Consider the following 41,647-nt stretch of genomic DNA (forward strand, 5'->3'; position numbering starts at 1 on the left):
CCCGGCTCAATGAGGAGTGGTGTTGTGATGGATGGTTTCAGTAGGCGTGAGGCGTTGCGGGCTGGTGGGGTGTTGGGGGCGGTGGGTGCGTTGTCGGCGGTGGGGGTGCCGGGGCGGGCGGTGCCGTGGTCGTGGTCGCCGTCGGGGTCGGTGGCTGGTGGTGGGGAGGGGGTTGATCCGTTGACGGTGTGGGATCCGGAGGCGGATGAGTTGGTGGCGTCGTTGTTGGATCGGGGGGAGGTGGGCAGGGTGAATGGGTTGTTGCGGTCCTGGACGCGTAATGGTCAGCCGTTGCCGGAGGGGTTGCCGGGGGATTTGCGGGATTTCATGGAGTATGCGCGGCGGTTGCCGGTGTGGACGGATCCGGGGAAGTTGGCGACGGCGGTGGAGTTCAACAAGAAGCGGGGGTTGTATTTGGGGGTGTTGTATGGGTTGGCCAGCGGGATGATGTCGACGGTGATCCCGAAGGAGGCGCGGGCGGTGTATTACTCGAAGGGGGGTCATGATCTGAAGGATCGGATCACCAAGACCGCGAAGTTGGGGTATGACATCGGGACGGCGAATGCGTATGCGCCGGATGGGGAGATGGTGGTGACGTGTGTGAAGACGCGGTTGGTGCATGCGGCGGTGCGGCATTTGTTGCCGCGGTCGCCGCATTGGGTGGCTTCGGCGGATGAGCAGGTGCCGATCAGTCAGAACGACATGATGGTGACGTGGCATAGTTTGCCGACGACGGTGATGAAGCATTTGACGGCGTGGGGGGTGCCGATGCCGGAGGCGGAGTCGGAGGCGTTTTTGCATTCCTGGCAGGTGGGGGCGCATATGTTGGGGATTCGGGATGAGTACATTCCGAATTCGTGGGGTGAGGCGAACGCGCAGGCGGCGCAGGTGTTGGATCCGGTGTTGGCGCCGACGCCGGAGGGGGCGAAGTTGGCGGATCGGTTGTTGCGGTTGGGGGCGAATCTGGATTTGGCGGTGGTGAGTAAGCCGGTGTTGGGGGCGTTCACCCGGTTTTTGCTGGGGGATGAGATCGCGGATGGGTTGGCTATCGCGCGTGAGCCGGTGTGGGATCCGTTGTTGCGGGTGAGTTGGGGGCCGTTCATCGCGGTGCGGGAGGGGTTGTTGCCGGTGGTGCCGTTGGCGCCGGATGCGTATTGGTTGTTCGATGAGTTCCTGCGGCGGGCGGCGTTGGTGTATCTGGCCGAGTTGCGGATGCCGATCAGTATCGAACTGCCCACCATGAACCGGGACATGACCCAACCACACCGCTGACCCGAGTCCGCGACATCGAGGTGGCGTGTGATCGATGCCGTGTCGCATCGCCGCCCTCCGGTGTGAATGCCGGAGAATGGTGCACGTTGCGCGCGTCCCGGCTGTACTGTGATTCCCGCTGTCCGCCGCAATCCATCTCGATCACGTGACCTCGGTGCTTTGAAACACGGAGAATTCGATGTTCACCCGATGGAAGACGATAGCCGCCGCGTGTGTGGCCGCAGCGGTAACCGCTACTGTGCAACTCGGTGGCGCGCCTTTTGCCGATGGCGCACCGAGTCATTGCCCGGACTTGTATGTCGTGGCGATCCCCGGAACGTGGGAGACATCCAGTACCGATCCGGGCAAAGGAATGCTCGCATCGAGCCTCAACGGTTTACCCGGGGACGTCCAGGTCGACTACGTTCCTTACGCGGCGACGGCGTTCCCTTGGGAAAGTGAAGTGTACGGCCGCTCCAAGCAAGAGGCGATCGACAAAGCGCGCACGCTGGCCTCGGACATGGCGCAAGCGTGCGAAGCCACCCGGATCGCGTTGCTCGGCTACAGCCAAGGCGCGGACGCCGCGGGTGATCTCGCGGCCGAGATCGGCACCGGCCTGGGCGTGATGCCGCCGCACCGGGTGGTCCTGGTCGGGCTGATCTCCGATCCTCGGCGCTCACCCAACGACACCCTGATCGGCCCGCCCGTCCCGGGCGCCGGAGCGGCCGGACCTCGCCCGGGAGGTTTCGGTTGGCTCACCCCGCGCACCTACACCTTCTGCGCCGCGGGTGATCTGTACTGCGCGATGCCAGAGGGCGACTTCGCCGGACGGATCGCCGGCTTCTTCGTCCAACTCTCGAATCCGGATCCGGGAAAAATGGGCAACTATCAGCAACAGGCGACCGAAATCATCGGCGACGCACTGGCCGCGGGCGGCCTGGGCCTGCTCTCCGACCAGATCAACGCCTCCGCCTACGAACAGCGAAAGCAACAGATCGACGATTTCCTCAAATCCGGCATCCATCAGAGTTACCCCTCATACACCCTCGGCCCGGATGCGCTCACCCCTCTGACCTGGCTGCGGCAGCGCCTGATCGAGGAAGCCCGCCCCTGACCGCCCTCGGGCCGCTGAGCGCGACGCATCGCGCTCAGCGGCCGCTCCGTCGACGGAGCGCTCTGGGGCATCTTCTCGATCCGATTGCCCGCGAGGTTCACCGTCCGGCTTCGCCGGTGGACTCTGTCCGGGCAGCCGACGAACCATATCGGTGACCGGAGATGTCGCGTTGTCCGCACGTTCGACGAGGCCTGCCGCCGCCTGCTTCGCGCCTCATCCGCAGATTGACGGCGGCTGCCTTCAGTTCTAAAGTGATGGCACTTGCCATCACTTCGAAAGGCGGCCTAGCCATGGCCCTGTTCAACCCGAGAACCGAGACGTTCGAGGAATTCGACCCAGCCACCAGGGCTCGGCTGCGGTCGGTGGTCGACTTCTTCGAGAAGAAGGGCAAGCAGGCGCTCACCAGCGATGCGTTCCGGGCGGAGTGGTACGACGACTGGATGCGGTTCCTCGCCGAGAGCCGGATCATCGCCTACATGGCGACTCCGCGGGCAAGCTCGGGCGCTGATCCGGAAAAGCGCTGGGACACCGCGTTCATCTCCCGGTTCAACGAGATCACCGGTTTCTACGGATCGCAGTACTGGTACGCGTGGGGCGTCTCCACGCTCGGTCTCGCCACCATCTGGCAGAGCGCCAACGGCAAGGCGCATCTGCGTGCCGCCGAGGAACTCGACCGCGGCGGGATCATCGGCTTCGGACTGTCGGAAAAGGATCACGGCGCCGACATCTACGCCACCGACATGCTGCTCACCCCCGACGATGCGGGCGGGTTCACCGCCACCGGCAGCAAGTACTACATCGGCAACGGCAACGTGGCCCGGATCGTGCCGACCATCGGCCGACGCACCGACCTCGAAGGTCCCGACGCGTATGTCTGGTTCATCGCCGACAGCCAGCACCCGAACTACCGTCTGGTCAAGAACGTCATCCACGGCCAGAATTTCGTCTCCGCCTACGACCTGGTGGACTATCCCGTCTCGGCCGACGACGTACTGCACGTGGGTCGGAAGGCATTCGACTCCGCCCTCGCCGCGGTCAACTGCGGCAAATTCAATATCGGCATGGTCGCGCTGGGCATCGTGGAGCACTGCTTCTACGAGACGATCAACCACGCGAGCGCCAAGATCCTGTTCGGACATCCCGTCACCGATTTCGGGCAGGTTCGGCAAATCCTGTCCGACAGCTACGTTCGCATGAACGGCATGCGCCTCTACCACGAACGAGCGATCGATTACATGCGATGCTCGACCCCGGAGGATCGCCGCTTCGTGATGTTCAATTCCATCGGCAAGATGAAGGTCACGCGTGAGGCCGAGCGGGTGTTCAGGGAACTCTCGGATGTGATCTCCGCCAAGGGTTTCGAGAAGGACAGCTACTTCGCCACAGCCCGCGGCACGATCGACTCCATGCCACGACTGGAAGGCACCGCCCATGTCAATATGGCACTCACGCTGAAATTCATGCCGAACTTCCTCTTCGATCCGGCGCAGTTGCCACCGGTGCCGGTACGACGGGATCCGGGCGACGACGAATCGCTGTTCCGGCAGCCGGGCGCCGCGGGATTGGGCAAGGTCCGATTCGCCGACTGGCGGTCGGCCTATGCGAATTACCGCCACCTGCCCAACGTGGCCCTTTTCATCGAGCAGGCGGAGCGACTCACCCGGTTCCCGGTGGAGGCGCCGCCGACCCCGGCCCAGTTGGAGGACCTGGACTACCAATTGGCGGTGGGGGAGTTGTTCACGCTGCTGCCCTACGGACAGCTCATCCTGGAGCAGGCCGCGATCGTCGGGACATCCGAAGACATCGTGGATTCCATCTTCGAGGTATTCGTGCGCGACTTCTCCGCCTACGCGCTCGGGTTGTTCTCGAAGGCTTCTTCGACCTCCGCGCAGCAGGATTGGGCCTTGAATGTGCTGCGCAAACCGGTCGTCGACGAGCAGCGAACCGCCCGTCTGCACGACGAGGTGATGAGCTACGCGGGCACATTCGAGATGAGCCCGTAACTATATGTCGGCCTCCTCGAGTTTGCGCCGCATCAGCTTGCCGGTGGCGTTTCGCGGCAGCTCGTCGACGAACACCACCTCGCGGGGGACTTTGTGGCGGGCGAGGTTCGCTCTGACGTAGTCCTTGATCTCCTGTGGGTCGCGCTCGGCATCCTCGGCGGGAACGACGAAGGCGCGCAACCGTTTTCCGAAGTCCGCGTCCTCGACGCCCACGACTGCGGCTTCGAGGATGTCGGGGCGGTCGACCAGGAGGTTCTCCACTTCCAGTGGATAGACGTTCTCGCCGCCGGAGATGATCATGTCGTCGTCGCGGCCGTCGATGAACAGGCGGCCCTCGGCGTCGAAGTGGCCGACGTCGCCGCTGGACAGCAGCCCGTCGACGATTTCCTTGTTCCGGCCGTCGGTGTAGCCGGAGAAGCTGAGTCCGCTCGAGACGAAGATCGTGCCCACCTCGCCGGGTGTGGTGATCTTGTTGCGTTGCGCGTCGTAGAGCGCGACGCGGCAACCCACGGGAGGTTTGCCGACGGTTCCCGGCGCCACTCGCATGTCGTGCGGAGTGGCCACGGCGGCGACCGCGACTTCGGTCGAGGCGTAGAGGTTGTACAGCACCTCACCGAAAGCGTCGGCTGTGCGCCTGCTGAGGTCCGGCGAGACGGGTGATCCCGCGGTGAAGACGACTTTCAGTGATGTCGTGTCGTACTGCTCGAGTACGGCGGGGCCGAGGTCGAGGATGCGTTGCAGCATGGTCGGCACGACGACCAAAGTGGCGGCGCGGTGATCGGCGACGTCGGCGAGGGTTCGTCGCGGATCGAACTTGCGCTGCTGGAAGACGATCTTGTTGCCCAACGCCCAGCCGAGAGTGAACTGCGACAGACCGGTGCCGTGGAAGATGGGGGCCGCCATCACGACCGTGTCGTTGCGCGGCATCGGCACCCGGTGCAGGAATTGCGCCGATTGCAATGGTGAGACCTTGTCTCGTGGGGCGCCTTTGGGCGTGCCGGTGGTCCCACTGGTCAGAATGACGATGCCGCCGGGGCGTTTCGGGGCAGGCAGCGGCGCGGTCGAGTTCGCCGCGATGAGCAGGTCGATCGTCGGTGTCTGCGCCTCGACGGCGTCGGCCTCGTCCACCCAGGTCAGGATGCGAGGCACCGACCCGGGGACCGCGCCGAGCAATCGGAGGAATTCGCTGTCGAGCAGGATCGCCCCGACATTCTCCCGCTCGGCGACCTCGGCGAGCTGGGGCCCGGCGAAGCCGGTGTTCATCAACACGACGCGGGCGCCCACCTTCCCGGCCGCCAGGAGCGTCAACACCATTCCGCGGTGGTCGCGGCACAGCGCCGCGAGGACGGTGCCGGAGCTTATCCCCGCGCCGATGAGCCCTCGGGCCAGCGCGTTCGACTGCTGATCGAGTTGAGCGAAGGTGAGTGTTCCGCGTTCATCGGCGATGGCGGGGGCGGCGCCATGGCGGCGGGTGGCGTGTGCCAGCACGGTGACGAACGGGCCGTACACGGAAGCCTCGCGCATCACGCGGATCGTCTCGGCCGGGCGCGCCGGATCGAACATCCCGCGCTTGGCGAGCACGACGGCCGCCGATGCCAGGTCGGCTATCGAGCGGACTGCCGCGAGCGGCGATCCCAGTGTCTTTGTCATCGAATACCTCCAGTCGGGCCGATCGGCGATCGAACCCCGGGTCCGCGCTATCCCGTCGACACCGCCCCTGCGGCTGATGACGCCTATCGCGTCGCAGGAATGAGCGTTCACATATGCGTGAGTGCAACCCGGGGCAGCCGTGAGTTCGTGGTTGCCGATCGTGCGTGTTATTGAGAGAATGATTTGTAACTTATACCAATATCTCGCGGGAGTTCGGCATGTCCAGTCCTGAACCGTCGGCGCCGCTGCTGACCTCACCCGATGTGGATCTCGGTCGCCGCCGCCGCTACATGGCGGGCCCTGCGGCGCTGCTGGGCGGCCCGGCCAATGTGATCATGCAGCTGAGCTTCCCTCCGGTCGGCCGCGGCGTTGTCGAGAGCACGGTCGACAGCGGCCGGTACACCCTGCATCCGCGCAAGCGCGGCCGCACGACCCTGACCTACCTGGCGGTGGCGATGCTCGGTACCGAGGAAGACCGGGCGGCCTATCGTGCGGCGGTGAACACGTCGCACCGGTATGTGCGATCCGGCCCCGACAGTCCGGTGAAGTACAACGCCTTCGATCCGGAACTGCAGTTGTGGGTCGCCGCGTGCCTCTACCGCGGCACGATCGATTCCCTGACCTACCTGTACGGCCCGGCGGATGAGGATCTGGCCGACGAGGTGTACCGCGAGTCCAGCCGGTTCGGAACCATGTTGCAGATGCGACCGGAGCTGTGGCCGCGAGACCGCGCGGCGTTCGCGCGGTACTGGGACTCGAAGCTGTCGGATCTCACCCTGGATGACGAGGTGCGGGCGTATCTGCTCGACGAAGTCGTCGATCTGGGGCCCTACCGACGCCTCGAGCGTTGGGCGTTCCGCCGGGTGAACCGGTTCTTCACCACGGGCTTTCTCCCGCAACATTTCCGCGACGAACTGGGGCTGGCTTGGAGCCCGCGCCGCCAGCGGATCTTCGAGGTGACGATGCGCTCGATCGGTCTGGTACTGCGAGTGCTTCCCGAGCGCTGGCGGTTGTATCCGTTCGAGACCTACCTCCATGATATGCGCAGGCGGCGCGCGCTCGGAAAGCCGTTGGTGTGACGACCGTTCCGCGTCATAGGAATGGCTCGGAAGGCGTGAATCCACCACTACCGCTGCTACGAAAGTATCTCGGCGACCGGCGTTTCGCGTTGGCGCTTCCCCGGGCGGTGGCTCTGCAGATCCTGCATCCCGCGATCGCCGCGGCGCTCACCGAGCACGTGACCTATCGCCTGTGGTTGCACAAGCGCCGCACCGTCAACGCGATGGTGCAGATCGCGTACTCCGACCGGGATCTGCGGTCGCTGATCCATGCGGGGCACGCCCACGTACACGGCACCGATGATCTCGGCGCCCGCTACCACGCTCTACGGCCGGATGTCTTCTTCTTTCAGCATGCGACCTATGTCGACACGCTGTTCTTCGCGATCAACACCTTCATTCGCCCACTGACGCCCGCGGAAAGCGAGCGCCTCTACGGCGAGTGCGTCGAATGGTATGACCGCTACGGAATTTCCGCGCGGCATATGCCGGGCACGCTGCCGGAGTTTCGCGACTATGTCGAACAGACCTGCGCGACAGCGCTGCAGGCCAGTCCAGCCGCGCTGCGACTGGCGCCACAGGTGTTGCGCCCGGACGCGTGGATACCACGGGCGTTACCGGATGCTGTCGTACGAGCGATGCAACACCCGCGAGCGCGTGATCTGCTCGATGTGCCGGAGCATTGGACGGACCGGCCCGCGCTGCGGGTGTATGCGTCGATACTGAGGAACTCCGCACGCGCCGCACCGCGTCGCCTGAGGTATCTCCACCCCGCTCGAACGGCGCTCATCGGGACGTCGGCATGACAGGCGGGTCGTCGTTCCGGCCGCCGGCCGGCCTGCCTGCGTGGAGCCCGCCACCTCGCCGAGGATTCGATCATCGACTTCGTCGCCAACTCCCTGTCGGTCCACAAGCGTCCGCGAGAGATCCGCATCGTCGAGGCACTGCCGGGTAACGCGACGGGCAACGTGCAGAAGAAGATACTGCTCGACGACTACACGAAGTGAGCTGAGCGCGCCCGGCGGTATGCCGGGCGCCGGCTCTGCTCCGCCTGCGCAGCCGTGCGAGAAGACATATCGGGGATGGTACGGATCCCCTCGCTGAGCACCCCGCCCACCACGCACTCGAGCTCGCCCGACGCACCCCGCGAGGATGCCCTGGAAATTCAGGGGCGCGGACGCCTCACGCTCACACCCCGTGCTGCGGCAGAATCATGCAGACCGAGTGTGGCGAAGGATGGGCGGTGGCGACGATCCGTACTTGGAAATCGAACGCGACCCGTCGCGCGCAGCGTCGAACCCGCACCGAAGTTCAGCGGCGTACCGCCCAGCTGCAACCGTTCACACTGACCGCGTTCGGCCGAATTCTGGCCTCCGCCAGCGGTATCCCGGTCAGCATCGCCGCCAGCTCCACTCTGCCGCCATCGGTGGCGGGCAGATGGATGCGCACCGGCACGGGAGATCTCATCGAATTCGACGCCGACTTGCCCGAGATCGCCCGCATCAACACCGTGCTGCACGAAGCAGGCCACATCCTGTACGGCCACGCCTCGGTCGAGCATCGGGTCGACGCGGGCGAGGCGCTGTGTTCCATACTCGGTCCCGCAGCCATCGCGCGCTTCGCGCACGTCAGATACCGATCGGCCTACGACACCGGGAGCGAGCGCGAAGCAGAGGACTTCGCCAGGCAAACCCTGCGCACGATCCTGTGGAGTGACGCAGGCACCGGTGAGTCTGCCGGGTTGCTTGCGGCGCTGGGCTTTCCGCGCACTCGGATCGAGTAGGCGAGTGGCACAGTTCGCCGGGGCGATCTCGGCGTTCATCGGTGTGGTTGTCGGCGCGTTGGCATGGCAGCTGGCACCGCAAGGCGCTCGGGGACAATGGAGGCCCATCGCCATCCTCGGGTTGGTCGCGCTCAGCTACCTCTTGCTCGCTCCGGCCTTCCAGGGTGTGTTCGCGCCTATCCGCGCCAACACCGCATACTTGTTGAGCAACCTGTGTGCTGTGACCGCAATAGTCTTGACAACCCTGTACTGGCGAAACCATCTGTCAGCCGATCCGCCGACGCGACAACGGGTAGTTGTGGCACGCGCGGTATACGGGTCTGTCGGAGTAGTTCTGGTCTCGCTCTTCATGACTTCGCCGCAGCGGCCGGATGGACTGGGTTTCGCGCGGGAATTCTCCGGGAATCCGCGGATGCAACTGTACTGGGCCGTCCAGGCGATCGTGGTGATCCACGCGATGTCCACCTTGGCGGGTGCGGCGGCTCGCGCCGGTGTGCGCGAGCGACAGTGGCGGCGAATCCTTTTGAGTGTGCTGGCAGGCGTGTGCGTCCTGCTCGTCGGGTACGAGATCTGGGTGCTCGTCGTCGTCGGTCTGTGGCCGGCCATGCCGCCGCTGTGGGCGCAACGCCTCACCATCTCGTTTCAAGTCGCGGTGAGTGTTCTGCTGGTGGTCGGCACAACCGGTCCTGTCGTGCTGGGGATACTTCGAAGCGCTCGACTGGCCAGCTCCTACATCGAACGACTTGCACCCCTGCACCACTGGCTGACGCAACGCTACCCGCAGGTGCGATTCCGCTCCCGCGTGAGCAGGCGCGCGGAAACGCGCGTGACCGATATGTTGATCGAGGTCAGTGACGCCCTACGACTGCTGCAACGCGAAGCGCCGGCGTTGGCCGCGGCCTACCGGCTGGACCACGAATCGATCCGCGCCGCAGCACGCGACAGTCCCCGCCACGCGGCCTACGAACTCACTGCCGCAGAGCTTTTCGACGCCCGAACCCCTTCGGTCCTGAGCGTGAACCGTCCGGACGGGTAGCCGGGCTCCGGGCGCACACCGACCGCGATCACCGGGATGCTCGCAGCGGAACTGCTGTCGAACAGGCGCCCGGCCGGGCATCGTTGCGCATCATGACGGGGGTTCAGGCAGATCCGGCGGGTCCGGGGGAAGCCCTTCTTGTACGCGGAGGAACTTCAGGTAGTCGATCAACGAGGCCAACGACTGCTGGGACAGGTCCATCGCGCGGAAGGCCACGGCTTCGAGGCCGGGTGCCGTGCTCAGGCGCAGGTATTCGATCTCTTGGCGGCCGCGCTGCCAGGCTTCCTCATCGGTGAAGAATCGAATGTCCACGTCGAATGCCGCGGCCAGGCCGGTGGCATGTTTGAGTGAGGGGTTCTGCTTCAGCCCGGAACGCAATTGCGCGACGTATACCGCCGAAATCGGGTAGCCGAGGTCGGTGGCGCGGCGCGCTATCTCGTCGGCGGTATAGCGTCTGCCTTCGGGGTTCGGCATCGTTCGGAACAAGTACTCGAGGCGGTCGGAGAAGGCGCCATTGCCCATACCGCGCGCTCCTTCTCGACTCGAACTCGTCTTCGATAAGCGGTTATGCTACAGCATAACCGCTCGCTCGTGGCGCGCCCGGCCCTCGGCTCTTGCGCCATTGCCGCCGAACTCGGCGGGTGCTCGACGGGCAACCCTGCAGCGTATCGGTGATTCCGTACGCGACTCGTAAACGGAGCGTGCGGGTTACAGCTTGCGCGTGGCCGGATGACGGAGTGCTGTGGGTGTGACTTGGGTCATATTTCGAGCCGCGGCACGCTCTGTGCCGAGGCACAATTATTATACTTCAGTATAATTTGTGAGACTGCGACGGTTGTGCCGATCGCTGCGTCTTTACTAGGGAATAGGTAGAAGAATTGGCATACACAGTCGCGATGCCGTGCGCGACCGGCCATTCGTCGACGAATGGCCCCGTGGGCTGCAGCGTGACTTACGAGCCGTCGGCGGTGCAGCGTTACCGGCCGGGTGTGCGTGGGCGTCGACGGTGCCGCGCATCGGATAGTGGGCTGAGATGGGAAGGACGAAAGACGTCATGGGACTGCTGACGAAGGGGCCGTTCGAGATGGTCGGCCGGGCCGAGCGAACTCTCGTCGACGTGGAATCGGTCTTGTGCCGGGTGGAGGATACGTTCGCCAGGACCGAGGCGACCCTCGACGTCGTCAGCACCACGTTGACCACGGCAGCGCAGACAATGGTGGCGTCTCGGACCACCCTCGCGGCGGTGGACGAGCGGCTCGCGGAAGTGAGCACCATGACGCGTGAGGCCGTCGCGCTGATGGAGGGGACACGCGCCCTGCTGGACGACCTGCTTGCCGTGGTGGAGAAGCTGGCGGCGCAACCGGTCACCGGGGGCATTCAACGGTGAGACACCCGGATCGCCCGTACTAGCGACAGCAAACTCGATTACCGCCGGGCAAACCGCCCATTCCGGCTCGGGCCGAGTCGTCGCATGCGTCGGTACGTGCCGTAGATGCGCAACCATTGACCACCGCGAACGCGGCCGCGATCTTCGCGCTGCCCGGGAAAGTCAGTCGGCAATGCCCACCATCCGCGATTTGCCTGCGTACCATCACCGGCATGCAGCTATCCACCCGCAATCAACTCGACGGCACCGTCATCTCCGTCACCCGCGGCGAAGCCATGGCCGTGGTCCGTGTCCGGCTCACCGGCGGTGACGAGATCACCTCCTCGATTACCCGAGACGCGGTCGACGACCTGGAACTCACCGAGGGCTCGGCCGTCAAAGTCCTCATCAAAGCGACAGAGGTGGCGCTCGGCGTCGAATAGTCGCGCTGCTGCCGGACCGGCGAATCCGGCCGCACGGACTCACCCGACTTCTCGGCCTGCCGGCTGCCGCCAGCGCTCCACGACGACCTGGTAGGGATCGTCGTAGATGATCCTGCCCGGAGCATCGGAACTCAGGCGGGACCATTCGATGCCATGGGCGTCCAGAATCGCGAGATAGCCGTTCACGCGGGCGATCAAATGGGTGGCCGAGGACTTGAACCATGCTTCGGCCTCCGGATGGCGGCCTCGGTCGTAGGGCGAGGGATCGAGGCGTCCGGGATCGACGAGATTATCGTGGTACCAGTCATTTTCACGGCGCCGGAACTGCTCTTGCGGTGCGGTGAGCCGCCCCGCCCAAGCCAGGCCGTTGACCAATGCGAAGACTCCGGGATACCGGCCGTGACGGTTGGGCGCTGCCGACTGGTATCGGATGAAGAGCATGTCGGCCGCGTCGGTGGCGGATGCGGAGCGCAACGGTTCACCTTCGCAGTCGGCGCAGGGCTTCGGTGCAACGGGATTCACCATATCTGCGAATCCGCTCTTCTGCCGCGAAGCATGCGAGGTCGGCGGGGGAGATTCCACGCGGGTGCCGAGAGCGAGGACCGGGGGTTCGGTTCCATTGGTTTCGTGTCGGGGAATTCGGTTCTGAGGCAGAGACTTCCGGTTCCGTGTCAGTGCAAGAGCGGGTTGACCGACGACGAACTGGTCCAGACGTTGTGGTTGGTGATCATCGCCGGCCACGAGACGACGGTGCACTTGTTGGGCAACGCGGTCATCGCGTTGTGTTCGCATCCCGCGCAACTGGCCGAAGCCAGGGCCGAGGAGCGGTGGTCGGACGTCGTGGAGGAGGTTCTGCGATTCCGTTCGTCGGCCTGCGTCATGTTCAATCGGTATGCGCTGCGGGATGTCACCATCGCCGGGGTAGAGGTTCCCGCAGGCGCGATCGTGGGCTGGTACGCCGGGGTGGGTCGGGATCTACGACGGCATCCGGACGCCGATGTCTTCGATATCGATCACGATCACCGAGATCAATTGGCTTTCGGTCGAGGGCCGCACTTCTGTCTCGGCGCACCTCTGGCGCGCCTGGAGAGTCAGGTCGCGCTGTCGACGCTGTTCAACAGCTTTCCCGGGCTGCGCCTGGCGTGCGAGCCGGACTCCATCCCGCTCAGCGCGCAGTTCATCACTTGCGGGCCGCTCGCTCTGCCTGTGCTCCTCGGACCCATCGCGAGTTGAACGGTTTCCGGCCGGTAGTCGTCGTCAAGCTGCCGAATGGGGCCGGTATTCAGGAACGCAGTAACTGCCTCACCCGCGCTGACTCGCGGGTGAGGTGGTCGCGCTCCGGTGCGCTGGTGGCCGCGCGGGAGGCCTCGGCGTACAGCTCGGCGGCCTGCTCGAGGTCGCCGGCGCGGTGTGGGAGGGAAGCCGGTGCAGGAGTGGCTCGAGTTGCAGCCGTTCCTCACCGCGATGCCTACTTTCTGGGCCCGATCGCACCGTCTTTCAGTGGGAATTCGCCGGGCGTTCGCTGCCGCCTCCCCTTCGCCGACCGCGGCATCTTTGTCGAGGGTTTCGGCGCGTTACTCGCTGTTCGGCGCGGGCTCCGGAGCGCTCGCAGTGCTATCGCTGGGCGAGCTGTTGCGCGCTGGCGTAGGCGAGGTGGAGGAAGTCCGCGCCGGTCAACGCGGCCAGGGCGTCGGCGACCAGGCGGGTGGCGCGGGGCGCGAACACGTGACCGATGGTGAAGCCGGTGATCACCCAGACGTCGAAGCAGAACGGGCAGGTGAGCAACTCTCCGATGCTGTGTTTCCACCCGTCGGCGGCCTTGGGTTGCTCCATCACTTCGCCGGGGCCTCCGTCGCCGGTGGGGCGGGTGAACGGGGCGCGCAGGGGTGCGGTGATCGTGTCCTTGGTCGCGGTACGCGACAGCTTGTGTGCGGCGACCGCGGTGACCACCAGCTCCTGCACGCTCATGGCCCGCGGCAGTTGCCGGTGGGTCAGCCTGCCGAGCAGAGCGACCACGGACACGGTGATGCCGAACATCGCCATCGTGGCGAGGTAGCCGCTCATCGAGCGTCGGATGTCGGTCTCGGGGCGCCCTTCGACTGCGGTCATGCAGCGGGCATACCCGCATGAGCGGCTCTGACTCCCGAAGCTGTCCTGAACCTGACCGTCACTGCACTACGCCATATCTGTCCGATTCGAGACCGGCCCGCCGCGTGCCGGCAAGCAGCCGGGCGCGGATGTGGATGCTGGTCTCAGCGCCATTCGCCGATAGCCTTCACCTCCATGCCATCTTCTGGTTCGCACTCGCACGACCTCCGCGCGGTCGTCTTCGACTGGCGAGGCACTCTCGTCTCAGAACTTTCCCCCCGACGCTGGACGCAGGAAGCCCTGCGACGGGCCGGTCGCAGACACGACGACGCCGCCGCCATCGCCCTCCTCCAGGACATTCGAACGGCCGCCGGCCAACCGAACCGCCTGCAATCACCGCAGGGAAACACGAGCGCCGCTCGTCACCGGGAGACCTACTACGCGGTCTTCGCGGACGCCGGACTCGACACCGAACTCTGCGACGCGCTTTTCGCAGTGGATTCCGACCCGACTTACAACCATTTCGCTGCCGACGCCGCGGCTACTCTCACCAGTCTGTTCGAAGAGGGCTACAAGATAGGTGTACTCAGCAACATTCACTTCGACATCCGGCCCTTCTTCGCCGAGGCAGGGCTGTCCGATTCGATCGAAACTTTCGTCCTGTCGAACGAGCACGGGATCCAGAAGCCCGACCCTGCCATATTCCGCCTCACGTGCGAGCAACTCGGCACTCGCCCCGAGGAAACCCTCATGGTCGGAGACCGGCCTTCTCGCGATGGCGCAGCCGTGGAGGTCGGGATGCCGACCCTGCTCGTCCCTTCGTTGACCGATCCCCAGCGGCGTCAACTCCACCTGGTCAGCAACGCCCTCGGTGCCGATCATGTGCCGGGCGGGTCCGACGTCCCGGGTTCGGAGGGGTTCGCCGGCGTAGCGGAGCGCCGGACCACCCGGCCGGCCGCGGCGCGCACCACCGCGCGCGGCGTCCACACTCCCCGAGGCCGGCGTCACGGCAGAATGATCGGATGATTGCGGGGATCGACGGCTCATGTTCAGCTCGAGGCCAACTGATGATCGGGCTCCGACGGTACGCATCGCTGATGAGAACGCACCACTGGACCCGAAGCCCACTCGTCATGGTCGCCGTGTGCGCGATCGCCGTTCTGTCGGCTTGCTCGTCATCGAGCTCGGAGGCGGCCTTCACCGCCACCAGAGATCAGCCCTTGGTGATCTCGCTGGACGATCTGATGGCCGAGACCGGCGGCAGCGCCGCGGTCGGGATCGCCGATCCGCAGCACGGCGCGATCACCCGGCGCACCGACGGTGCGGTGGTGTACACGCCGGCGGCCGGGTACAGCGGGCCGGACAGCATCACCGTGACCACCACCGACGCGGTGAAGTTGTTCACCCCCGATATTCCGCCGTTCGGTGAGTTCGGTGGCGTGAGCCTGCAGGGCAGCGGATACGGGTCGGCGTTCACGCCGGTGCCCGGATCGACCGACGAGTTCTATGGTCTCACCGACCGCGGGCCGCCCGTTCAACGGCTTGGTCGACACCTCCGCCGGCACCGGCGAGACCATGCGCGACCTCGACGGCGCGATCCTGCCGCCCACTGATCACGGCCTCGACATCGAGGGCCTGGTCGCCATGCCCGACGGCAGCTTCTGGGTGTCCGACGAGTACGGGCCATTCCTTGTGCATTTCGACGCCGACGGCACCGAGCTGGAACGGCTGGCGCCGGGCCGAGGTCTGCCCGAGGAGCTTTCGTTGCGCACTCCCAACCAGGGTATGGAGGGGCTCACCGTCACGCCGGACGGCGGCACCCTGGTCGGCATCATGCAGAGCGCATTGAACGAGCCGGGTGTCGCGTCGACGCGCGAGGTGCCCATGACCCGGATCGTCACCGTGGATCTGAAGACCCGGGAGGTCAGAGAATTCGTCTATCCGCTGGAGGAGCCGAAGCAGAAGCTCGCGGTCTCCGAGATCATGGCGCTGAGCAACACCACCTTCCTGGTCGACGAGCGCGACGGAAACAAAACGCCCAAGGCGAACAAGAAGTTGTGGACCATCGACATCACCGGCGCGACGGATGTCGGACCGCAGGCGAAGGTTGCGGGAGCGCAATACGATCCGCGGCTGGGCCTGCTGGTGAACGGGAAGCCACTGGAACTCCTGGTCGGTGCCGTGTCCACCGCCGACGGCGTCGCCACGCTGCGTAAGGCGGGCGTCACCCCCGTCACCAAGAAGTCCGGCCTGGACCTCGGGGGCCTGCTGGACAGCCTGAACGCCGACGGCAAGTTCTTCGGACACGACAAGATCGAGGGCGTCGCCACCCGTGACGGGGGCAAGACCCTCTACATCGCAGCCGACAGCGACTTCGGCGTCGAGGCCGCCACCGGCGATCAGCTGCCGTTCGGATTGAAGGCGAAACTCCTCGCCAACGGCATGCAGGACACCGGTGAGGTGCTGATGGTCGACACCACCGCACTACCCGCCGAAACGCACGCGCGGACGATCACGATCACGGTGAAGTAGATCGCACCGGGCTCCACGAAGCGCTCGGCTGGGAATCTCCCGCCGAGCGCTCCGAAGTTCGGACCACCAGGGGAGTTCGCCCTGTCCCGCGTGGGGTGGCTCAGCAGTGGTTCTGCAGCTCGATCCTGGCTACGGCCTGAAATGCCTGTGGTGAATAGGTTTTCTCGTCGTGGTGGTCTCTGTCCATATCCCAGGGGTATTGGACAGCCGAGGAAGGCAGATTGATGACGAACTTGCCGATATCTCCGCCCGGTGGCTTGTCGTTGATGATGTTGCCGAGATAGACGTGGTTCGCGTCGAACAGGGCGGCGTGCATGAGCCAGGCATCGTTGTCGGAACCACTGGTGACGAGAGCATGGAATTCCGCGATGCCGTCGTTGTGCAAGATCCAGCGCGCGCCACCGAACATCGTGCAGTCGCCGGCCCTGATGTCGTGGTCCCAGGTGAAGACCTTCTCTGAATCGGCATGGGCGGTGGGCATGGACGCGACGGCGGTTCCGGCGGCCAAGCCGACGCACACGGAGAGCCGGATCAAGACGTGGCGATACATTGCGGTCATCATGGCGCTCCCCAGGAATAGTCAGTCTCGCTGACTAAAATTATCGGCACCCGTCCGGCGAGCGTCAATAGCCGTCAAGGCGGCTTGTCCCACCGGAGCGCTTGCTCACGGGGCGATTCGGGCTCGGGCCGTCCATTCTGCGACATCCCTGGTCACGTCGATGGTTCCCCGGTCATCCGGACCGTAGAGCCGCCGCCAGATCTCCGGCAGATCGGAACCGAGTTCCAGTGCGGCGGCGTAGCTTCCGTGCACAGCGTAGAACTGGGCCAGATTTCGCCGGGTCATGAGAGTGAACGGATGCTCTGTGCCGGAGACCTTCTCGCGCATGGCCAGCACTTCGCGATACAAACGAGCGGCGCCATCGGGGTCACCGCAGGCCGCGGTCCACCCGGCGAGATTGTCCTTGGCCCACATCGTGTCGGTGTGCTCGGGTCCGAGCACGCTTTCGCAGATCGGTACGAGTTCCAGCAACTGCCGGCGCGCTCGTTCCGGGTCACCGGCTTCGCCGACCCATCGGGCGTACTGGTCGCGGGAGCGCAGTACGTCGGGATGAGTCGAGCCGAGCAATCTTTCGAGTTCCGGCAGGAAGGCGGTGTACTGATCACGCGCACCGACGATGTCACCGGCTTGGCCGGTACTGAAGCCGAGATCGGCGCGGATCCGCAGCTTCTCCCGTTCGTCCCGCTCCAAGTCCAGCAGCTCGGTGAGCATCGTCACCGCCCCCTCTGGATCACCCGTCTGGACGTGCCAGTTGGCCAGTTGCACGCGCGGCAGGAGAGTTTGCGGATGGTCGCGACCGAACATCGCGGTGCAGTCCTCGACGAGCCCGGCGAACATCGCGCGCGCCGCGAACGGCTCGCCGGCCTCGCCGGTCCATCGGGCCAAGCGGGCGCGGGCGGCCAACAGGTCGGGGTGTTGCGGCGGCAATGTGTCTTGGAAGGCCACCAGCCAGTTGGCCCAGGACGCTCGATTGTCGATCGGACGCCGGTGGGCATCCGCGGCGTCCAGGAAAGCTATGGCGCGAGCGGAGTTTTCGCTGGCCAGATAGTGTCGGGGCGCTGCGGTGTGCGCGTAGGCGTCGATATCCGAGCCGGTTACCGCGTCGAACGCGGCGGCGAGTGCGCTGTGCGCGTCGAACAGTGCGGTGGGCCATTGCGCGCAGACGATCTGTCGCAGCGGGCCGGTGAACGCCGCGTGTGACAGTCCGACCCTTTCGTTGTCCAGACCCGGATGGCCGCGTGCGACGAGCACGCCGAGGTCGACCACCACGTCGCGCAGTCGCGGCAACGGCACCGGCCACCCGAGCTGATGGAGGGCTTCACAGACCAGCGGCAGGGGCGCGGTCGGGCCGACGCCGACCGCCGCGAGCAGCGCGCCGACCGGCAGCGCGATCTCTTCGTGCACCCGACGCCGGCGGGTCGCGTGGAACCTCGACGCCACCAAGGAATTCAGGTCCGCGCCGTCGATGTCCGCATCGCGCCGATCGATTTCGGTGATCAAACGCGGGATCAACCATCCGCCGCGCACATCGTCGGGCAATTCGTGCAGCGTTCGGTCGAGTTGGTGGGGGATGGCGCCCTCGGTGAGGACCACCTCCGCCAGAACTTCTCGGACGGTGGGTGGTTGCAAGTGGACACGGCGGGCATGCGCGATATCCGGATGATCCACGACGTCGGTACCCGACCGGATGCCGACGATCACCCGCACATGTTGTAGCCGTTCGTCGGTGGTCAACGTGGCGACGGCGGCGATGACGCTGCTGCGGCATCCCTCTTCCGGCTGGTCGAGGCCGTCGATGAGGATGCGGATGCGGCGGCCCGCCTTCCGCATCCGATGCAGTGGCCGCACGATCTCGATTTCGAATGCGTTGAACCGCTCCAGGTCGGTCAGCTCCGCCCGCACCGCGCGGCGGACCGCGTCGAATTCGGCGCCGAACCGTGCGCCGAGTTGGTCGCACAGCTCCAGAAGCACCGACTCGATGGTGCTCGTGACGTCCAGGAAGACGGCCGCGGTGACGAATTCGGCGGTCAACGAATCCAACGTCTCCACCAGGCCCGGCCGGATGAGCAGCGACATCAGTGTCGACTTCCCGGCTCCGGCCGGTCCGATCAACGCCTGCAATCGATCGCCGCCTGCTTCGACGATGTCGGCGAGGGTCTCCTGCACGTGCGAGGTCAAAGAGACGCTGCGCACCAGATGATCCACCAAACCCGCCGCGGGTCTGCCGGTCACCGCGTCTCTGGAACGGGACCGGTTGGGCACCAGCCACAGGCCCTGGTCGCCGCGGCGCACCTGAGTGCCGTTGAAGGACAGATGCCGTGCGGTCTGCCGTTGGCACGCGGTGCTCAGCTCCGGTGTGAGGTCGGCGCACAGCAGATTCGTTCCGCTGCCGGGTAGGCCGGTATCGAAGGTGCGCAACAGTGTTCGACTGAAACATCCGTCGTATGCGCTGCCGTCGTCCGATGCGACCAGCAGTTCCATCCGTCCCGCGGTCTTCTCCAGCATCCGCACCCAGCGGTTCCCCGCGCCGATCGCGCCGGTACCGGCCTCGCACGCATCGACGAGGATGATGAGCCCGTCCAGTGCCCGCGTATTGCCCAATTGCTCGGCCACGGCATTGACCAGGTTGAAGCCGGAATCGGAATCCAGAGGCATTTCCGAGTCGGTGGCGAGTAGATAGAAATCCTCGTCGTTGGCGGTGAACCCGTGACCGATGAAGGCGATCAACAGCGTCGCTCCCAGTTCGTCGGCCTGCTGGAACGCCGCTTTGACGCGCCGCTTGAGTTCGATGACCGTGGGGTCGACCAGGGGTCCGTCTCCGATCGGCAGCCAATGGCCTGCCGTGGTGAAAGCCGCGTAGAGCGCCGCGGCCAGCTCACCGGTGAACCCGAGTCGCGGGAATGCCGCGCACTCCGACGCGACAACCAGAGCCAGCCTCTCCGCCATGGAAGAACTATCGGGCAGGGCGACCCACGGGCACAACAGCGCTCGGCGGTAAGGGCTGTGCCGAACATGCCGGACACCGCGTCCGGACGAGGATCCGCTGCACCCGTCATGATCTTGTAGCCGGGACGCCGCACTCGGTGCGGAGTGACTGCGAATTCACCTTGTCCATCCACGAAGAGAAACGCAGGTGACTGCCAATGCCGAAAATCGTGTTGTTCGGCGCCACCGGGTACACCGGCCGCCTGACCGCGGAAGCTTTGATCGCCCGCGGGGCCGCCCCCGTGCTGGCTGCCCGCAATGCCGCCGCGCTCGAGAAACTGGCCGCCGACCTCGGTGGCGCGCAGACCGCGGTCGCCGACGTGACCGAGCCGGACTCGGTCCGGGCCCTGCTGGACCGGGGCGACGTGCTGGTGACGACGGTCGGGCCGTTTCTGCGTTACGGCGGACCCGCACTGGCCGCGGCCGCGGCGGCGGGCGCGCACTACTTCGACTCCACCGGCGAAGGCCCATTCATCAGCACGGTGTTCGACCGCGACGAGGAGGCCCGCAAGGCGGGAGTGGGCCTGCTGACCGCGTTCGGGTTCGACTTCGTGCCCGGCAACCTGGCCGCCGGTCTCGCCTTACGCGAAGCGCCCGACGCCGTCCGCGCGGACATCGGCTACTTCATCGCCAGCCCCGGCGCCAGCGGTGGCACCCGAGCGTCGATGGCCGGGATGCTGTTCGAACACGGCTTCGCCCTCCGCGGCGGCCGGATCGTGCCCGAGCGCACCGGCTCACGGATCCGCACCTTCGACGTCGCAGGCCGCCCGCGTACAGGAGTATCGATTCCCGGATCGGAACATCTCGCGCTGAGCCGCGCCTACCCGCAGCTACGCGAGGCCGACGTCTACCTCGGCCTGCCGCCCGCGGCCGCTCGCGCCCTGCAGGCCGGCTCCTTGCTCACCGGCGCGGTCGCACGGATGGAGCCGGTGAAACGGCTGGCCGAAGGCGCGCTGGAACGCGTCGTGAAGGGCTCGACCGGCGGCCCGGGGCGCGAAGCACGGGCACGCACGCGCTCCTGGGCGGTCGCCGAGGCATTGGACGACTCCGGCCGCGTCCTGGCGTCGGTGACCTTGGCCGGGATCGATCCCTACGACTTCACCAGCGCGATCCTCGCCTGGGGTGCACAGACCGCACTGGACGGCGGCCTGCTCGGCACCGGTGCGCTGGGCCCGGTCGAGGCGTTCGGTCTGGAGGCGCTCACCGCCGCCGCGGCCGATGCGGGGTTCAGCCGGTAGAAGTTCGCCGCCGCCGACCCACTCGACAGCCTCCACGCGCCACGACGTGCGGAGACATTTCCAGCGGCGGCCCACAAGGAGTGGTACACGACGCGCATGCGCTGAGCGCCGATGTCGGTGGTGATCGGGCAACCGCTGAGTGGGTGGCTGCCCGGCATCGACAACCGTCGCGGTGGACGGCGAGTTCGCCGACCGGCCGCACATCTGGTCTTGCTCCGCTCGCCGTGGGAGCTGATCCGCCTTCACCCTCAACTGTGTCCGGGCGGCGGCACCCGCGGCAGGGTGCTGCGCCGACGCCAACGGGCGTGACATTTTCGCGACCATTTCGTAATGTATCGGTGACCTGTTCTCGACAGTAACCGGTAACCGACATAATGCCTGGCCAACACCGCAAACGAACCGCAGCCCGGAAGCTCACCGCTCTGGCTGTGTGCGGTGTCGCGGCGACTCTCGTCGTCGTGCTGTGGGCGGCGATACGCCCGGGCCCGGCCGCTCAGCACGTGGCGGCGGTCGATTCACCGCAGTCGACCGCCGTCGAAGCCCGCCCGGTCCCGACCATCGTTCCGCCGATGCCTCAGCCGGTGCCGGCCGCGGCGGCAGTCGAGCCACCCCCACCGTCGGAGAAGAACGCCGCACAGCACCCACCCCCACCTCCTCCCTCCGTCCCGTGCTCGACGGAACTCGCCGGTACGAGGCCGCACGTGGCAAGGGTGGGCAACATGCTCAAGAAGACGTTCGGCCTCACCGACGTCGGTGGCGCCGTCGGCCGTGCCGACGGCGACCACGGTGCCGGCCTGGCCCTCGATCTCATGACATCCGATTCCGCGCGCGGCGACGCGATCGCCGACTTCGTGCTGGCCAACAAGCAGCGTTTCGGTGTGACGTACGTGATCTGGCGGCAGCGCTACAACGACGGCAGCGGTTGGTCTTACCTGGAAGACCGCGGAAGCCCGACCGCCAATCACTACGACCATGTGCATGTGTCGTTCGAGAAGGCTGCCGAAGTGGACGTCACCTGCTGAATACGCACTGTATGCGCCGACGGATTGCGAGCACTTCCATCGGCCTGCCGGTCTGCGCCTGACCGCTTGCTTCCATCGACGTCACGACCTGGCGATCTCACCGGTGGGTATCCGATCGCAGTGATATCACGGCCCTCACTAGCATCGATCCGGCGAGAATATCGAGGAATCCGAGGACTGCGTTGACTACCGAACAACTTGACCGCTGGAACGCCCAGGAAGCCGCCGCCGAGGCGATGATTCCCATCATCGGCACGTTGTATCGGCGCAAAGGGGTGACGATCCTGCTGCACAGCCGGTCACTGGTGAACAAGTCGGTGATCAGCATCCTGCGGACGCACCGCTTCGCGAGGCAGATCGAAGGCGAAGAGTTGTCGGTGGACCAGACCCTTCCCTTCCTGCAAGTACTCAGCGAGCTGGATCTGGGCCCGTGCAAGATCGATATCGGTCAGTTGGTCATGACCTATCGCACCGACGATCGCGGACTATCGATCCGCGAGTTCACCGCGGCGGTACTGGCCGAGGTGACCAACGGCAACAAGGCTCAGTCGCCGGGCCCCAGGGACGTCGTCCTCTACGGCTTCGGCCGCATCGGTCGTCTGGTCACGCGCCTGCTCATCGAGAAGGCCGGATCGGGTAACGGTCTGAACCTGCGTGCCGTGGTGGTTCGCAAGGGAGGCGACGACGATCTGGCCAAGCGCGCGTCGCTGCTTCGCAGGGATTCGGTTCACGGCCACTTCAACGGCACGATCAAGGTCGATACCGGCAATGACACGATCACCGCGAACGGGAACGTGATCAAGTTCATCTACAGCGATGATCCGACGACGATCGACTACACCGCGTACGGGATAAACGACGCGATCCTGATCGACAACACCGGCAGGTGGCGTGATCGTGACGGGCTGTCGCAGCATCTGCGCCCCGGCATCGCGAAAGTCGTGCTCACCGCACCCGGCAAGGGCGACGTTCCGAATATCGTGCACGGCGTGAACCACCGCAGCCTGGACCTGTCGCAGCGGATCTTCTCGTGCGCCTCGTGCACGACCAACGCGATTGTTCCGCCGCTCAAGGCCATGGATGACGAGTACGGCATCATCCGCGGGCACGTGGAGACGGTTCACTCGTTCACCAACGACCAGAACCTCCTGGACAATTACCACAAGGCGGACCGTCGCGGCCGGTCCGCGCCGTTCAATCTCGTGCTCACCGAAACCGGTGCCGCGTCCGCGGTCGCGAAGGCGATGCCGGACTTCAAGGCCAAGATCACCGGCAACTCGATTCGTGTCCCCACCCCCGACGTATCGGTCGCGATCCTGAACTTGCAGCTGGAGCGCAAGACGACGAAAAGCGATGTGCTCGAGTACCTGCGTCAGGTTTCCCTTGCCGGGCCGTTGAGCCGGAACCTCGATTACACCGCCGCCACGGACGTCGTCTCCAGCGACTTCATCGGATCGCGCGCAGCGTCGATCATCGATGCCAATGCCACGATCGTCGAGGACGACACCGCGATCCTGTATGTCTGGTACGACAACGAATTCGGCTACTCGTGCCAGGTCGTGCGGACGGTGCAGTACATCTCGGGCATCGAGTATCCGACCTACCCGCAGGTCAGCGCTCGACTGGAGCACACCGACGACACTCGGGTGCCGACTGCGACCGCCGCGCGGTGACTCCCGCGATGGATGTCGCCGACTCTGCTGCCGGGGAATAACCGACCGGCCGCGGGAAGTATCACTGTGTCGCCGCGTGATGCTTCCCGCGGAGATGGTTCGGGCAATAGGTGGTAATGGTCAGTCGGCCCGCACGGTATCCGGCGCGACCACCCTGGAGCGCATCCCGGCCACTTCGGCGCGCAGCGCTCGGATCTCGGCGACGAGTTCGGTGATCTCCCGATCGGTGTTCTCCACATTCGCCTCGACACTCTTCAGCTGATCCATCACCCAGCTGGTAGTGGTGCCGATCGCGAAACTGATCAGGCCGATGCCGAGGGTCATCAGGATCAACGAGATCAAACGGCCTTCGGTCGTCACCGGATACACGTCGCCGTACCCGACGGTGGTCACCGAGACCATCGACCACCACAGCGCGTCACCGAAATTGTGGATCTTGCTGTCGGCCGCCCCGTACTCCGCGTCGAAGAACGCCAGACTGCACAGCAGCAGGAGCAGTATCGAACTGGCGCCGACGAACACCGCGAGCCTGGCTCTGGTCGTCGTGTTCCGGTTCAACGTGCCGATCACGAGCATGGCTGCGCGCAGCAGCCGCAGCGGGCGAAGCGGCGGCAGCACCACGATCAACAAGTCGACCGGGTGGGCACGCAGGAACCGCAAGCGGTTCCCGGACAGCCACAACCGCACCGCGAAGTCCAGCGCGAACGCCGCCCAGATCATCACGTCGACCCGGGTGAGCCAGGCGTCCAGACGAGGCGAGGCCTCGATATCGAGCACCTGCCAGGCATAGACGCCGAGGAATACGACGGCCAGCACCATCATGGGAATGCCGGTCGTCCGCTCCCAGGATTCCCTGCGTGTGAACTCGGATTGTGTTTCGGGCATCGAACTACCTGTGTCGCTCGGCTGCGGCGTCGGAGACACCGCAGGTTCGACCGGTGAGATTCCGAGAGAGTCCGGCCGTTTCTCACGCTGATTCTGACACGGAGCCCGAGACGCCGTGCTGACCACGGTCGGCATTCCAGCGTGTTCGGAGGGGGAGCCCGACATTTGTCCGGCGTGTCGCTGGATGTTTGCGCGTGGGGTTGGATTTGAATGCAGGCTGGCTGGTCGACGAATGCCCGCGAACTACCCGTGGAGGTCGAGATCGTGATCGGGCGGTTGTTTTGTTTCCCCGGCGGCAGGTTCAGCGGTGTAGCACGGGCCCTCGGCGCCGTCGGCGCCGTGGCACTGGGGCTGATCCCGGCGACGATGGCGACCGCGGAGCCACTGTATCCGCGGCCCGATCCCGACCCGTTCTATGCCGCCCCGGCGGATCTGGCGGCATATCTACCAGGTGATGTGCTCGGTGAACGGGCGCTGCCGCCGCTGGCGATCTTTCCCGGCTCCAGCGTCACGCTGGTCAAATTCCGATCCACCAATTCCCATGGAGCACCGATCGCGGCGACGACCACGGTTCTCACGCCGTTCGGCCGCAGGCCGGGTGGGCCACTGCTGTCTTATCAGCACTTCATCAATGCGCTCGGCACCGACTGCGCCCTTTCGCACAAACTGTACGGCGACGATCTGAACCTGACGGTGACCACGCCGATCTTGAACGTGGCGCTGGCGCAGGGCTGGAGCGTCGCGCTGCCGGATCACCTCGGACCGCAATTCGCTCTCGGGGCCGCGCGTTTGGGTGGCCGGATCGTACTGGACGGCATCCGGGCGGTGAAGCGGCTGCCCGCACTCGCCGTGCCGTCCAGCCCAACGGTGATGGCCGGCTACTCAGGTGGCGGCCTGGCCACCGCATGGGCGGCCGCGTTGCAACCGACGTACGCACCGGAGCTGGAACTCGCGGGCGCGGCCATCGGCGGCGCACCGATGAATCTGCTGACGATGGCCGAGGCGCTGGGCTTGAACCCGCACCCTTCGTTCGGGTTGGCCATGGCAGCGGCGATCGGTCTGGAGCGGGAGTACCCGGATCGGCTGCCGATCAGCGCGCATCTCAACCCGCGTGGCCTCGAAGTCGGCAAGGCCATGGCAAACAGCTGCAGCAACGAAATCTTGACTTCGGGCCTGGACGGCAGCGCCCGGGACTACATCGCAGACACCTCGATCTTCGACAGTCGCGAAGCCCGCTCGGTGGTGGAGGAGAACAGCCTCGAACTGTACGCCGGCGTGCCGGAAACACCGATCCTCGAATGGCATTCGCCGGAGGACCAGCAGATTCCGGTCGATGCCATCGAGAACACCCTCCGCCGTTGGTGCACGGCAGGGGTGCGGGTGCAGACGCTGCGGGTGCCCGCGGTCGAACCGGGGCCCGCGGTCGAACTGGGCCCCGCGGTTGAGCATTTGTCCCCCGCGGTACTGGGTGCGCCCGCGGTAATGCTGTGGCTCGACGCTCGGGTTCGCGGAGAGCCTGCCCCCACCAACTGCTGATACGCGGCTACGCGGGGTCGGCTCCCATACCCGTGCATCGTGATCGGCTGACTGCTCCCGAGTCCGAGATTGCTGAGCTCTCGGGCTCGAGCTGGTAGGGGTTCCGGTGGTAAGCATACGAAAACCAACGACACTGGCACGACCAGCGGTGATGGGTAGTCCTTGAGAAGCTCACCGAGTTCGACAACGAAGTCAACGACCTCTTACAGGTCTGCGGCGTGGGACCGCTGACGATGCGGTGGATGGTGGAGCGCGTCCCCGCCCCATGACCGCTCAGCTCGTACCGCCGGCCGCTCGCCCGGCGAGTCACCACCGCTCGAGGTGGGAACTCGCCGGACGTGATGAACCACGGCGATCGGATCACCCGGCCAGGCGCGCCTCGATGGCCTCGATGATGCGCGGGCGCAGTTCGGAGGCGCGGATGACGGCATCGACCGAACCCACCTCGACAGCGCGCCGGATATCGTGCACGCGGTCGAATTCCGCGGCCACATCGGCGAGCTTCTCGGTCCGGACCGACGACCGGATCTCGTCGAGTTCCGCGGTCAAGGACGCGCGCTCGGTGCCGGATGTGTTCGCGGCGCGCGCTTCCAGGTCCCGCACCCGCGGATCGGCCGCGGTGCGGGTGTCGACCTCACCGGCGAACACCACCGCGGCGGCCGGAGCGCCACCGAGCACCGAGGCGAAGGAGCCCTCCAGCGCGAGCACGGTCATGTTCGGGTTCAGCGCCTTCGAGAACACCACGAACGCGCCGCCGTGATACCGGGAGATCACGCAGAACACGATGGGGCCGCGGAAGTTCACGATCGCGCGTCCGATCTCGGCACCGTACTCGAGCTGCAGCTTCCGCATCGATTCGGGCGAGCCGTCGAAGCCGGACAGGTTGGCCAGCACGACCAGCGGTCGATTACCACTGGCCGCGTTGATCGCCCGCGCGGCCTTCTTCGACGACCGTGGGAACAGCGTGCCCGCGGTGTAGGTGTCCGGGCCGTCGGTGGACGGGAAGCCGCGTCGCGGCACACCCCGCGACTCGATGCCCAGCAGGCACACCGGGATGCCACCGACATGCGCGTCCTGCACCACCGCGGTCTCGGCGTCGGCCATGCCCGCCCACCGCTCCAGCACCGGGTGGTCCTGGTCGGACAGGGCCCGCATCACGGTCCGGATATCGAACGGCTTCTTGCGGTCCCGGTTCTTCGCGGCGGAGAAGATCTCGCCGACGGTCGTGAAGTCGCTGTCCGCCGCGGTGTGCGGGAAGTCGGAGACATCGCGATCGATGGGGTCGCTGGTCCGCGCTCGCCGCGGCGCCTGCTCGCCGGGTGCGACGTAGGTGTGGTCGTAGTGCGACATCAGCACGTCCCGCGCGGCGGTCAGGTTCGGCGCCCAGTACTGCGCCTGCCCGTTGGGGCCCATCACCCGGTCGTAGCCGCCGATGCCGAAGTTGTCCTCGGCCGACACACCGCCGGAGAAGTCGAGCGCCTGCTTGCCGGTGAGCACCATCGCGGAGTCCGGCGTCATCACCAGGATGCCCTTGGTGTGCATGAGCATCGTCGCCTCGGCGTTCCAGTACGGCTGCGCCCCGACGTTGATGCCCGCCACCACGATGTTGATCTCGCCGCCGTCCTGGGTGAACTCGACGATGCGCTTGAGCGCCGCCGCCACCCAGTCCATGTTCTCCGTGCCGGACCGCATCGAGATCCGCGCGCCGGAGGACAGCGCGTACCACTCCAACGGCACCTGCATCCGTTCGGCGAGGTCCAGCGCGGCGATCACGCGGCGGCACTCCGGCTCCGACAGCGCGCCCAGCGACTTCGTCGGATCACCGAGCAGCGCCACCCGCGTGACGCCCTGCGGATGCCGCTCGGTCGGCGTGGTGACCACGCCCGCGACGAGGGCCGCGGTGTTGCGTCCCTTGGGCCGGTCGACCGGTACCAGCGTGTGGCTCTCGTCGAGGTCGTACTCGGCGAAATCACCGAGCAGACCGGTCAGCTCGTAGGGGTACACGGTGTTGCGGCTGCTCGCCCGCAGCACCTTCTGCCGATACTCGTCCAGCGGCTCGACCGGCTCGTCGGTGGGCTCGCCGACGGTCACCTCGGTGCTGCCGGTGGCGCCGAAGGAGATGCGGACGGCGATCTTGGTCAGCTCGCCGGTGCCCGGGTCCCGCTGCCGCGCGATGAGCAGGATCTCCTCCAGCCCGGCGCCCGCGGCGGCGGGCAGCACGTGTCCGCCGATGGTCTGCAGCTCGGCCCGGGTGACGTCGATCGGCGGCCAGATGTACATCACGATGCGGTTGGTGTTGAAGCGTTTCGCCGACGGCCGCTGCGACTGTGCCCGGCGGATCGAGTCGACGCAGGTGGCGATGGTGCTCTCGGCCGTGGGCAGCGCGAGCAGCCTGCCGTCGTGCTCGCGCAGCGCCGCCAGGTCACGCACCTGCGCGAACGCGATGAGCCGATCGTCGGCCGGGTTCTCCTTCGCGACGCACCGGAACAGGTAGATCTCGTCGTCGTCCGAGGACGGCAGCCTGGTGAGGTCGAACTTGCGCAGCCGCTCCAGCTGCATCCGCTGCGCGATGTAGGGATGCAGGCCGCGGATCAGCCGCTCCTCGGCCATCCCGGTAGCCGACGGGCGGAAGGTGAAGTGGTGGTGCATCACAGCGCCGCCGCTGCCCGCGACCGTGGCGGTGATGCGGTGCACCTGGCTCGGCCACTGGTGGGTGCCGATGACCTCGTGCAGCGCCGCCGCCATCGCGTCGAAGTCGCCGGGCTGATTCTCCCAGCTGAGGTAGATGTCGGCGTCGATGGACGCGGCGCCCGCGGCCAGTTCGGTGAGCCCGCGCAGCGCGGTGTCGAGCGCGTCGAAGCTCACCGCGGTGGACACCAGGCTCGAGCCCGCTCGCTCGGCGATCACGAATGTGCAGCCGCCCACCTCGTGGGTGTGCACGCCGGTGAGTCCCTTGTTGCCGTAGTACCGGCGGGTCAGCACCTCCAGCATGACGGTGTGGTCGGGGTAGCCGCGCTCCAGTCGCTGGCCGAGCAGTCGCACCAGCGGTTCGGTGCTGCGCACCATGTCGGAGATGCGCTCGCCGCGATCGGGGGAGTTCGGGTGCGCGTCGAGGTGGCGCAGGTGCCTGCGGACGTTGGTGTACACGCGGGCGCGATTACGCCGCAGCAGCGGCTGGCCGTACCAGGCGAACACCAGGCCGCGGGTGAGATCGGCGATCACGGGGAAGCGCACCTGGGTCGTGGCCACGAGCCGCTCCAGCACGAGACCGACCGGCTCGCGCAGCGCCCGGTCCGGAACCGGCTCCCGCAGCCACTCGCGCAGCAATGTGGTGATGACCGCGGCGGTGTCGGACGGGCGTTGCTGGGCGAGGAAGATCCGGAAGACCGCGGCTTCGAGGTCCGGGGTGCGCTCCAGATCGGTGATCCCGTAGTGCCCGAGCGCCAGGGCGAGCTTGGCCTGGTAGGACTCGGGCAACCCGGCCCGCTCGACGTCGAGACTCTGCAGATAGGTGTGGAAGTACTCGCGGGCACTGTGGACATGGCCCTGGCCGCCGTCCTCGTCCCAAGACCGGTTGTGGGTCAGTTCGGCGAGGTCTGCGAAGACCTGCACCAGCTCGAGTTCCTCGGCCAGCGGCCTGCGGTTGTCCGCGATGGCAGCCCGGCGCGCGGTGAGGTATTCGTCGAGCACCCGGCGGTCGTCGTGCGGGTCGACGTCGAAGCCGAGCAGCAGACTGCGCAGGTCCTGCTGACCGCGGGTGGTGCGCTCGTGCGGCTCGATCTGCCCGGGCTCGCCGGGCAGGTCCAGTTCCACGGACTCGGTCGCCGCGGGGGCCTCGGCCTCGTCGTCCTCGGCGATCGGCTCCAGTCGCAGCAACGGCGCACCGGTCTCCACCTGAGTGCCGACGGAGACGCCGCACTCCTTCAAGCGCGCGCGGAACGGCGCGCGCAGCACCGTTTCCATCTTCATGCTCTCCAGCACGAGCACCGGCGCGCCCGCCTCGACCTCGGCGCCGACCTCCAGCGGCGTGGCGACGACCAGGGCGGGTGCGGGGGAGCGGACGATACCGCCTTCGTCGCGGCTGATCCGATGCGTCACACCGTCGACGTCGATCAGGTGGATCGGCCCGTGTGTGCCGATGGTCAGGCGGTAGCGGGCGCCGTTCACCACGATCTGCCCGGTGTGCCGATCGAAGCGCTCGAGGTCGACGTCGGCCGTGCGGATTTCGCCGCAGGCCTCGATGCCGATGCGGAACCGATGGGCACCGATGCGCGCGACGCGCACGCGGTACGTCGCGCCGCGCAGTTTCAGGTCGAGCGGCCTACCGCTCTCGTGCTGTACCTGGGGACGTCCACCGGACGCGGTGGACAGCAACCGGTGCCGCTGAACCCGCTCTTCCTCCTCGTAGGCCTCGATGGCGGCGGCCGCGAGCGCGACGGCCGAGTGGCGATGCGAGACGAGGCGGCCCTCGCCGCGGACGCGGTCGATCCAGCCGGTGTCGGCGCTGGCGTCGATCACCTCGGGCTGGTTGAGCAGGTCGAGCACGAAGCTCTTGTTCGTCGCGCCGCCTTCGATGACCACCCGGGTCTGCGCGACCGCCCGGCGCAGCCTGCCCAGCGCCTCGTCACGGTCGCGGCCGTAGGCGATGATCTTGGCGATCATCGAGTCGAAGTCGGCGGGAATCGTGTCGCCCTCGCTGACGCCGGTGTCGACGCGGATGCCCGGACCGGCAGGCAGGTTCAGGCGCGCGATGCGGCCGGGGGCGGGGGCGAAGTCGCGGTCGGGGTCTTCGGCGTTGAGCCGGGCCTCGATGGCATGCCCGCGCTCGACCGGAGGTTCGCCCTCGAGCCTTCCTCCTGAGGCCACCAGCAGCTGCGCCCGGACGAGGTCGAAGCCGGTGGTGTATTCCGTAATCGGATGCTCGACCTGCAGGCGGGTGTTGACCTCGAGGAACGCGAAGAGATCGTCACCGGGGTGGTAGAGGAATTCGACGGTCGCTGCTCCGCGGTAACCGACCGCGATCGCCAGCCGCTCGGCCGAGGCCTTGAGTTCGGCTGCCTGCTCGGGGCTCAGCACCGGTGACGCCGACTCCTCGATGATCTTCTGGTTGCGCCGCTGTACGGAGCAGTCGCGGACACCCAGCGCCCACGCGGTTCCCTGGCCGTCGGCGATCACCTGGACCTCGACGTGCCGGGCGCCGGTGACGAGCCGCTCCAGGAAGACCACACCACTGCCGAACGCCCGAGCGGCCTCCTGCCGGGTGCGCTCATAGGCGTCGACGAGTTCGGCCTCATCGGTGATCACCCGGATACCGCGGCCGCCGCCGCCTGCGGTCGCCTTCAGCATCAGCGGGTAGCCGATCTCGGCCGCGGACGCCAAGGCGGCGTCGACGGTCTCGACGGGACCGCGGCTCCAGGGCGCGACCGGCACGCCGACCTCCTCGGCGATCAGCTTCGCGCCGATCTTGTCGCCGAGCTTGCGCATCGCCTCCGGGCTGGGGCCGATGAAGGTGACACCGACCTGTTCGCACAGCTCCGCGAACGCCGGATCCTCCGCGACGAAACCCCAGCCGACCCAGGCGGCGTCGGCGCCGGTCTCCACCAGCGCACGCTCGAGCGCCTTCAGATCCAGGTACGGGCGCTCGGACGCCGGGCCGAGGTCGTAGGCGATGTCGGCTTCTCGCACGAACGTCGCGTGGCGGTCGACGTCGGTGTGCAGGGCGACGGTTTCGATCGGCAGCGCGGTCTCCGCAGCCAGATCTCGGACGGCGTGGATGAGGCGCATGGCGGCCTCGCCCCGGTTCACGATGGCAATGCGGCTGAACACTTGCCGGTTCCTTCCTCTCCTAAGCGTTGGCCCGGTCGGGCGAGGTGTGCGACCCCCGGTCTCGCGTAGTGTGCACCTTTATCCCAGATATCTACACAGCGTGCGGGTGTTACCCGCACGTAGAGTTTCGAAGTGCCCGCTCGAGGCGCCGGTGGGTGGCCCTCATATCCGGATGGTCACAGCAATCGGCATTCCGCACCCGGCCTCGCCACCTCCGCGTAGCGTTCCTCCCGCAGTGTGCACGTTCTCTCCTGAGCAACCACGCAGTTTCTGCTCGATACCGCTCGGACGGCCCGTCCGGGACGGTTACCGATTCAGATCGCACGGAACCAGGACAAGGAGATCGTCATGAAAGCCACACGCCTCGTTCGTCTGGGTCTTCCCCCGTTCTTCGCCGCGGCGGCGGCCCTGTTGTTCTGTCCGCCCACCGTCTCCGCGCAGGAGATGTGGAGCTACAACTGTTCGTCCCATTCGCCGGTGTGGGAGGGCAGGGTGACCGCTCTGGACTGCACGGCGTCCGACGGTGCACCGATGAGCGGAGAGATCACGCAGCCGTTCCGGGTGAACGGCGGCGAGCTCGTGAGCTGCACGTCCGGATGGGCTCACCTGCCCGACGTGATGGGCAAGGAATGCGGACCCGCGCCGATGCAATAGCCGGTCGAGTGCTCGGCCAGTGGGCCTTGCCGCTTCCGGCAAGGCCCATTCGCTTTCTGCTACCCCGCTCGCGGGGGCCGGGTCGCCGAAAAAGAAGTGGTCGAGTTCACCTGTCGGGGTCGGCGCGTACGTGTGATCGCACCCCTTGCAGACCGAACAGGATGAGAAGCTCGACCGCGCCGCCGTCGGCGCTGCATGATCACCGGCGAACGAGGTCGAAGACGAATCCCTCGATCGTGATTCCCGGCGCGAACGAGAACGCGATGCCGGTCGAGATCTGCTTGTCCGCCTCGGTCTGAGCGGCGATCCGTTCGAGCACGAGAATCAGCGACGAGGCCGGGCGTGCCAGGGATTCCGCCATAACGGCTCGCGGGAAGTTCGCTGTCGCGGCATTCCCACCAGTGGCGAACTACTGGCTATCGATCCGCCTATGCTGCTCGATGACCGCGGTTCGGAGTCTCGAGCGGGGTGGGACGACTGGCCCGTTTGTGAGGACTACGTGTGGGACAGGCGATGACGCGACTCGTGCACTTCGTGGGCAGCTTGCCTGCACCGTTGACGACCGACGACCGCGAGGTGCTGGAATGGTTCGTCGAGCGCAGCCGCGGCCACCGGCTCACCGGCGTTCCACGGGATCTGGATCCCACCTGGGTCGTGGAGTATCTGCGCGCGCGGGAGAAACACGACGACGTCTTCGAAGTGGTGCGCAGTGGTGACTTCGCCGACTACGCCGACATGCGCGTCTATGGCCTTCGCCGGGGCGCCGTCCTCGAACCCCGGCACGTGGCGATGGACCGGGTCGACCGCATCGCCGCGGCCGTTGCCGCCTTCCGCGCACTGCGTGATAGGCGCCCCGAACTGGCCGACACCAGATTGCAGATCAGTCAACCGAATCCGCTCGACCTGGCGCTGTTCGTGTTCGGCGGCGCTGCGGTGGCCGACGGCCTCCCGCTCGGGCGCGCGCTGCGTCACCTTCGCACGGTGACTCCCGCATTGCGCAACCTGCCGGTTTTCGTCGAGGCCGCACTGGCCGAAATGGCCCGGCTCACAGCGGATCACGGTGATCTGATCACCTGGCAGGTGGAATCGCCGATCGCTCAGCTCGCGCTGGTGAAGGCGGCGCGGTTCGGTATGCGGGCGCCGATCGGCCGTCTGGTCGCACGACAGTTGGCCGGCTTTCTCGCGCGAACGCACGATATCGGCGCACAGACCATCGTGCACCTCTGCTATGGCGACTACCAGCACAAAGAGCTTCTCGCCCCGCGTGATCTCGCGCCTGCGGTCGAACTCTTGAACGCCGTCGCACGCGAGCTGCGCGCTCGCGCGGTGCCGTTGCCGCCCGCGCACATTCCCTGTGCCTACGGTGCTCATCCCGCCCCGGTGGACCCGGCGTTCTACCGGCCGCTGCGCCGGCTGGACAAGGACTGGCGCGTCATCGCAGGGGTCGTGTCGCCGGAGGCAGCGCAGGACAGTATCCGTAGCCTGGCCATGTTCGAAGCAGCCGCGGGCCGGACCGCATACGGTGTGGCGACGGCATGCGGCCTCGGCCGATGCACCGTCGAGGAGGCCGAGCTGGCCGCCGCGGCAACCGTGGCGACCGCTGATGCCGCAGAGGTGGCGGTAGTCTGACGCGCCCGAGCGGCTGCCATGTTCTCGGCGCACCTCGATCGGTGTCGGTCTGCGCCGTGCACAGTGTGCCGTCGCTACGGATTCCGGCCGATCGGTCGGTGATCGGCCAGGAGTCGGCCCCCGAGGAAGTCCAGAACCTGGTGCAGCGCTGCCTGGGTGGGCTGGCCGGGTTCATCGATGAGATGTTCGGTCAGGACCGAATGCGGGCTCAGCACGGCATCGGGATTGGCGTCGGCGTCATCGAGTTCGATCGCTGTGAACGCGTCGCCCAGTTGGTCGCGCAGGAATTCGAATCGTTCGGCGGGCGAACGACGATCGCCTCGGAATCGCAGCCCCATGACCGGCAAACCGTCCGCGCAGCGCTCTTTGACGCGTGCCAGGTCGGCGGGGGACAGGTCGATGGAGTACTTCTGCCGGGAGGTGAATCCGAGGGGCAGTCCGGGCTGGGACAGTACAGGTGCGAGCAATCGGTCGTCGACGGCCATCGCCAGGGCGAATCCGCCGGTGAAGCACATTCCGACCGAGCCGACGCCCGGTCCGCCGCAGCGGTGGTGCTCGTGCTCGGCCAGCGCTCGCAGCCACTGCACGACCGGCGAGGTACGTCCGGTCGCGAGCACAACGAACTCTCGGCTGACGCAGATCGGGCCGAACTGTCCGGCAACGTTCGCCAGCGCCGAGGCGAGTCCGTGCGCGGCCGGACTCGGATCTCGGCCCGGATTGCCGTACAGGTGCGGAACGACCGCCGTGCACCCGATGGCCGCGACTCGCCGCGCGAAGTCGAAAACCTGCGGCGAGATTCCGGGAAATTCCGCCATGACGATCACGGCGGGTCCGGAACCCTTGCGGAACAGGGCGCGGGTCTTGCCTTCGTAGGTGAAGGCATCGCGCTGGAAGTCGTCGAGAGTGTCATCGGCCATGGTGGGGTCCTCCTCGAAAGTGGACCATCACTATCGACCGGGCGACATCGCCGGTTATAGGACGAATGTTCCCGCGACGCTCCGTCGACCGGGGCATCAACATGAGCAGTTCGTCATCGACAGCGGGGGCGGGGGTGTGCCGGTTCTGAGCCGATATCCACCGTCAGGGCATTCGATAGTGGCGACGGGCTAGCGGCCCCGTGGCTTACGCCTGCTGTTGATCACGCAGTCTCCGGTTCGAAGCGTCAGTCGGGTCCTGGTTCAATGCGGCGTTACGTTCCAGGGCTTCGGTGAGCTGGTCTTCGAGGATGATGATCCGGCAGGCCGCCTCGAGCGGTGTGCCCTGATCGACGAGTTCGCGGGCACGTGCGGCGATGCGCAGCTGATAGCGGGAGTAGCGGCGGTGCCCACCGGCGGATCGCTGTGGGGTGATCAGTTTCGCCTCGTCCAGGCTGCGCAGGAACGCCTGGGTGGTGCCGAGCAGGTCCGCGGCTCGGCCCATCGTGTAGGCGGGGTAGTCCTCGTCGTCGAACTTCTCGCTCGCGGTCGTGGGTTCAGAAATCGTGGTGCCTCCATACGACGAGTGCCCCGGTGCCTGGTGGCACCGGGGCACTAAGGGGAATTACTAACCATCTTCCGACAAGTATCCGAGCTTCGGTCGCCGCCCGAGCTACACACGCCGGTGGGCGACGCGACGGTAGGCAACTCCTCCTTTCTGTTCACGGGTACTTCATTTCTTCGTGCACTTCACCTTGCATGCCCGGCGGGCGGCGGGACCGATTTACGTCATGGCCCCGCAGCCGCGCCCGCCGTCTTCACTTTCACGGGCAGTTCGTCATCTCCCGTGCCACTCGAGACTTGCTTCTTCGTTCGCCCCACAGAAGTTACCCGCACCTACGGTGAATGTCTACTGTCACCACGGTAGATTTTCTGGGAGTGTCGTACACCCGCCGCCGCTGATCGGCCGCTCACCCGATGCCGTCGCCCGGTCCCACTTGAATGCCCACCACACAGGTGTCGTCGTCGGTGTTGGCGTCGCTGTGATCGAGCAGATGCCTCGTCGGCGAACGCGGACAACGTATCGACCATCGTGTTGATCACGCCGGCCAGCGCCGCGACCTCGCCCTTCGCCTCCACGGTGATGTTCTGGGTCAGGTCGCCGCGCGCGACGGCGGTGGCGACCTGGGCGATCGACCGCACCTTTGCGGTCAGGTTGCCCGCCATGAAGTTGACCGAGTCGATGAGGTCCCGCCACGCGCCCGAGACGCCCTTGACGTCCGCTTGACCACCGAGGATGCCCTCGGTGCCGACCTCGCGCGCGACGCGGGTGACCTCGGAGGTGAACAGTGACAGCTGGTTCACCATGCCGTTGAACACCGTCGCGATCTCACCGAGCAGCCCGTCGGCAGCCGGGTACGGAAATCGCCGTCGCGCACCGCGGTCAATCCGGCGAGCAGTTGATGCAGCTCGCCTTGGTCAGGGGCCGCAGCGTCCTGCTTCGACGCAGTGTGGACGGCTGCCGCCGCTGTGTCCGTCATTGCCATCCTCGCTCTGGTCCACCGGTTCGAAACTGGAAATCCAGCCGGTCCGAGTGGGAACCCAGCTCGCCGATACCCGTGGACGACGAGTCACAGAAGCACGGCTGGGCCGGCGGTTCCCGGCGGTAACACTACGCTCCTCGAACACGAGCCCGCGACATCATCCGTCCGCATTCGGCGGCGTTCGACCGAGCTGCTCGGCCGGTTCGACCCTCGCACCGATCGACCGTGGAGATTGCGCTGCGCGTGCCGGACGTCCTGTCGATTCGGTGAGAGGCGCGCCCGCTCCGGTGAACCGACATATTTCGAATCGTTCCGGACGACGGTTGCTGTGATGCCCGAGGCGGCATGCGGGCACGAGTGCACTGTCGATCTGTGGCATTTCAACATTGCGGCCCAGTGAGAAGCACCGCCCGGTGTGGCTTGCCATTCAGACTGAATCAATCTCTGCTGGAATGGGTTTCGAGCATTGACAGAGCATGGATAGACTCCCACTCGGTACAGCGAGTCCCGGCTGATACCTGGGCCACGAATTACCGGGCGTGCATGAAAACCCGGTATGCAAAGGAGACATTCATGCCCGGACCGGAGTTTGCGACTCTGCGTGATCAGGTGGCCGCGCTGCGGGCCAGGACCATCTCGGCCACCGAACTGCTCGAGCTGACCATCGGGCGGATCGAAAAATTCGACGACAAGGTCAACGCCATGGTGGTGCGGGATTTCGACCGCGCCCGCGCCGCCGCGAAGCAGGCCGACACGGCGCTGGCGCGCGGTGAGCGGACGCCACTGCTCGGCGTTCCGGTGGCGGTGAAGGAATCCTTCAACGTTGCGGGCCTGCCGACCACGTGGGGATTCCCCGATGCGAAGGATTGGCAGCCCGATGAGGACGCGGCGCTGGTGACGCGGGTCAAGGCCGCGGGCGGGGTGGTCATCGGCAAGACCAATGTGCCGCGGTCTCTGCACGACTGGCAGTCCTACAACGACATCTACGGCACCACCAACAACCCGTGGGACCTGGCGCGCTCGCCCGGCGGGTCATCCGGCGGCTCCTCCGCCGCGCTCGCGGCAGGATATGTCTCGCTCGCGCTCGGCTCCGACATCGGCGGATCGCTGCGAGTACCAGCGCATTTCTGCGGCGTCTTCGCCCACAAGCCGTCACGGACACTGCTGCCGGGTCGCGGAAACACGCCACCTCGCACGCCCGCGTTGCCGGCTCCGCAAGACCTCGCCGTGGTCGGGCCGATGACGCGCAGTGCCGCCGACCTGACGCTGGCGACCCTGCTGCTCGCCGGCCCCGACGAGGTGGAGGCGGTCGCATACCGACTGGCGCTGCCACCGCCGCGCAGCGCTGAGTTCGACAACTTCCGGGTGCTGGTCGTCGACACTCATCCGCTGTTGCCGACGTCGACCGTCATCCGCGACGGTTTCGACCGCATCGCTCGAGGGCTCGAAAAGGCCGGTGCCGCAGTCGCCCGGCACAGCGCGCTGCTGCCCGACCTCACCCTGACGGCGTACACCTACCTGACACTGCTGATGTCGCAGTTCGGCGCGGACGCGCCGGTCGACACCTATCGCACGATCCAGGCCGCCGTCGCCGATATTCCGCCGAACACCGACACCCCGGAGGCGGTCATCGGCCGAGCGTTCGTGGCCAGTCACAGCGACTGGATCAGGGCGGACCGGGTTCGCATCGGCCTCGCCGACAAGTGGCGACGCCTGTTCAACGAATTCGACGTGGTGCTGTGCCCGATCACTCCGACACCGGCCTTCCCGCACGACCATTCGGACATGAACACCCGCACGATCGAGATCGACGGCACCACATACCCCTACAACTATCACCTCGTTTGGGCGAGTATCGCGACGCTGATCGGGCTACCGTCAACCGCGGCACCGATCGGGCGCTCACCCGAAGGGCTGCCCTACGGCATGCAGATCATCGGCCCCTATCTCGAAGACCGCACCACGTTGCGGTTCGCAGAGTTGATCGAGCAGGAGTTCGGCGGATTCAGCCCACCGCCGGGCTTCGCGTAGGAGCGGCGGACACGGCCTGCAAGGTTCGTCCAGATGACCGCCGATGAGTTTCGAGCGCCTAGGAGGTCTACCAGGTCATGAGGAAATTGATCTACGGGTTCGGCGTGTCCCTGGACGGCTACATCAACGACCGCGACGGCAGCATCGACTGGAGCGACCCGGACGAGGAGTTGCACCAGTTCCACAACGACCGCTACCGCCAGCTCGAGGTCTCGCTGCACGGCCGTCGCCTGTACGAGCTGATGGCCGAGTACTGGCCGCATCTGCCCGAGGACGCGTCGCGCATCGAGCGTGAGTTCGGCAGGCTGTGGACGGAGAAGCCGAAGGTCGTCTTCTCCCGGACGCTGGCCGAGGTGCACTGGAACAGCACGCTGGTCAGTGAGAACGCGGTCGAGGAGGTCCGCAGGCTCAAGGCCGGCGGCGATGGCGTGATGGAGGTAGGTGGCGCCGGCCTGGCGGCCTCGCTGATGCCCCACGGGCTCATCGACGAGTACCAGCTGTTTCTCTCGCCGGTGGCGCTCGGCGGCGGCACACCGATGTTCCCCTCGCTGGACAAGCGCATCCGGCTCCGATTGGCCGAGACGAGGCACTTCGACACCGTGGTGATGCTGCGCTATCTCGCCGACTGAGGTCCGTTCGAGCACCGCGAAAGGCTGCAATCGCGACTCGATCACGCAGGCGGCGCGGATCGGTCCTGTCCGGTTGTCGGTGCGCCCGCTGCATCGTATCGCTCGCATGGCGAGCGAGGCTCGCGCGAGATAGGAGGCGCTCGTTCGGTTCCTCGGCCGCGCGTCAGCTCGCGATGCGGGCTTGGATGCCGTCGAGGAGGAACTCGAGGCCGGTGCGGAAGGTTTGGTCGGCGTCCAGGTGGGCGGCATCGCGTATGACGGTGGCGAGCGCGGGGAAGCGGCCGGTTGCGAAAGTGCGCTCCAGATAGGGTCCGAAGGCGGCCTGCCACTGCCGCTTGTCCATTCCGGTGGCCCGCTCGGCACGCCGCTCGGTGATCTCCCGGCGCACAGCGCCGATCACGTACGCGTTGACCGCGTCGACCACCGGCATGACGGTGTCCACGTCGACGCCGCCCATCGCGGCCACCACAGCCTCCCCTCTAGCCAGCGCGTGCGGGCCGAGCTGGGGCCGTCCGCCGATCAGGTCGGCGAGCCATTCATGCTGGTGAGCGGCTTGGCGGGTGGTTTCGGCGACGGAGCGCAGCACCTCTCGCCAACCGTCTCCGACCGGCCGGATCTCGGCGTAGATCGCATCGACCATCAGGTCGAGCAATTCGTCCTTGGTGGCGATGTAGCTGTAGAGCCGCATCGGCCCCACGTCCAGTGCGGCGGCGACCTTGCGTAGCGACACCGCCGCCAAGCCGTCGGCGTCGGCCAGCCGGATCGCTGCTCGTACGATCCGCTCCCGGCTCAGTGGAGCCGGCACCGGTCGATCCGGCGGCTCCGGCCTCTCCCAGACCAGCATGCCGCTGACAATACATCGCCCGTTTCGATACAGTGTATTGGCCAATGCAGTGTATCGAAGGAGCGACCATGACCATGACCATCACCATCGTCGGAGCCGGACTGGGCGGCCTGACCCTCGCCCGGGTGCTGCACGTGAACGGCATCGACGCCGTCGTGTATGAACGTGAATCGTCCCGCGGCGCGCGTGGTCAGGGCGGCATGCTCGACATCCACTCCGGCCAGCCGGCGCTGCGCGAGGCCGGTCTGATCGACCAGTTCTACGCGATCGCCCGCGGTGAAGGCCAGGACATGCGTCTTCTAGAGCCGGATGGCACCTTGCTGCTCCAGGAGGACACCCCCGACGACGCCCCGCTCGATCGACCCGAGGTCGACCGCGCCGATCTACGCGACCTGCTGCTGGATTCCCTTCCCGAAGGCATGGTGCGCTGGGGACACGCGTTCGAATCCGCCGACAACGGCCTGCTGCGCTTCGCCGACGGCAGCAGTGCGACGTATGACCTGCTGGTCGGGGCGGACGGCGCGCAGTCCCGGGTTCGCGCGCTGCTCACCGACGCCCGCCCGGCGCATATCGGCCAGAACGTCGTCGAGATCGGCATTCCCGACATCGACCGCACGCACCCCGACCTCGCGGCGATGGTCGGGCGCGGCAACTACTGGGTGCTCGGCAACGGACTATCCCTGGCGGCGCAGCGCAACGGCGACGGACGCGTTCGCATCGGCATCAGTTTCTACAACACCGCCGAGGACTGGTTCGCTACCAGCGGGATCCCGTTCGACGACCCGGCCGCCGCCAGGGCCCGGCTGATCGACCTGCTCCCCGGCTGGGACGCACGATTCACCGCGCTGATCGCGGCCTGCGACGACACGGTCGTGCCGCGGTCGATCACCGCTCTTCCGGCCGGTCTGACCTGGCCGTCGAGGCCGGATGTCACGCTGCTCGGCGATGCCGCGCACCTGATGCCGCCGGTGGGAGAGGGCGCCAACATGGCGCTGCTCGACGGCGCCCAGCTCGGCCTCGCGCTGGCCGCGCATCCGGACGACTTTCCCGCCGCCATCGAAGAATACGAAAGCGAAATGTTCGAACGCACCAGCGCGGCCGCCCGGATGTCCGCGAGTATGCAGGAATTGCTGACGTCGCCGGACGCCGCGCAGAAGGTGTTGGCGTTCTTCCAACCCGGCTGAAACGCCACACGGCTCGTGAAGTCGACTGCCACCGGGGGTGGCGGCGCGGTGTGGACCGAACTCGGCGCCCGGTGTGGCGGCTGGTGAGGTTCAGCTGTCGGGGTCCGGTGCGGGTGGGTCTTGGCGGGAGAGTGCGGCGTTGAGTTCGAGGGCCTCGGCGAGTTGGTCCT

The 41,647-nt window shown here is 66.6% G+C and carries 35 protein-coding genes and 1 pseudogene; 23 read left to right on the plus strand and 13 right to left on the minus strand.

The window, feature by feature from the left end:
- Positions 1–27: 27 nt before the first annotated feature.
- The 3 genes from NG1_RS32135 to NG1_RS32145 all read left to right on the plus strand — a co-directional run bounded on the left by NG1_RS32135 (position 28) and on the right by NG1_RS32145 (position 4,368).
- Positions 28–1,272, plus strand: coding sequence for an oxygenase MpaB family protein (locus NG1_RS32135; RefSeq protein ID WP_062977206.1), 1,245 nt, complete (start codon positions 28–30; stop codon positions 1,270–1,272).
- 178 nt (positions 1,273–1,450) lie between these two features.
- Positions 1,451–2,365, plus strand: a complete 915-nt coding sequence (locus tag NG1_RS32140) for a cutinase family protein (protein ID WP_062977208.1) — start codon at positions 1,451–1,453, stop codon at positions 2,363–2,365.
- A gap of 290 nt (positions 2,366–2,655) precedes the next feature.
- Entirely contained in the window at positions 2,656–4,368 is a 1,713-nt protein-coding gene (locus tag NG1_RS32145) for an acyl-CoA dehydrogenase family protein (RefSeq protein WP_062977210.1), read from the plus strand.
- Here the strand turns inward: NG1_RS32145 and NG1_RS32150 are convergent, their stop codons facing one another.
- Entirely contained in the window at positions 4,369–6,018 is a 1,650-nt protein-coding gene (locus NG1_RS32150; protein ID WP_062977212.1) for an acyl-CoA synthetase, read from the minus strand.
- A gap of 218 nt (positions 6,019–6,236) precedes the next feature.
- On the opposite strand from NG1_RS32150, the gene NG1_RS32155 reads away from it, so the two are divergent.
- The 5 genes and pseudogenes from NG1_RS32155 to NG1_RS32170 all read left to right on the plus strand — a co-directional run bounded on the left by NG1_RS32155 (position 6,237) and on the right by NG1_RS32170 (position 9,895).
- Positions 6,237–7,097: an oxygenase MpaB family protein gene (locus tag NG1_RS32155; RefSeq protein WP_062977214.1), complete on the plus strand. Its 861-nt coding sequence runs from the start codon at positions 6,237–6,239 to the stop codon at positions 7,095–7,097.
- A 35-nt stretch (positions 7,098–7,132) separates the two neighbouring features.
- Positions 7,133–7,882, plus strand: coding sequence for an oxygenase MpaB family protein (locus NG1_RS32160; RefSeq protein WP_062977216.1), 750 nt, complete (start codon positions 7,133–7,135; stop codon positions 7,880–7,882).
- 69 nt (positions 7,883–7,951) lie between these two features.
- Positions 7,952–8,083 (plus strand): annotated as a pseudogene (locus NG1_RS39275) (hypothetical protein); the annotation flags it as partial.
- Between the two features lie 236 nt (positions 8,084–8,319).
- Positions 8,320–8,859 (plus strand): hypothetical protein, encoded by a 540-nt coding sequence (locus NG1_RS32165; protein ID WP_062977218.1) that lies wholly within the window; start codon positions 8,320–8,322, stop codon positions 8,857–8,859.
- A 349-nt stretch (positions 8,860–9,208) separates the two neighbouring features.
- On the plus strand, positions 9,209–9,895 hold the full coding sequence (locus tag NG1_RS32170; RefSeq protein WP_157114368.1) for a hypothetical protein: 687 nt from the start codon (positions 9,209–9,211) through the stop codon (positions 9,893–9,895).
- A gap of 90 nt (positions 9,896–9,985) precedes the next feature.
- Here NG1_RS32170 and NG1_RS32175 read toward each other — a convergent pair whose 3' ends face one another.
- Complete coding sequence (locus NG1_RS32175) at positions 9,986–10,417, minus strand: hypothetical protein (protein WP_062977222.1); 432 nt, start codon at positions 10,415–10,417, stop codon at positions 9,986–9,988.
- A gap of 511 nt (positions 10,418–10,928) precedes the next feature.
- On the opposite strand from NG1_RS32175, the gene NG1_RS32180 reads away from it, so the two are divergent.
- Both NG1_RS32180 and NG1_RS32185 read left to right on the plus strand, forming a co-directional pair.
- Positions 10,929–11,282 (plus strand): hypothetical protein, encoded by a 354-nt coding sequence (locus NG1_RS32180; protein WP_062977224.1) that lies wholly within the window; start codon positions 10,929–10,931, stop codon positions 11,280–11,282.
- A gap of 212 nt (positions 11,283–11,494) precedes the next feature.
- Positions 11,495–11,704, plus strand: a complete 210-nt coding sequence (locus tag NG1_RS32185) for a TOBE domain-containing protein (RefSeq protein ID WP_062977257.1) — start codon at positions 11,495–11,497, stop codon at positions 11,702–11,704.
- Between the two features lie 39 nt (positions 11,705–11,743).
- On the opposite strand, the gene NG1_RS32190 is transcribed toward NG1_RS32185, so the two are convergent.
- Entirely contained in the window at positions 11,744–12,286 is a 543-nt protein-coding gene (locus NG1_RS32190; protein ID WP_210750082.1) for a hypothetical protein, read from the minus strand.
- Positions 12,287–12,391: 105 nt separating this feature from the next.
- On the opposite strand from NG1_RS32190, the gene NG1_RS32195 reads away from it, so the two are divergent.
- Positions 12,392–12,937, plus strand: a complete 546-nt coding sequence (locus NG1_RS32195) for a cytochrome P450 (RefSeq protein WP_062977226.1) — start codon at positions 12,392–12,394, stop codon at positions 12,935–12,937.
- 381 nt (positions 12,938–13,318) lie between these two features.
- Here the strand turns inward: NG1_RS32195 and NG1_RS32200 are convergent, their stop codons facing one another.
- Entirely contained in the window at positions 13,319–13,813 is a 495-nt protein-coding gene (locus tag NG1_RS32200; protein WP_062977228.1) for a DUF1360 domain-containing protein, read from the minus strand.
- Positions 13,814–13,987: 174 nt separating this feature from the next.
- Between NG1_RS32200 and NG1_RS32205 the strand changes: the two genes are divergently transcribed.
- From NG1_RS32205 to NG1_RS32210, 3 genes are all read left to right on the plus strand, one after another.
- Positions 13,988–14,818 carry an HAD family hydrolase gene (locus tag NG1_RS32205; protein WP_063910496.1) on the plus strand — a complete coding sequence of 277 codons (831 nt, stop codon included), beginning with the start codon at positions 13,988–13,990 and terminating at the stop codon, positions 14,816–14,818.
- A gap of 218 nt (positions 14,819–15,036) precedes the next feature.
- Entirely contained in the window at positions 15,037–15,405 is a 369-nt protein-coding gene (locus NG1_RS39155) for an Ig-like domain-containing protein (protein ID WP_309247341.1), read from the plus strand.
- Complete coding sequence (locus NG1_RS32210; protein ID WP_309247340.1) at positions 15,299–16,324, plus strand: esterase-like activity of phytase family protein; 1,026 nt, start codon at positions 15,299–15,301, stop codon at positions 16,322–16,324. The genes NG1_RS39155 and NG1_RS32210 overlap by 107 nt, the downstream gene beginning before the upstream one ends.
- A gap of 100 nt (positions 16,325–16,424) precedes the next feature.
- On the opposite strand, the gene NG1_RS32215 is transcribed toward NG1_RS32210, so the two are convergent.
- The gene (locus tag NG1_RS32215; RefSeq protein WP_157114369.1) at positions 16,425–16,886 is read right to left on the minus strand and encodes a DUF6294 family protein; all 462 of its coding nucleotides are present in this window, start codon (positions 16,884–16,886) and stop codon (positions 16,425–16,427) included.
- A 102-nt stretch (positions 16,887–16,988) separates the two neighbouring features.
- Complete coding sequence (locus NG1_RS32220) at positions 16,989–19,829, minus strand: tetratricopeptide repeat protein (RefSeq protein WP_062977232.1); 2,841 nt, start codon at positions 19,827–19,829, stop codon at positions 16,989–16,991.
- Between the two features lie 197 nt (positions 19,830–20,026).
- Between NG1_RS32220 and NG1_RS32225 the strand changes: the two genes are divergently transcribed.
- The 3 genes from NG1_RS32225 (at position 20,027) to NG1_RS32235 (ending at position 23,801) form a co-directional block, all read left to right on the plus strand.
- Positions 20,027–21,106, plus strand: a complete 1,080-nt coding sequence (locus NG1_RS32225) for a saccharopine dehydrogenase family protein (protein WP_062977234.1) — start codon at positions 20,027–20,029, stop codon at positions 21,104–21,106.
- Between the two features lie 374 nt (positions 21,107–21,480).
- Positions 21,481–22,128 carry a VldE C-terminal domain-containing protein gene (locus NG1_RS39160; protein ID WP_062977236.1) on the plus strand — a complete coding sequence of 216 codons (648 nt, stop codon included), beginning with the start codon at positions 21,481–21,483 and terminating at the stop codon, positions 22,126–22,128.
- Positions 22,129–22,310: 182 nt separating this feature from the next.
- Positions 22,311–23,801: a glyceraldehyde-3-phosphate dehydrogenase gene (locus NG1_RS32235; protein WP_062977238.1), complete on the plus strand. Its 1,491-nt coding sequence runs from the start codon at positions 22,311–22,313 to the stop codon at positions 23,799–23,801.
- A gap of 120 nt (positions 23,802–23,921) precedes the next feature.
- Here the strand turns inward: NG1_RS32235 and NG1_RS32240 are convergent, their stop codons facing one another.
- Positions 23,922–24,686, minus strand: a complete 765-nt coding sequence (locus tag NG1_RS32240; RefSeq protein WP_062977239.1) for a potassium channel family protein — start codon at positions 24,684–24,686, stop codon at positions 23,922–23,924.
- Between the two features lie 366 nt (positions 24,687–25,052).
- Here NG1_RS32240 and NG1_RS32245 point away from each other — a divergent pair, with 366 nt between their 5' ends.
- The gene (locus tag NG1_RS32245; RefSeq protein WP_245660146.1) at positions 25,053–26,222 is read left to right on the plus strand and encodes a lipase family protein; all 1,170 of its coding nucleotides are present in this window, start codon (positions 25,053–25,055) and stop codon (positions 26,220–26,222) included.
- Between the two features lie 360 nt (positions 26,223–26,582).
- Here NG1_RS32245 and NG1_RS32250 read toward each other — a convergent pair whose 3' ends face one another.
- Positions 26,583–32,048 carry an ATP-binding protein gene (locus NG1_RS32250; protein ID WP_062977241.1) on the minus strand — a complete coding sequence of 1,822 codons (5,466 nt, stop codon included), beginning with the start codon at positions 32,046–32,048 and terminating at the stop codon, positions 26,583–26,585.
- A gap of 348 nt (positions 32,049–32,396) precedes the next feature.
- On the opposite strand from NG1_RS32250, the gene NG1_RS32255 reads away from it, so the two are divergent.
- Positions 32,397–32,702: a hypothetical protein gene (locus tag NG1_RS32255; RefSeq protein ID WP_062977243.1), complete on the plus strand. Its 306-nt coding sequence runs from the start codon at positions 32,397–32,399 to the stop codon at positions 32,700–32,702.
- Between the two features lie 199 nt (positions 32,703–32,901).
- Here NG1_RS32255 and NG1_RS37235 read toward each other — a convergent pair whose 3' ends face one another.
- On the minus strand, positions 32,902–33,063 hold the full coding sequence (locus NG1_RS37235; protein ID WP_157114370.1) for a hypothetical protein: 162 nt from the start codon (positions 33,061–33,063) through the stop codon (positions 32,902–32,904).
- 152 nt (positions 33,064–33,215) lie between these two features.
- Here NG1_RS37235 and NG1_RS32260 point away from each other — a divergent pair, with 152 nt between their 5' ends.
- The gene (locus NG1_RS32260) at positions 33,216–34,331 is read left to right on the plus strand and encodes a hypothetical protein (RefSeq protein ID WP_157114371.1); all 1,116 of its coding nucleotides are present in this window, start codon (positions 33,216–33,218) and stop codon (positions 34,329–34,331) included.
- A 74-nt stretch (positions 34,332–34,405) separates the two neighbouring features.
- On the opposite strand, the gene NG1_RS32265 is transcribed toward NG1_RS32260, so the two are convergent.
- The 3 genes from NG1_RS32265 to NG1_RS37950 all read right to left on the minus strand — a co-directional run bounded on the left by NG1_RS32265 (position 34,406) and on the right by NG1_RS37950 (position 36,613).
- The gene (locus NG1_RS32265; protein WP_062977247.1) at positions 34,406–35,248 is read right to left on the minus strand and encodes a dienelactone hydrolase family protein; all 843 of its coding nucleotides are present in this window, start codon (positions 35,246–35,248) and stop codon (positions 34,406–34,408) included.
- A 205-nt stretch (positions 35,249–35,453) separates the two neighbouring features.
- Positions 35,454–35,750 carry a helix-turn-helix domain-containing protein gene (locus tag NG1_RS32270; protein ID WP_084499359.1) on the minus strand — a complete coding sequence of 99 codons (297 nt, stop codon included), beginning with the start codon at positions 35,748–35,750 and terminating at the stop codon, positions 35,454–35,456.
- A 392-nt stretch (positions 35,751–36,142) separates the two neighbouring features.
- On the minus strand, positions 36,143–36,613 hold the full coding sequence (locus NG1_RS37950; RefSeq protein WP_210750081.1) for a HAMP domain-containing protein: 471 nt from the start codon (positions 36,611–36,613) through the stop codon (positions 36,143–36,145).
- 749 nt (positions 36,614–37,362) lie between these two features.
- Here NG1_RS37950 and NG1_RS32280 point away from each other — a divergent pair.
- Both NG1_RS32280 and NG1_RS32285 read left to right on the plus strand, forming a co-directional pair.
- Positions 37,363–38,820 carry an amidase gene (locus tag NG1_RS32280; RefSeq protein WP_062977251.1) on the plus strand — a complete coding sequence of 486 codons (1,458 nt, stop codon included), beginning with the start codon at positions 37,363–37,365 and terminating at the stop codon, positions 38,818–38,820.
- Positions 38,821–38,897: 77 nt separating this feature from the next.
- Positions 38,898–39,449: a dihydrofolate reductase family protein gene (locus NG1_RS32285; protein ID WP_062977253.1), complete on the plus strand. Its 552-nt coding sequence runs from the start codon at positions 38,898–38,900 to the stop codon at positions 39,447–39,449.
- A 163-nt stretch (positions 39,450–39,612) separates the two neighbouring features.
- Here NG1_RS32285 and NG1_RS32290 read toward each other — a convergent pair whose 3' ends face one another.
- The gene (locus tag NG1_RS32290; protein ID WP_062977255.1) at positions 39,613–40,293 is read right to left on the minus strand and encodes a TetR/AcrR family transcriptional regulator; all 681 of its coding nucleotides are present in this window, start codon (positions 40,291–40,293) and stop codon (positions 39,613–39,615) included.
- A 68-nt stretch (positions 40,294–40,361) separates the two neighbouring features.
- On the opposite strand from NG1_RS32290, the gene NG1_RS32295 reads away from it, so the two are divergent.
- The gene (locus tag NG1_RS32295) at positions 40,362–41,477 is read left to right on the plus strand and encodes an FAD-dependent oxidoreductase (RefSeq protein WP_245660145.1); all 1,116 of its coding nucleotides are present in this window, start codon (positions 40,362–40,364) and stop codon (positions 41,475–41,477) included.
- The last annotated feature ends 170 nt before the right edge of the window (positions 41,478–41,647 follow it).

It is taken from the genome of Nocardia gamkensis NBRC 108242, from assembly GCF_001612985.1.
Classification (GTDB): Bacteria; Actinomycetota; Actinomycetes; order Mycobacteriales; family Mycobacteriaceae; genus Nocardia; species Nocardia gamkensis.

Coding starts and splice junctions, on each gene's coding strand:
- NG1_RS32290 (WP_062977255.1), bottom strand. CDS start 40,293: ATGCTGGTCTGGGAGAGGCCGGAGCCGCCGGATCGACCGGTGCCGGCT.
- NG1_RS32210 (WP_309247340.1), top strand. CDS start 15,299: ATGGTCTCACCGACCGCGGGCCGCCCGTTCAACGGCTTGGTCGACACC.
- NG1_RS32150 (WP_062977212.1), bottom strand. CDS start 6,018: ATGACAAAGACACTGGGATCGCCGCTCGCGGCAGTCCGCTCGATAGCC.
- NG1_RS39160 (WP_062977236.1), top strand. CDS start 21,481: ATGCCTGGCCAACACCGCAAACGAACCGCAGCCCGGAAGCTCACCGCT.
- NG1_RS32170 (WP_157114368.1), top strand. CDS start 9,209: ATGACTTCGCCGCAGCGGCCGGATGGACTGGGTTTCGCGCGGGAATTC.
- NG1_RS32255 (WP_062977243.1), top strand. CDS start 32,397: ATGAAAGCCACACGCCTCGTTCGTCTGGGTCTTCCCCCGTTCTTCGCC.
- NG1_RS32220 (WP_062977232.1), bottom strand. CDS start 19,829: ATGGCGGAGAGGCTGGCTCTGGTTGTCGCGTCGGAGTGCGCGGCATTC.
- NG1_RS32225 (WP_062977234.1), top strand. CDS start 20,027: ATGCCGAAAATCGTGTTGTTCGGCGCCACCGGGTACACCGGCCGCCTG.
- NG1_RS32205 (WP_063910496.1), top strand. CDS start 13,988: ATGCCATCTTCTGGTTCGCACTCGCACGACCTCCGCGCGGTCGTCTTC.
- NG1_RS32135 (WP_062977206.1), top strand. CDS start 28: ATGGATGGTTTCAGTAGGCGTGAGGCGTTGCGGGCTGGTGGGGTGTTG.
- NG1_RS32175 (WP_062977222.1), bottom strand. CDS start 10,417: ATGGGCAATGGCGCCTTCTCCGACCGCCTCGAGTACTTGTTCCGAACG.
- NG1_RS32200 (WP_062977228.1), bottom strand. CDS start 13,813: ATGACCGCAGTCGAAGGGCGCCCCGAGACCGACATCCGACGCTCGATG.
- NG1_RS32180 (WP_062977224.1), top strand. CDS start 10,929: ATGGGAAGGACGAAAGACGTCATGGGACTGCTGACGAAGGGGCCGTTC.
- NG1_RS37950 (WP_210750081.1), bottom strand. CDS start 36,613: ATGGTGAACCAGCTGTCACTGTTCACCTCCGAGGTCACCCGCGTCGCG.
- NG1_RS32285 (WP_062977253.1), top strand. CDS start 38,898: ATGAGGAAATTGATCTACGGGTTCGGCGTGTCCCTGGACGGCTACATC.
- NG1_RS32295 (WP_245660145.1), top strand. CDS start 40,362: ATGACCATGACCATCACCATCGTCGGAGCCGGACTGGGCGGCCTGACC.
- NG1_RS32215 (WP_157114369.1), bottom strand. CDS start 16,886: ATGATGACCGCAATGTATCGCCACGTCTTGATCCGGCTCTCCGTGTGC.
- NG1_RS32270 (WP_084499359.1), bottom strand. CDS start 35,750: ATGGGCCGAGCCGCGGACCTGCTCGGCACCACCCAGGCGTTCCTGCGC.
- NG1_RS32245 (WP_245660146.1), top strand. CDS start 25,053: ATGGCGACCGCGGAGCCACTGTATCCGCGGCCCGATCCCGACCCGTTC.
- NG1_RS32185 (WP_062977257.1), top strand. CDS start 11,495: ATGCAGCTATCCACCCGCAATCAACTCGACGGCACCGTCATCTCCGTC.
- NG1_RS32265 (WP_062977247.1), bottom strand. CDS start 35,248: ATGGCCGATGACACTCTCGACGACTTCCAGCGCGATGCCTTCACCTAC.
- NG1_RS32280 (WP_062977251.1), top strand. CDS start 37,363: ATGCCCGGACCGGAGTTTGCGACTCTGCGTGATCAGGTGGCCGCGCTG.
- NG1_RS32140 (WP_062977208.1), top strand. CDS start 1,451: ATGTTCACCCGATGGAAGACGATAGCCGCCGCGTGTGTGGCCGCAGCG.
- NG1_RS32155 (WP_062977214.1), top strand. CDS start 6,237: ATGTCCAGTCCTGAACCGTCGGCGCCGCTGCTGACCTCACCCGATGTG.
- NG1_RS37235 (WP_157114370.1), bottom strand. CDS start 33,063: ATGGCGGAATCCCTGGCACGCCCGGCCTCGTCGCTGATTCTCGTGCTC.
- NG1_RS32145 (WP_062977210.1), top strand. CDS start 2,656: ATGGCCCTGTTCAACCCGAGAACCGAGACGTTCGAGGAATTCGACCCA.
- NG1_RS32240 (WP_062977239.1), bottom strand. CDS start 24,686: ATGCCCGAAACACAATCCGAGTTCACACGCAGGGAATCCTGGGAGCGG.
- NG1_RS39155 (WP_309247341.1), top strand. CDS start 15,037: ATGGCCGAGACCGGCGGCAGCGCCGCGGTCGGGATCGCCGATCCGCAG.
- NG1_RS32260 (WP_157114371.1), top strand. CDS start 33,216: ATGACGCGACTCGTGCACTTCGTGGGCAGCTTGCCTGCACCGTTGACG.